Consider the following 49,808-nt stretch of genomic DNA (forward strand, 5'->3'; position numbering starts at 1 on the left):
AAGCAGCCAGAGCAGCCCCGCGCATTCGTCGTGAATCAGCGCACCATCATCGGCAGCCTGACGTAGATCGCGGCGAATGTCATCACGAATAGATAGCGCGTCGGCATGCTCTTCCGGGAATCCACCGGGCACGATGTAGCCTTCGGCTTCCGGCAGTTCGTCAACCAATGGGTCAAAATCCACGACCTCGGCTCCAGCGGCCTGCAATAGCTCACGGTGCTCTGCATAGGTAAACGAGAACGCAGGACCCGCCGCGACCGCCACGCGCACGCGGCGATTAAGAGCCAGCGGTGCAACGAACTGTGCAGGGGCCCATGGTTCAGCTGGATAGGGCTGCCGGGCAAGCTGGATAATCCGGTCGATGTCGATGTAGGTTTCCACCAAGTTGGCCATCGATTCAATGACCGCTTCTAGCTGCTCACCCTGCTCGACTGCAGTGACCAGCCCCAAATGCCTGCTGGGCACCTCAATATCAGTCACTCGCGGAATAGCGCCGAGCACCTCGACCCCCATGGCCTCCACAGAACGGGTAATGATGTCCGCATGCCGCGGGCTGCCCACCTGATTAATAATCACGCCACTGACACGGACGTCAGTGCGAAGCGTGGAGAAACCGTGGACAACAGCCGCCGCCGACTGCGACATATGCCGGGCATCAATCACCAACACCACCGGAAGGCCCAACAGTGAGGCAATCTCAGCCGTCGAGCCCTCCACCGATAGCGGGTCGTCACCAATGCGGCCGTCGAAAAGCCCCATAACCCCTTCGACCACCGCAATATCGCTGTCGGCAGCTCCATGTGCGTAGAGCGGCCCAATCATCTCAGGCGCGCACATAAAGGAATCCAGATTGCGCCCGGGACGACCAGCGGCTACCCCGTGATAGCCAGGATCAATATAATCGGGTCCGACTTTGAAAGGTGCCACCGCGTGACGACGCGACAGTGCACGCATCAGCCCCGTGGAGATTGTCGTCTTTCCCGTGCCTGAAGCTGTCGCCGCGATGACAATTCCAGGCGCTACCACTCGATGCCCTTTTGTCCCTTACGTCCGACATCCATCGGGTGCTTAATCTTGGTCATCTCCGTCACCAGATCCGCGACCTCCACGAGCTTCGGATCCGCATCGCGGCCAGTCATCACCACATGCTGGCGGCCGGGACGGTTCCTCAATGTCTCCACCACATCGTCGACATCAATCCAACCCCACTTGATTGGGTAGGTGAACTCGTCGAGGACGTAGAAGTCGTGCACCTCATTTTCCAGGCGCCGTTTAATCTCCTGCCATCCCTCGGCAGCAGCTGCCGCATGGTCCTCCTCAGTGCCCTGCTTACGCGACCAAGACCAACCTTCGCCCATCTTGTGCCATTCGACCGGGCCGCCTTCCCCCGTGTCGTCGTGAAGCTCGCCCAACCGGCGCATGACAGCTTCCTCGCCAACCTTCCACTTTGCCGACTTTACAAACTGGAAGACACCGATATTCATCCCCTGATTCCACGCGCGCATCGCCATACCGAATGCCGCGGTGGACTTGCCCTTACCTGGGCCCGTATGCACCGCAGTAATCGGAATCATGCGACGCTGCCTGGTGGTCAGTCCATCGTTGGGAATTGATTTGGGGTCAAGCTTTCCTTGTGCCATGGTCTCGATGATAGGCATGGACCACGCCCGCCACGGCTTCGGCATTGAGTTCGGAGAGATTTATGCAGGTCGCACCCAATTCCACGCTGAGTTCCTGTGCCAGCCCCAGCCGCACGCGAGAGCGCTCACAGTCGATAACCACCGTCGCCGCCAACGCTTGACGACGGATCTTTGCGGCCACAGCCCTCGCCTGCTGCAGGCCATTTTTACCCGTTGCTCGGCCGTCGGAGAGCAAGACCATGATTGCGCGCCGTGTGGGCTCCCTATGGGCTTCCCGAACTACCACTTCGTGTGCCTTCAGCAATCCTTCGGCCAATGGAGTTCGGCCACCAGTGCGGACATCTGCGAGGCGACGTACTGCGGTGTCGATAGACTTCGTCGGCGGTAAAACTAATTCGGCGTTATTTCCGCGGAAAGTAACGACAGCGACTTTATCGCGGCTTTGGTAGGCATCACGCAGCAGCGATGTGACCGCGCCGGTGACGGCTGCCAGACGGTCGCGTGCTGCCATGGAACCCGAGGTGTCCACGACAAAGACGACCAGATTGGACTCAGTTCCCTGTCGAATAGCGCCGTGAACGTCCTCCGGTTCCAGGGGAATCATGGAGTCGCCCATGCGGGCGCCACGATTGGCCGCCGCCAGCACTGTCGCCGGCACGTGGAGACCATGGCCTCCCCGCTCGGCACCAATGGTGCTGCCCCGCGGGCCAATGGCCTTGGAACGCCGACCGGAATCCCCTTGGCCGACACCGTCAACGCTGATTTTACGAACGGCGAAAGGGGGCGCCTTCAGCGGCGCGACCTCCCTTCGATCCCGAGGAATTCGACTGTTGTGGCTCCTGAGGTTCGGAGTTGGAGTCGAACTGGGAGGGCTTCTCAGGTTTGACTTCGGGCTGGTCTGAGGTCTCCGAATCCGACTCTGGCTGATTCTGGTCATCTCGGAACTGCTCCTCTGCATCCTGCAGAGCATCGTCGAGCTGTTCCTGGTCCAGTCCTGGTTCATCAAAGGGGTCACGGCGACGACGGTGCGGCAGTGCCATTTCCGCAGCTACCTTAATGTCTTCAGCAGTGATCTCAATTGGATTGCCGGGTGCCGGCTGCGCCGACTCGTCCCCGGCTACTCGCCAGGCAGCGTGAGCGCGGGCGGTACGTGCAATGACGATGTCGGCACGCATCCCGTCCACATCAAAAGCAGCGCACACTGTGGCAATTTGACCAAGAATGTTGGGGGTCAATTCGACGTCGTCAAGCAGTGCGCGCGCGCGATCGATGCGGGCGTGCAGTGCCTCGTCGTCGGCGGCGAACCGCGTGACAAAGCTCTCCGGGTCGGCGTCAAAGTCGAGGCGGCGGGCGACGATTTCCGCGCGGACAGCCGGATCCTTGGATGCGGTGACGTCGATGGCGAGACCAAAGCGGTCGAGAAGCTGGGGACGCAATTCGCCCTCTTCCGGGTTCATCGTGCCGACCAACACGAACCTGGAGGTTGCGGAGTGCGAGATGCCATCGCGTTCAACAACCACGCGACCGGTGGCTGCGGCATCGAGAACGGAGTCAACGAGATGATCCGGCAGCAGGTTGATCTCGTCGACATAGAGAATGCCACCGTCAGCCGCGCTGAGTAGTCCCGGGTTGAACTGTGCGTGTCCGGTAGTCAGGACGGTCTCCACATCGATGGAGCCTACGACTCGATCTTCCGTAGCGCCGAGTGGCAGGTTTACCAACGATCCGCTGAGAAATGGCGCCAACGCGCGGACCGTAGTGGTCTTCGCTGTGCCCTTCTCACCGCGGATGACGACACCACCAATCTCCGGGGATAGCGCGGTCAGAATCAACGCAAGCTGTAGTCGCTGCTGCCCGACGATCGCAGTAAAAGGAAAAGTGGGCTCTGTTTGTGCAGTGGTCGCTGACGTGATTTTTTCCATAAGCACAGTTCTACCCCACTGCGAACGGATGGCTCACAGCGGGGTAGAACAATGTTGGCTTAATTGAACTCTTTGAAGCTCTTCAGCGAGTTACTAGCGCTCCAACTTCAGGGCCTTCTGGGAAGCCTCCCAGACCTCCTTGAACAGAGCCGGGTCATCAGCCAGGTGCGTACCGTAGGACGGGACGAGCTCCTTCAGCTTCGGAGCCCACTTGCCCATGTGGCGACCGAAGCAGCGCTCAATCAGGCTGATCATCACGGCCGGAGCGATGGAAGCGCCCGGGGATGCACCCATCAGGCCGGCAATGGTGCCGTCCCACGAGTTGATGACCGCGGTACCGAACTCGAGGGTACCGAAGACCGGAGCCTTCATCGGCTTAATGACCTGGACGCGCTGACCAGCGACGATCAGCTCCCAGTCCTCTGGGCGAGCGTTCGGGACGTACTCACGCAGGGACTCAATACGTGCGTCGAAGTCCTTCAGAACCTCAGTAATCAGGTACTTGGTCAGCCCCATCTCCTGGACACCAACACCCATCATGGACGGCAGGTTGGCCGGACGCAGGGACTTAATCAGGTCCAGGTTGTTACCGTTCTTGAGGAACTTCATGTTCCAACCGGCGTACGGGCCAAAGAGCAGGCCGCGCTTGCCGTCGATAACACGGGTGTCCAGGTGCGGAACGGACATCGGCGGCGTGCCGACGGAAGCCTTACCGTAGACCTTGGCGTCATGCTTAGCAATGACTTCCTCGTTGGTGCAGCGCAGCCACTGACCGGAGACCGGGAAGCCACCGAAACCGCGAATCTCGTTAATACGAGCCTTCTGCAGCAGCGGCAGTGCGTCACCGCCGGCACCGACGAATACGAAGTTGGCAACCAGGGTGCGAACGTCCTTGGTGTGCAGGTTCTTCACGGTGACGATCCACTTGGAACCGTCGCGCTTCAGACCGGTGACCTCGTGTCCGTAGCGAATCTCAGTACCCATATCGGACAGTGCGGCCAGGTACTGCTTGGTCAGTGCACCGAAGTTAACGTCCGTACCATTCGGGTTACGAATAGCGGAGACCGGCTTGGAGAAGTCACGACCCTCGGACATCAGCGGAAGGTACTCAGCGAAACGGTCCGGATCCTCAATGAGCTCCTGACCGTGGAACAGTGGCTCCTTCTCAAGTGCCTCATAGCGACGACGCATGAACGCCATCTGCTCCGGACCCTGAGCGAAGGTGGTGTGATCAACTGGGTTGATGAATTCCTTCGGGTCAGTCAGGGTGCCGTTTTCAATCAGCGAGGTCCACAGCTGGCGGGAAACCTGGAACTGCTCATTAATGAGCTTAGCCTTGGTGACATCGACCTTGCCGTTCTTCTCCGGCGTGTAGTTCAGCTCACACAGAGCAGAGTGGCCGGTGCCAGCGTTGTTCCACGGGGAGGAAGACTCCTTGGCGGGCTGATCGAGACGCTCGAACAGAACCTGTGACCAGGATGGCTCGAGCTCCTTGAGCAGCACACCCAGCGTCGCACTCATTACACCTGCACCAATGAGGACGACGTCTACCTCGTCGCCACTGGAAGCAGGAAGCTTGTTATCAGCCATTTTGCTGTCAACATCCTTACTAACTTGATTAGTGATTCAAACTAGCGCTCGCTCACATGCGCGCACACAACTAAAGACGCAAAAGAGAGCTACCGTCTCAGTCCATAATCTATTGTGGCACACATTCCCACTACCCCCGGTAATCGGCGCTAGGCTTGACCCTGTGACTACCGATATTCCCGATTTCGTTACCCCCACCTTTAACCCCGATAACCTAGGCGAAGACTACAGCCAACATGTCATCGAACTCGGCCAGGACCCCGACGGTGAGGGATCCGTACACGCGGTATTGGTCCGCTACTGCCCCGACTCGTCGGCAAGCGACTTCCAAAAACGTCCGGCGGTTCTATGGATTCACGGGATGTCGGACTATTTCTTCCAGAAGCACGTAGCGGAACGGTACCACGCCGAAGGCTACGCCTTTTACGCTATTGACCTGCGTAAGTGCGGGCGCGCGCACCAACCTGGGCAGACTTGGCATGGCTGCAGCGATCTGACGAATTACTTCGAGGATCTCAACAGGGCACTCGCAGTGTTAGACCACGCCGGTCATACAACTGTCACTGTTAATGCGCACTCCACTGGTGGTCTCATTGCCGTGCTCTGGCTCGATTGGTTACGAAGCACAGGCGGCCATTGCCCGCAAGCACCCAATATTTCCGTCACGGCTGCCGTCTTGAACTCACCGTGGCTGGCTCTGCACGTTTCCCGGGCAAAGGCTCCCGTGTACTCGCTGGTGACTCGTGTTATGTCGCGGATTCGCCCCAACAGTCTTATTCCAGTGCAGTCTGCGGGCGGCTATGGAAAATCCATTAGCGCCGACCACCAGGGGCGTTGGGAGTACAACCGCACTTTCAAGCCGCTGGCTGGCCATGACAAGAACTGGCGTTGGCTCAATGCCATCATCGTCGGCCAGCAACGTGTCAGCCGCGGTATCGATACCGGCGTGCCGACGCTCGTCCTCCACTCGGACAACTACCTTCTCGGCTCCGACTACACACCGGAGCACAGCCGCGTTGACTCTGTCCTCAACACTGAGCAAATTGCCGATGCCACTGCCCACTTGGGACCGCAGGCTCGCAACGTCGCGATTCCGGGTGCTCTCCATGACGTCTACCTTTCCGCACCCGAAGCACTTGACCGCGCTTTTAATGAGACCTTTCAGTTCCTTGCCACAGTCAATCCAGGAGACAGCTCAAAATAGGAGCACAGAATAGGAACTCGGAATAAATCAGCATTCAGTACGGTTGAACCAAACTAGTTTGACCAGAATGCTAGGAGTGCTTGTGACCACTGAGAATTCGCCTGAGACTACCCCACGCCACTACGACGTCATCATTATCGGAACCGGGTCCGGCAATTCCATTCCAGCCCCAGCCTACGACAATGTCCGTATCGCTCTGGTGGAGGAAGGACGCTTCGGCGGTACTTGCCTCAACGTTGGGTGTATTCCCACCAAGATGTTCGTTCTGGCCGCTGATGCCGCCCGCAACATCCGCGAGGCCAGCCGCCTGGGTGTGCACGGCACCTTCGACTCCGTTGATCTCAAGCAAATCCAGGATCGCGTTTTTGCCCAGCGCGTCGACCAGATTGCCGACGGCGGCGAGGCATACCGCCGCGGGGACGAGACTCCCAATATCGATGTCTACGACCGGCACGCAACGTTCGTCGGCCGCCGCACTATTCGCACTGGCATCGGCGAGGAAACCGTCGACATCACAGCCGACAACATCATCATCGCTGCAGGCTCCCGCCCTCACGTTCCGGGCCTCATCGCAGACTCCGGGGTCGATTACTACACCAACGAGAACATCATGCGCGTCGACAAGCTCCCGCGCGAAATGATCGTCGTCGGCGGCGGCTACATCGCTAGCGAGTTCGCGCACGTCTTCGCCTCCTTCGGTACGAAGGTGCACATGCTGGTGCGCTCCGATGTCATGCTGCGTGGCTCAGACGCCGCTATCTCCGAGCGCTTCCACGAGGTTGCCGCCCGCGACATTGACATCCGCATGAACACCTCCATCACTGAACTCTCCCAGGAGGGCGAGATCGTCACGGCCACGCTTGACGACGGCACGGAGATCGCAGCCGATGCCCTGCTCGTGGCAACCGGACGCATTCCCAACGGTGACCGTATGGACCTTGCAGCCGGTGGTGTGGAGATGCACGACGATGGTCGCATCAAGGTTGACCAGAACGGCCGCACCTCTGCCGAAGGTGTGTGGGCGCTGGGCGATGTCTCTAGCCCGTACCAGCTGAAGCATATTGCCAACCATGAGGCCAAGGTTGTCTTCCACAACGTGCTGAACCCGTCGGACCTGCGCGAATTTGACCACCGCTACATTCCGTCGGCAGTCTTCTCACATCCGCAGATTGGTCAGGTCGGTATGACCGAGGATGAAGCTCGCGCCTGGGCTGCGGAAAATGGCACGGAGATTACCGTGAAGGTACAGAACTACGGCGATGTCGCCTACGGCTGGGCGCTGGAGGATCGCGACGGCTTCGCTAAACTGATTGCGGACCGCTCCACCGGCCGCCTGCTGGGTGCGCATTTCATCGGCGAGCAGGCTGCCACCCTAGTGCAGCAGTGCATCCAGATGATGAGCTTCGAAATGGATGTGCGCGAAGTTGTCAAGGGCCAGCACTGGATCCACCCAGCACTGCCAGAGCTGATTGAAAACGCAATCCTGGGCCTGGAGTTCGATAACTAGCCCAGCTGTTCAATACCTGTGGCCTGGGCCAATGCGGGCCCAGCCAGGTACTTCTCGACTGCATTGGCCAACAGGTCGACCTGCAGCAGCCGTTCTCCGGCAAACGAAGTATTAGGACTGACCTCAAAGCCGTCCCGACCGACGGCAACTGCAACTTCCATCAGCAACTCACGGCGCGCCTGATCATTTTCCAGGTAGCCGTGGCGGTGCGTGCCCATCACCATGCCACGCCGCGCCCCTTCTTCAGGCTCAGTGATAAAAGGCGCCTCGCTGCTTCGCACAACCTGTCCATTGTGGACTTCGTAAGAGCCATCCGGGTGGCTCACCAGCGTCTTCGTCCCCGCGAATTCAATGTCGGTATCGAACACGCCAAGCCCGTTCACTGTCCCGGCTACCGACTCCACCGAGTCAGTGATGGTGGTGCAGAGCATTTGGAACCCACCGCAGATGCCAATCAGCGGCAGCCCTCGGGCGGCTCGGTTCTCCAGTACGTCGTCAAGCCCACGCTCGCGCAACCACTTGAGATCGGCGACCGTCGACTTCGTCCCGGGCAACACGACCAGGTCGGCGCGAGCAACGACCGACGGATCGACCGTCCACTGCACGTGTACCCCTGGTTCACAGGCAAGCGCTTCGATATCGGTGGCGTTGGACACGCGCGGCAAGCGAATGGCGGCCACGGACAACGTTTCCGTACCCAGCGGTGCGTTCGCCGGCCCTACCGACGCACCAGCGACTGTGCCGAGCGAATCCTCCGCATCGATCCACAGCCCCGGAATAAAAGACACTACGCCGAGTACGGGCACGCCGGTGTGCTCGCGCACCACGTCCAATCCCGGTGTCAACAGCGAAACATCGCCCCGGAACTTGTTGACGATAAAACCGGTAATCCGCGCGCGGTCTTCGGGGCTCAAAATTGCATGCGTGCCGACGAAATGTGCAAGCACCCCACCGCGGTCGATGTCGCCGGCGACCACAACCGGCAAATCAGCGAGCTCTGCCAAGCCCATGTTGGCGATGTCTGACTCTCGCAGATTGACCTCGGCAGGACTACCAGCGCCTTCGCACAGGACGACATCGAACTGCCCCCGCAGCTCTTCCAATGTCTCCGCGACTACCCCGCGCAACGCTTTTCGACGCGACCGGTACGTCAGAGCGCTCACATGCCCATCGGCTTTGCCCTTCACCACCACCTGACTAGTGTGGTCCGAGCCCGGCTTGAGAAGCACCGGGTTAAAGGAGACATCCGGCTCCAGCCCACAGGCGAGCGCCTGCAGAGCCTGCGCGCGCCCAATCTCGCCGCCGTCAAGCGTGACAGCGCAGTTGTTGGACATGTTCTGTGCTTTGAAGGGTGCGACCTTCACGCCGCGGCGCGCGAGCAGCCGACACATGCCGGCGACCAGAACCGACTTACCGGCATCTGAGGTGCAGCCGGCAATCAGAGCTGCAGGGGCCTGCACGGGTTAGGCCTCGGGCTTCCAACCAGTTTGGAACTGACCTGGCACGTTCTGCTCATCCGGCAGAGTGAGGATTTCATAGCCGTCGGAGGTCACCAGCACCGTGTGCTCGAACTGGGCGGTGAACTTGAAGTCATCATTCTGCACAGTCCAGCCATTATCCCAGATGTGGTACGGCAGCTCACCAAGGTTAATCATCGGCTCAACAGTCAAGGTCATGCCCGGCTCGAAAATGGTGTCCTGGCTCGGCTCATCGTAGTGGAGAACGATTAAACCATTGTGGAACGTGGTACCGACACCGTGACCGGTGAAGTCCCGAACGGTGTTGTATCCAAAACGCTTAGCGTAAGACTCGATTACGCGGCCGATGACATTAATCTCACGGCCCGGCTTGATGACCTTAATGCCGCGCATGGTGGCGTTGTAAGTGCGCTCCACTAGCTGGAGGTGCTCCTCCGAGACATTGCCCGCGAGGAAAGTCGCGTTGGTGTCACCGTGGACGCCGTTCTTGTATCCGGTGACGTCGACATTGACGATATCGCCGTCTTCAATAACCTGAGTGTCCGGAATACCGTGGCAGACAATCTCATTGAGAGACACACAGCACGACTTCTCGAAACCGCGGTACCCCAGCGTGGACGGGTAGGTGTCGTGATCCAACAGGTACTCGTGCACCACCCGGTCAATCTCATCCGTGGTCACGCCCGGAGTTACGGCCTTGCCGGCCTCCACCAACGCGTTGGCAGCAATGCGAGAGACCTCTCGCATATTTTCAATATCTTCCGGAGTCTGTACCAGCGGCTCGCCGACGCCTTCCTGAACCTCGTCCTTCCAGGCGTACTCCGGCCGTTCAATATGTGCCGGAACAGTGCGAATTGGCGTGGACTTTTGCTGAGTAAGTGGAGAACGCTGAGTCATGGAACATACTCTACCCCTACCCCCGGATTAGCCTTTCGGCCTGTGCCGGTTTCGAAGCCAGAAATGCTCTAGCCCTCGTCTCCTGAACCTTCATCCATATTGGCGAAGAAGGCATCGGTAATCGCCACGGCATGCTCCGAACCACCACCGCCAACGATAAGCGTGGCAAAGGCCAAATCATCGCGGTAGCCAGTAAACCAAGCGTGGGAGCCGCCAGCGTACTCGGCCTCACCGGTCTTTGCATAAACTTCACCTCGACCGGCAATGGCCGAACCAGTACCAGAGGTCACCACCGCCCGCATGAGTGTGCGAACCTCATTCAAAACCTCAGGCGGCAGTGGCTTTGATACCTGCGACTGCCAGGTTCCCGCGCTTGGCACGAGTGACGGTGTCGGAGTGCGTCCGGCCGCCACCGTCGCGGAAACCAGCGCCATGCCAAACGGGCTGGTCAAGTCATTGCCCTGCCCATAGCCCGCATCGATACGCTCGACTTCATCACTGCCATCAGACACGCTGCCGGTAATAGTGTCGAGGCCCGCGATGTGATAGTTGATGCCGATGCCGAAGTTCTTGGACTCCTCCTTGAACTGCCCTGGCTCCAACTTGTGAGAGATGTTGCCAAACGTGGTGTTACAAGACCGCGCGAACGCATCGCTCAGCGAGGTATTCCCGACACCACTTCCGTTGTAGTTGGTGACAATACGCGGCCCGATCTCCATCGAACCTGGGCACGGCACAGTCGATCCCGCATTTAGCCCCTCGTGCTGCACACCTGCGGCGGCAGTAACAATCTTGTACGTCGATCCCGGCGGGAACTGTCCCATCAGCGCAAGGTCGCCGTCCTTATCTGCTTCCGCTGTCTGTGCTACCGCCAGAATCTTGCCCGTAGACGGCTGCACAGCCACCAGCATTGCCTTAGCATCTTGCCGCGTATCGACGGCCTTTTGCGCTGCGTCCTGCACCTTTTTACTAATTGATGCCTGCACCGCCGGCGCTACATCCGGAGACACCTCATAGAGGGTGCCGACGACGGCTCCGCCCTCGTTGGCCGCCACGATATTCCAGCCATCGGCACCGTGATCACCGGTGTCCACTAGTCTTTCCACGCGGCTCATCAAATCGGGCGCGAACCCCGGGTCGGGTCGCACCATAGCGGCTTCATCGTTAACCGAAATTCCATCAATGTCAGCGAGATCATCTTTGACACGCTGTGGCGTGGATGCCGGCAACACGATCAGCGAAAAATTACCCCTTCCGCCGCTCGCCTGCTCCCCCACAGCGCGTGCGTCAAGCTTCGGACCGTCTTCCGGCATTTCATTATTGATGACCGTCGCCGCCCGGTTAATCGACGACTGCACATTCTCCGCCCCATCACGATGGAGAATTACCCGGTGCACAGTCCCTGGCTCGAGCAAGGCCGCACCGTCCGAGCCAACCACAGACGGACGTGGAGCTGCGATAGTGCGCAATTCTGGGTGTTGGTTACGCCCCAGCTGTGGATGCAGGGATGCTGGCGACCAGCGCAATGCCCAATCCCGTTGCCCAGTCTCAGTCTTGGTCAGTGTGAAAGTGGTGTCATATCCCCAGCGTCGCTGATGCGGCAGCTGCCAATTCATGGTGACTTCGGCCGAGGACTGATTCGAGCTGGTATCGATACCCTCGATTTCATAGTCAAGCCCCTCCGGCTGAAGGCCGTCGGTGGCCGCATTCAGATCCCCCTCAGCGGAATCCGGATGATCGGTCAGCGCCGCCGCCTTAGCGACATCCCCTCCCGCCAGCGCCCCAAGGAATTCCTCAAGCACCTCGCGCCCGGTGTCAGGCCGCGGCGTACACGCGGCGGATGACAACACCAGACCCGTGATTGCCACAGCCGAGATACTGCGAAGCAGGGGCTTGCGGCGCGAAGTTTGTTCCATGTGGGCTGACGTTAGCACCGCTTTGCTTTACGACGACGCTGGCGCGCCGCAACCTGCTATCAGCGGTTCAGCACAATTGGATTGACCACGTCAGCAGCCATAACCAGAACGCCGAAGACCAGCAAAACTGCGGTAAAGGCCATAGTAATTGGCATGAGTTTGGTGTAATCGGCAGGCCCAAGCGCAGGCTTACCGAATGCCTTGCGAATCAGGTCGCGGATGCGCTCATAAATAACAACGGCGATGTGGCCACCGTCGAGTGGCGGCAACGGCACGAGGTTGAACACGGCCAGGAAATAATTGAGGTTAGCCAGCAACAGAAAGAATGACGGCCACTGGTTCATCTCCACCAATTCACCACCGGCACGCGACGCGCCGACGACACTCATTGGGCTGGCCGGGTCACGCTGAGCACCAAAGATAGAGGCGACCACGCCGGGAACCTTCTCCGGAATGGAGAGCAGCCCGTTCCAAACCGCCCCGAAAAGGCTGCCTGTGAAGCTGGCCGCACCGCCGATGGCAGTCACTGCGTTGTACTCGTGAAGGATGGTCTCTGGTCGCTGGAAGGCGATACCAATTGCTGGCTGGTCGATGTCCTGCCCGTCGTTAGTCTTGCGCTTGACGACTTCCGGGGTGACCGTGACCGTCTCGGAGGTGCCATTGCGGTCGATGGTCATTTTGATGTCGCCACCTGCAGAGCTGCCAATAAGCGACACAGCCTCGGGGTAGGACGTGATCTTGGTGCCATTGATCTTCTCAATCACATCTCCGGCACGTAGCCCTGCGCGCTCTGCAGGACCGGAACCAGTGCAGGGCTCCAGCGTGCCGTCGGCACGCTGTGCCGGCGAGACGCACTGCACCGCCTGAATGCGTGGCGCCATTTCCTTACCCATGTTGGGCAAACCCCACGTCACGGCAATGAAGTAAAGAATGATGAATCCAACGATGAGGTTCATTGCCACCCCACCGAGCATCACGATAATGCGCTGCCACCACGGCTTCTTGTACATGGCGTAGGGTTCTTCGGCAGGATCGATTGGATCCATAGCGGTCATACCTGCGATGTCGCAGAATCCGCCAAACGGAACTGCCTTTACTCCATACTCGGTGTCATGCCCTCCTGCCGCAGCGTGATGCCGCTTGAAGGAAAACAGCGTTGGGCCGAAACCAATGAAGTACCGACGCACTTGCATTCCACACAGTCGAGCTGCGGTGAGATGGCCCCATTCGTGAAGGGCGATTGTCACCGCGATGCCGATTGCGAAGAGTAAAACTCCAAGAAGAAATGTCACGAGTGCTCACCCTACCCCCACTTTGGGCAAACGAGCACACCGGCGGAGAGTTTCCGGCCGGGCGAAGTCCCAATTTCAGCAAGTTCTAAGGTATCCTTACACCCGATACTCAAGATTGTCTGAAAATGCGCTCAGTCGCTTTCAGCAAAATCGCAGATAGACTGAAGTGCATATAGAGTGCAATTCGCCGAAAGTGTTTACAGGAGGACTTTCAAGTGAGCAACCACGAGCCAAAGGAAGAGATTTACCGCGGCGTCAGCACCCTCGACGAGCCGTCGGCGAAGTGGGGCTGGCACGGCATTAGCAAGAGCGCTATGCAGAAGGCCGGCTGGATTTCCGTGATTTTCCTGCTGGGTATGACCATTGGTAACCACAAGGGCAACGTCGAGAACTGGTGGCTGGTCGCCATCGCCGCCCTGATTGCTATTGGCCTGCTGCTGCAGTTGTTCGCCCCGCAGGGTTCTCAGGTCCGCACCGTTACCGGTCACAACAAGCCGGAAGGCCACATTGAGCCGGAGTGGGCACGTGACCAGGTTAACGGCACTGGTGTCTACGCTAACCTGACCGACTCTCAGCTGCGCTCCTGGAACCGCCTGCCGGAAGGACAGAACCAGTAGAGTTAGCCACTTTTGCAGAAAGTCTGGCCTAACAGCTCTATAGCGACAGCTCTATAGCGCTACAGCGCACAAAAAGATCCGCACCGAATTCGGTGCGGATTTTTGCTATTCAGCGACTAAACTTCTTCAGCCGCCAGCTGACCACACGCTGCCGCAATCTCGTTGCCACGGGTATCGCGGACCGTGCACGGTACCCCCTGGGCCTGTACGCGGCGGACGAACTCCTCCTGCTGCTTCTTCGGGGAGGCGTCCCACATCGAACCCGGAGTTGGGTTGAGCGGGATTAGGTTGACGTGGACACGTGAGCCCAGAGCATTGTGGAGCTTCTTACCCAACAGGTCTGCACGCCAATCCTGGTCGTTAATATCGCGAATCAAAGCGTACTCAATAGATACGCGACGGCCTGTCTTGTCTGCGTAGTAGCGAGCTGCATCGAGTACCTCGGCCACTGTAAAGCGATTGTTGATCGGTACCAGCTCGTCGCGAAGCTCGTCATCCGGAGTATGCAGAGACACCGCGAGAGTTACTGACAGGTACTCGTCGGCAAGCCGTCGGATATTCGGCGCGAAACCAACCGTAGAGACGGTGACATTGCGCATCGAGATGCCAAATCCCTCCGGCGAGGGCCGCGTGATGCGATGGACGGCGGCGAGAACACGATTGTAGTTCGCGAGCGGCTCGCCCATGCCCATGAATACGATGTTGGTCAGACGACCGCCCTCAGCTGCCATAGTGGCAGCGGCCTCACGCACCTGGTCGACAATCTCCGCGGTGGAGAGATTACGCTGCAGACCGCCTTGCCCCGTCGCGCAGAATGGGCATGCCATACCGCAACCGGCCTGTGAGGAAATACAGAGGGTCGCACGCCCCGGGTACTTCATCAGCACGGATTCCAGCAGCGTACCGTCACCTGCACGCCACAGAGTCTTACGAGTCTCGCCGTCATCACAGGTGATGTGGCGAACGGGAGTCAACAGAGGTGGGAAGAGACTGTCCTTGACCTTTTGACGATCTGCTTCTGGCAGGTCAGTCATCGTCATAGGGTCAGCCTCAAGCCGACCGTAATAGTGCCGGGCAATCTGATCGGCACGGAAGGCCGGCAGGCCCAGTTCCTTGACCGCAGCCTTCCGTTCCTCAACATCGAGGTCCGCAAAATGGGTCGCGGGCATGCCGCGACGTGGAGCTTTAAGAACGATTGGAAGTGAAGATGCCATGATGACACCCATTTTCGCATGTAATGACGGTTTTGGCCTAATGAGTGACTCGGCAGCCGCAACTAAGTGAACCTTTATAAGTGGTACATACCTGCCAAAACGTGTTGAATGATAGGTATGACTAACGCTAATCAGCCGAATAACGACAGTCCGCTTTTCGACGACGTTCCGTCGTACTCCCCAAATGATTCCGTGGCTCCTGCACCTGAGCAGGACAACCTTCCAGAGCCAGTCGTTGACGCGCCGACAGAGAAGGACTCCGCACCGGAGCCAGCGCCCGCCCCTGGCCAGCGTAAGGTGAAAAAGACCACTGCGGGCTCTATGTGGATTGGCCTGGTCATCAGTGCAGTTTTGCTGATCGTACTGCTGGTGTTCATTCTGCAGAATCAGCAGGAGACCGCACTAAACCTGTTCGGCTGGACCTGGAACTTCCCAGTCGGCGTCGGAATGCTGTTCGCTGCCATCCTCGGCGCCCTCATCACCGCACTCATCGGTGGCTGGCGAATGTTTGATCTGCGCCGCCAGATTCGTAAGGGCGGCAACTAAAGGCCGATTGAACCAGCCGAATTAAACTAGGCTGAATAGCTGCAATATCAGCCACGTCATCGCGGCTGATGGCAGCATGCCATCCAGGCGGTCCATCAGACCGCCGTGGCCCGGCAAAATCGAGGACATATCTTTAATCCCCAGATCTCGTTTGAACTGGGACTCCATCAGGTCACCAAGCGTAGCCGAGATAACCAGGGCGATGCCCAGCACGATGCCCTGCCACCACGGCGCGTGCAACATAAAGATCGCACAGAGCGCTCCAGTAATGGTGGCGAGTACAAGAGAGCCGCCGAACCCTTCCCAGGATTTTTTAGGGCTTACCTTTGGGGCCATCGGATGCTTTCCGAACATTACACCAGCGGCATAGCCTCCGACGTCATTTGAAATAACCCCAATCATGAAGGTCACAATGACCAGACGCGGATCAACTCCCCAGGGATTGTCCATGCGTACCAGCTGCACTGCTAGCGCGGCAAAGAACGGAATCCACATCATCACGAAAACACCGACTGCGACATCCCGCAGCCAGTTCCGTGGTGCTTCGGCCATCCCGTGTAAGAACAGACGAACGACCAGCAAGAGCATCAGAGTCGCGGCCAGGCCCATGACCAAACCGTCAATCCCCCAGTAGGCAGACAACCACACCATCAGCTGTCCGCCGAGAATCAATACCGGGCGAGGGACCTGCCAATCGGACTCACGGAGCCGCTCGCAGACCTCCCAGGTTGCGAGACCAACCGCCGCGGCGACCAGAACGGTCCAGGCGAGCGCCCCCAGTAGCAAGCCGATGATGACGACTGCACCAAGTGCTACGCCCACCGTGATTGCAACCGGCAGGTTCCGACCTGCTGAGTTGCGTGGCTTAATGAGCCGTAGTTCGTCTAGAACACGTTCCTTATTGGACGCTGGCTTCGACGTTGGCATTGGCGCCTCAAATCCCCTCTCCCGGTTGAATATGAAGGCCTAAACCTCCATCAATTCCGCTTCCTTGCGTTCAACCAAGGAGTCCACCTGCTCGACGTAGTTCTTGGTGACCTGGTCCAGCTCCTTTTCGCCTGCCTGCACCTCGTCCTCGCCAGCATCGCCGTCCTTCTGAATCTTCTTCAGAGTTTCCATGCCCTTACGACGGACATTGCGAATCGCGATCTTGGCGTCTTCGCCCTTCGAACGTGCGACCTTAACCATCTCACGACGACGCTCCTCGGTCAGCTGCGGGATAGTTACGCGCAGGACCTGGCCATCATTAGTCGGGTTCACACCCAGGTCGGAGTTGCGAATCGCGTTTTCGATGTCGCCCATGACGCTCAGCTCATACGGCTTAATCAGCAGCATGCGCGGCTCTGGAACCGAAATGGTAGCCATCTGGGTAATCGGAGTCGGAACACCGTAGTACTCCGCAATAACGCCGTTGAACATTGCCGGGTTCGCACGGCCAGTGCGAATGTGGGTCAGCTCCTCGCGGCAGTGTTCTACGGAGCTACCGTACTTTTCTTCACAGTCAAGCAGGACTTCATCAATCATTGTGTTTTTAACCTCGGGTTTCTACGCGGGTTCTAGATAGTTCTAGAGCGCTCTGTGGAAAGAACGTATTACGAACAAATTTATCAGCTGTGGACGAGAGTACCGATTTGCTCACCGGCTACCGCGCGCGCAATGTTTCCGTCGGTAAGCAGATTAAACACGAGAATCGGCATGTTGTTGTCCATGCACAGGGAGAAAGCGGTGGCATCCGCAACGCGCAGGTCGCGTTCCAGAACCTCACGGTGGGTGATGTCGTCGAACAGCTCTGCGTCCGGCACCTCACGTGGGTCGGCCGTGTAGACACCGTCAACGGCCTTGGCCATCAGCAGTACCTCGCAGCCGATCTCCAGGGCGCGCTGGGCGGCGGTGGTGTCGGTGGAGAAGTACGGCATACCCATACCTGCACCAAAGATGACCACGCGGCCCTTCTCCAGGTGGCGCTTAGCACGCAACGGCAGGTACGGCTCCGAGACCTGTGCCATGTTGATTGCAGTTTGAACGCGGCAGTCCACGCCCTCCTGCTCGAGGAAGTCCTGCAGAGCCAGGCAGTTCATGACCGTGCCCAGCATGCCCATGTAGTCAGAGCGTGCGCGGTCCATGCCGCGCTGCTGAAGCTGTGCGCCACGGAAGAAGTTACCTCCGCCAATGACGACACAGACCTCGACGCCCTTTCGGGAAACTTCCGCAATCTGTCGGGCAACGTTTTGCACCACGTCCGGGTCAACGCCAACCTTGCCGCCACCGAACATCTCACCACCGAGCTTGAGCATCACACGTTTGAAGCCATTGCGCTCGACAGATTCTGCCATGACCATGCACCTTTCTCACACCGTTTAAAAAGTCGCAGACGAGTCTACCCGGTCACGACAGCAAGGCACACTTGACGCTCCGCATTGTCTGCAACATGGCAGCAAAATGCCCCACCCGAAGCAATCGGATGGGGCATTCACACTAGCTAGCAGCTAGAGGTTAGAGCACAAATTACAGCGAATTAGTGCTGACCAACCTCGAAGCGGACGAAACCGGTCAGGGTAACGCCAGCCTCTTCCATGAGCTGCTTAACGGTCTTCTTGCTGTCAGCGACGGACGGCTGCTCCAGCAGAACAACGTCCTTGTAGAAGCCGTTCAGACGGCCCTCGACGATCTTGGCGATAGCCTGCTCCGGCTTGCCCTCTTCGCGAGTAATCTTCTCGTAGACAGCGCGCTCTGCCTCGACGCGGTCAGCCGGGACATCCTCGCGGGACAGGTACTGAGCCTTCAGAGCGGCAACCTGCATAGCTGCTGCGTGAGCAGTCTCTGCAGCGCCCTCTCCCTCACCGGTGTAAGCAACCAGAACACCGACAGCTGCCGGCAGGTCTGCTGCACGGCGGTGCAGGTAGACAGCGATGTTGTCGCCCTCGAGAGTAGCAGCGCGACGCAGCTCCAGCTTCTCACCGATCTTTGCGGAGAGCTCCTGGGTAGCCTCAGCTGCGGTCTGACCGTCGAGGTCAGCTGCTGCGAGCTCTTCCGGGGAGTTTGCCTTGACTGCTGCGGCAGCGTCGGCGACCTTGTTGGCGAAGTCGATGAACTCCTGGTTCTTGGCAACGAAGTCGGTCTCGGAGTTGACCTCGACCATGGTGTTACCAGAAACAGCAATCAGGCCCTCGGCAGCGGTGCGCTCTGCACGCTTGCCGACGTCCTTTGCGCCCTTAATGCGCAGGATCTCGACAGCCTTGTCGAAATCGCCGTCGGTCTCGACGAGTGCGTCCTTACAAGCCTTCATGCCGGAGCCGGTCAGCTCACGGAGCTTCTTGACGTCAGCAGCAGTGAAATTCGCCATGCTGGGCGTTCCTCCTTGTGGTGGTTAGAACTTGTGGTGGTTAGAAAGTTCAGCTTTACTCAGCGGATGCCGTCTCAGTTGCAGCGGAGCCCTCGGCGTCCATCTCTGCAGCCTGGTCGGTGTTCTCAGCGGCGGACTCGATCGGAGCGTCGCCTGCTGCTTCGCGAGCAGCGTTGGCCTCGCGCTCAGCGCGAGCCTTGCGGCCCTCTTCAACAGCGGTGGAGATGATGCGGGTCAGCACGGAAGCAGCGCGGATTGCGTCGTCGTTGCCCGGGATCGGGAAATCAACGTCATCCGGGTCGCAGTTGGTGTCCAGGATGGCAACAACCGGAATGCCCAGCTTCTTAGCCTCGGAGACAGCGATGTGCTCCTTGTTGGTGTCAACAATCCACAGTGCGGACGGAACCTTGGACATGTCGCGAATACCGCCCAGGGTGCGCTCCAGCTTGGTGCGCTCACGGGTCAGCATCAGGATTTCCTTCTTGCCGCGACCCTCGTAGCCGTTCTCAGCAGCGTCCATTGCCTGAAGCTCCTTCAGGCGAGCCAGGCGCTTGGAAACGGTGGCGAAGTTGGTCAGCATACCGCCGAGCCAGCGGTGGTTGACGTACGGCATGTCAACGCGCTCTGCCTCGTTCTGAACGGCTTCCTGAGCCTGCTTCTTGGTACCGACGAACAGGATGTTGCCACCGTGAGCGACAGTCTCCTTGACGAACTCGAAAGCCTCGTCGATGTAGGTCAGGGTCTGCTGCAGGTCGATGATGTAGATGCCATTGCGCTCGGTGAAGATGAAACGCTTCATCTTCGGGTTCCAACGACGGGTCTGGTGACCGAAGTGGACACCTGCATCGAGCAGTTCTCGCATGGATACAACAGCCATGTCATATTCAGGGAAGATCCTCACGTCCAGCCTGACTAGGGCTGCGGCTGCTTCCCTTCCTTTCTTATCCGATATAGGTGGTTACAGTTCACGCACAGGCTTTCCCTGTGCCCTAGCGCTCCCCCGCTGCCTCACACCCGACAGATATCCTGCCGAGCACCCGTGAACCAGCCGGAATGGGTCGCGCGCGTAGTCTTTGTGCTAATGACCGCCCATTAAGGCAGACACCGCGAGCGTAATCTTATCTGATACATCGCGCAGGTCGCAATATCTGACACGCCCTGCTATCCACAGGACAAAAAGTCATCCACAGCTAGAACCGTTTGCAATGCACTGCCGCTTGTCGACGGGTGTAGCGTCCGCCACACTATCGCGCATGACAACCAAGCAGAGTTTCAGGCGCTCGCTAATGCGCACATTAGCGCTATTCGTGCTCGCTGTCGCGCTAACAACACCCCCAAGCCCACCTGCAGCTACCGGCGAGCCAATATCCGCTATTACGCATACTTTCCCTGTGCACGGCAAAGTTCTACGCTTCTACACCCCACCGGAAAAACGCTGGCAGCCTGGACATCGCGGAGTAGACCTGAACGCCTCCCCGGGCCAGCCAATCCGCGCCTCAGCTCCCGGTGTGGTGCATTTCGCCGGTTCGATCGCCGGAATGACTTCCGTGTCAATCATGCACGCCGATGGCATCCGCACAACCTATCAGCCCATAGATACCGCGTTAGAAAAGGGAGACCACGTGGCCGCTGGCCAGGTGATTGGTCATCTTGTGGTCAACGCCAAACATCCCGAACCGGGCCTGCATTGGGGCGCACTGCGCGGCAAAGACTATCTCAACCCACTGGATTTGATACAGCGGAGACCAATCGTGCTCAAGCCTGTACGCAATTAAACAACCCTGCGCAATTAAGCGCGCGGATGTGCCCGCTTATGTACTTCACGGAGACGATCCGCTGAGACGTGGGTATAAATCTGCGTGGTCGCCAGACTCGAATGACCGAGCATCTCCTGCACCACACGCAAGTCAGCGCCACCTTCCACCATGGCCGTGGCCGCAGAATGTCGGAGAGCATGCGGTGAAACATCAGCCCATTTATGAATAACTCGGCGCGCCTGACGAGGATTCAATCTACCTCCACGCACACCGAGAAAAAGCGCATGTTCGGCCTGTGCGGAAGCATGAAAGCTTCCACGCACCTGGAGCCAGCCTTTGAGTGCCGCCTCCGCTGGTGCACCGAAGGGCACGATGCGCTGCTTGTTCCCCTTACCCACTACCGAGATGATGTGGCGGGAAAAGTCCACATCTGAGACGTCGGCCTTGCACAGCTCTTCTACACGCATCCCGGTGGCATACAACAGTTCCACAATGGCCAAGTCGCGAGCCGCAACTGCGCTGTCCTCGGATGAGACTTTCTCGATTGCCTCCTCAACCCTCTCCGGCGAGAGCACTTCCGGAAGATGCTGATGTTTCTTCGGCGTTGACAGCCGCAGCGACGGATCAGCATCGAGAATTTGCCGAGCTACGAGCCAACTACAGAACTGGCGAATGGACGTCGTTAAGCGAGCCAGCGATGACCGCGCAGCACCCTCCGCATGCTTCGCGCCGAGGTGCGCACGGATGACAGGGGTGGAGAGTTCACTGATGTGGTCCAGGCCGGCGAGGAGGGGGATGAGATCGGCTCGATAGGCACGGACGGTTGCGTCAGAGAGTCTGCGGGAATAAGTCAGCTCATCGAGAAAATCCATGAGCACGGCCTCAATATTGGCGGATAACCCGAGATCCAGCTCAGTCCTGTCGTCGTTATTGGTTGCGCGCTTCACGGTTCTGACCTTAGTAGATGCACACCGCGAGACCTCACCAGACAGCGGAAAAAGGCAGTGACTCCGACTTTCGCCAGAGCCACTGCCCTATTGCCTCACCCATGTCACAAGCCCGTTTCCGTAACAGTTACTTAGGCTTGCCTTGCCTATATTACTGAGCGTACAGAGAATTGCAATACCTAATTCAAGATTTTTTCGAGATTCTCTGCAGAAGGCTTTATTAGCGCCTCACTAACGCTTCTGTTCCTGGCGCAACCACCCCCCCTCCACCCGACTGGTCAGCCCCTGTCCCTGCAGCTCCAGCAACAAATGTGTCGTAAGCGCCACGGCCAATCCCGCCTGCGATGCGACTTCTCCCACCGGCGTTGGCTCCGCAGAATTCAGAGAGTCGTAGACAGCGAGCTCGTTTCGAGAAAGCTTCTGCACCGCCGACTTTTCCCACAACAATTCAAGCTGAGCATCCTCGTTCACTGTGCCAACTGACCGATACAGCGACCGCACATTATCGGCACTACACACCAGGACAGCCTCGCCACTGCGGATTAGGTCATGACAGCCAGAGGTAGTTTGCAGCGTCACCGGTCCCGGCACTGCTCCCAAGGGCTTGTTTAGCCTCACTGCCCAGTGCGCTGTGTTGCGCGCCCCTGAACGCCAGCCCGCCTCGACGATTGTGGTTGCTCGCGATAGGGCCGCTACCAGACGATTCCTAGTCAAAAACCGATGCCGCGCAGGTCGCACCCCCAGTGGATACTCCGTAATCAGCGCACCCCGCTCTGCAATCCCGTCGAAGAGTTCTGCATGCGCCCGCGGATAGTCAACCCCTACACCACCGGCTCCGACCACAACCGTAGTGCCGCCAGCGTCGAGCGCAGCTCGATGCGCCGCGGCATCAATACCCAACGCACCACCACTGATGACACTAACCCCCGCATTCGCGAACTGCCCCGCGAATTGGGCCGCCACCTGTGTCCCGTAGCTGCTGGCCATCCGCGTTCCGACAATCGCCACCGCTTCACTGACCACGTCCCGCAAGTCACGGCCACGCACCCACAGCGCAAGTGGTGGTGCATCGGCGCGGTCACGGACTTCGAGCGTCGTAAAGCAGGACAGCAGCTCCCCCGGCCACTCTGGGTGCCCCGGATAAATAAGACGCCACCCCATCGCTGCCGCCAGCTCCAAATCGTGGCCGCTCTGGTCAACGTCGGCCCGTGCCTGCGTCGTATTGAGCAGACCTTCCGGCAGCCCGGCGCGAGCCTTGATCCTCTCTGCTACCTCTACCGGCCCAAACTCCGTCACGAGCCGCACAATCTGCGGATGCGTCGCCTCTATCACACGATTCAGGTAAGCCCACGCGTGAATTTCGTCCATTTCTCCCCCTTGATAGTGGTTCGGTTGTATTAGCCGCCCTCGCGGTCATGCAGCTGGCAGGCACGTTGCACGTGCTCGAAGGTAAACGCGTCTACTCCCCCGAGGTCTGCGAGCGTCCACGCCACTGCGATTACTTTGTCCACTCCCCGCTGGGTAATCTCTCCGTTCCTCAACTGGAAGTCCAATAACGCCATCGCTTCTTCGTCTAAGCCCGCGTGACGACGGAGAAGCGAGCGTGGCACACTCGCGTTGGTGACGGCTGCTTCGTCGGCAAGCCCCAGGGCCTGCCACCTATGTCGGGCACGGTCACGTGCGGCCTGTACCCGATCGCGAACGGCCGCGGAGGGCTCATTGTGTGCTTTGTTTTTAATTCCCAGCTTGGCCCCGGCAGGACTGAGCGTGACGTTGAGATCCATGCGATCGCGTAGCGGGCCCGATAATGCGCGACCATGCTTGGCTCGCTCGGTACTAGAACAGGTGCATTCGCTGGCATACGCCGCCCCACACCGACAGGGATTGGTCGCCATGACTAGTTGTGTTCTCGCCGGAAAGGTCACTCGATGGTGCGTACGCAGGTGGACGACCACCCCGTTTTCCATCGGCATCCGCAACGCATCCAATACCGCCGGGCGCATGAGGGTGATTTCGTCCAAGAACAGCACCCCATGGTGGGCAAGGCTAATCGCGCCGGGCTTGGGCACAGCACCGCCGCCGACTAACGCTGCCACAGTCGCGCTGTGATGTGGAGCCACAAACGGCGGATGTTGAATAAGAGTGTCCGCAGTATCGAGCGCTCCGGCCACCGAATGCAGCGCGGTGACCTCCAGCTGCTGCCACTTCTGCAATGGCGGCAGAATTGTGGGCAAGCGCTCAGCGAGCATGGACTTCCCAGTTCCCGGAGAACCCTGCATGAACAGATTGTGCCCACCTGCTGCGGCTACCTCGAGGGCGAAGCGGGCCTCAGGTTGGCCATCGACATCGGCCAGGTCTACCGAGAAGGCTTGTTCGCTGGGGTCGTCGTTAAGCGCGGTCGTCAAACCTGAGCCGGTGAGTACCCAGCCCCATAGCTGTGTGAGGTCGGCTGCGGTGCAGACTGCGATGCCGTCGACGAGCGCGGCCTCGGCGGCGTTGGCGGCGGGGACGACAACCCAACGGGCACCTGCCTCGCGGGCGGCAAGGACCTGCGGCAGCACTCCACGCACCGGGCGAATGGAACCGTCGAGCCCAAGTTCGCCAATGAGAACCGTGTGGCGGAGACGACCTCGGGCCTCCATGTCATCGCTGGTTGCGATAAGGATGGCGCAGACGATGGCGAGGTCAAAGCTAGTGCCGTGCTTGCGGATATGCGCCGGCGACAGACTCACCACGACTTTTGTCTTCGGCCAGGGCAACTGCGAGTTAGCAACCGCCGTGCGCACGCGATGTTTGGCTTCTCCGACGGCGGCATCGCCGAGCCCACCGATATACATTCCCGGCAAGCCACGCCCAACATCGGCTTCCACCTGCACAATAGTTCCTTCAATGCCGCTGAGGCTGACTGCAAGAGCTGTACCGACAGTCATCTAGCAGTCCCACATGATTGCGTCGCTGATTGCGGGAATGTACGTAACTGCAACGACTGGAGGACCGGACGAAGGGCTGGACACTGTGACTTCTGCGCAGTCGATAACTACGGACTCTAACCAGTAGGTAGAACTCTCTGACAGCCACTGTCCCGCCGCCTTGCGCAAATGACGAAGCTTGGCTGCTGTGATGGACTCTCTGCCGTCCCCAAACTGACTACTTCGCGAGCTGCGCCGCGTTTTTACCTCCACAAAATGCAGCCTGCCGTCAACATCTTCAGCAATAAGATCGAGCTCATAGCGCCCCACCCGCTCATTCCGAGCAATAACTTCCCACCCCTGATCCTCCAACATCTCAGCAACGAAATCCTCCCCAAACGCGCCGAGCTGTCTTGTGGTTAGTTCTTCAAAGCTCTGTGTCATAGCCCCGGTCCCCCTGGTTCCCCGTTGAATTGTGCCTTGGCGGTTTACTGCCTAGACTTTTGCCGCCTTGGCGGTTCGGAAACACTCTTGCACAGCGGGCATGACAAAGGCCCTCCGATAAATGCTCAGAGGGCCCTAACTGTGGATAATTTTTCGACTGTGGATAACTGTTAGCAGCTAGCCATAACATGCGATGACAGGCGACGATAACCTACGGCAGTCGCAAGTCCGGCTTATCCAGTTCCTCGATATTGACATCCTTGAAAGTGATAACGCGCACGTAGCGGACAAACCGAGCCGGGCGATGGACATCCCACACCCACGCATCCGACATCCGCAGCTCGAAATAGACCTCGTTTTCGCTGTTGTGCGGAATCAGCTCCACAGCATTAGCAAGGTAGAACCTGCGCTCCGTCTCAACAACGTACGAAAACTGACTAACGACATCGCGGAACTCCTTGTACAGGGATAGTTCAACGTCGGCCTCGTAGTTTTCTAGATCTTCTGCGCTCACGACCGCGACGGCTCCTTCGAGTGTTTACATGTTGCTCTTTTTGTACATGTTGGTCTATTCGGGGTGCTCAAGATACTCCGCGTGTGCCAAGCGCACATTGCGGTATGACCACCGATGCTCCGGGGTTGCGCCATGGCGTGAAATCGCTTCCATATGCGATGACGTGCCGTAGCCCTTATGCCCCGCCAGACCATAGTCCGGATACTTCTCCGATAGGTCAACCATAATGCGGTCGCGGGTGACTTTGGCTAAGACACTCGCAGCAGCAATACATCGGCAAGCGGAATCACCACCAATCACGGGCAAATAGGGTGCCGTGAAGCCAGACACCTTGAGTGCGTCGGTAAGCACGTAGCCAGGACGCTGCCCCAACCCGGCTACCGCGCGGCGCATTCCAGTGACATTCGCGTCCTGGATGCCGAATTGGTCGATGTAGGACGCGGGAATCGTCGTCACGCAAAAAGAGGTGGCGAAGCGTTGGATGAGCGGAAAGAGCCGTTCACGTGCGGCCGGCGTGAGCTTTTTAGAATCGGTGAGCTTATCCAGCTCTGCGATAGGGCGTTCTGGAAGGCAGCAGGCGGCGATAACTATCGGGCCTGCACAGGCGCCGCGACCAGCCTCGTCGACCCCGGCTACAGGTCCAAAGCCGCGCTTTGCCAGCGCGACCTCTATCGTGCGCGACTGCTTCAGCCTCCGCAGTTTCGGCGCCGGCGGCGTGAGCAGACTGTGCTGACTAGTTGTGCTGGATGTCCGGATCATCGACGCCACCGATGCGGTTAAACGGCAGGATGATTGCCTGCACCTTGCCGACGACGTTATCCAGTGGCACAGTACCCTGCAGCTCGTCGCCCATGTGATAGCGAGAGTCCGCGGAGTTGGTGCGGTTATCACCCATGACCCACAGATGCCCCTCCGGCACTGTTACCGGCCCGAAGTACGGGCCACCACACTGCTCTGAGCCAAGATTATCCACCACCGGCTTGTCTGCTGGAGTTTTAATGAAATCCTGGTCTGTCATCTTGCCGTCAACCATGATGCCGGGATCTCCTGGGCGACACTGCACAGTCTGCCCACCCGTGGCAATCACACGCTTGACCAACGCATTTTCATCAGGGGCGACAAGGCCAATCCAGGAACCAACCGTCTGCAGCGAGTTTGCCACCGGGTTAGTAGAACGCTGTGACACGTAGTTACTATTCCAGGACTCCGGGCCATTAAAGACGACAACATCGCCGGGCTTGGGATCTGAGAACTGGTAGGAAACCTTATCCACCCAAATGCGGTCACCGGTGCACCCGACACATCCGTTGAGCGTCGGCTGCATCGACTCGGATGGAATCACGTAGACACGGCCGATAAAGGACTGCACACCAGCACTGATGAGCAGGGCAATCACGATAATGATTGGAATCTCGATGTACCACGGAGTGTGCTTTTCAGGCTCCTCGTCAAGTTTCCGGAAGCCTTTCAAGCCTTCAGTACGGTCTTCTTTTTGGCCGTCAGTCTGTTCGCGAGAATCGTCGTCGGTCATGGGAAAAGACTATACGCGATAGAAAAATCCCCACCGAGCTCAACACTCGATGGGGATTATTTTGCGCCAAAAGACTAGCGGCGCTCCTTGATGCGTGCAGCCTTACCGCGCAGGTTGCGCAGGTAGTACAGCTTCGCACGGCGAACGTCGCCCTTGAAGACAACGCGAATCTCGTCGATGTTCGGGGAGTGCACCGGGAAGGTACGCTCAACAGCGATACCGAAGGATACCTTGCGGACGGTGAAGGTCTCGCGGACGCCGCCGCCCTGACGACGGATAACGACGCCCTTGAAGACCTGAATACGCTCGGTCTTACCCTCGACAATCTTTACGTCGACCTCGACGGTGTCACCAGCGCGGAACTCCGGAATGTCGTCGCGCAGGTATGCTGCATCAACCTTGTCAAGAATGTTCATGGAAACTTATTCCTTTACTTTTTGCATAGACAGAGGACCCTGGCGGCGCTTTCCCACAGAGGGACGCTCGGCCGGTTCATGCCCGAAACAGGTAAAGCTGCCTATAAAGACAACCTGGAAATTATTACACACCCCCTGGTCAGAAACCAAACTCTTCCATGTTCGGCGGGTCTTGCGGGTCTTGGGGAGCTTCCGAGTCTTGGGGGTCTTGCGGGTTGGGAGTATCGGTGTCTTCTCCCCTGCGCGCTTCCTCGACCAGCTTCCGTGATTGCTCTATCAGCTCCTGGCGATACTCGTTATATTCTGCCAGCGCCTGCGTCATCCGCAGTCCCCGTTTGTCGAAAGTGTAGCGCCCGTGCCCGGCAAGCGGCCCGTCTTCCAGGCTCACCGCCTTTTTGCCCGTGCTTGACGACGTCCACAGTTCCACCCCATCCCGATCACGTGCAACATTCCACAGACCAGCTGTTTTCATGTTGTGGTGCCGGCGGCAGAGGCAGTGGAGGTTCGGCGTTTCTGTTGCCCCGCCCTCCTCTGGGTGCTCTTTGTCGTACGGCTCAATATGGTCAATGTCGCAGAGCTCCGCGGGTACATCACACCCCGGAAAGCGACACGTTCCGTCCCGACCTTTAACGAAGGCTCTCTGACTTTCGGTTGGGGCGTAGCCCTCCGCGGTTTCGTCGGCAAGCATACGAATATGCGTGACCTTATCAATCCACGCCTGCGTAGCTAACTGCGAGATCCAGCCAACGCCGCCAAGCCAGGCGGTGCGGGGACGCTCCTCTGTGGCAGGACAGTATAGGTTGAGTACGATTTTTGCCTCGGCGGTGCCGCGGATGAGGTGTGTCAAAGCTTCGACTCGAGTGCAGCCAGCTGAGCTGGAGATGGACTCGAGGGTGGTTTTGAATTCGAGAGCGCGGGTCTTTTCCAGCTCCATAAAAACTTCCGCGAAGTTGTCGCTCTCTTCAAAACCGATACTCTCTCCTACTATTTCGCGTTCTCCTGCAGGAAGCAGCGGATCGACATCACCCGGAAGGTTTTTGGGGCGAAGCTGAGGTTCAATTTCTTCGATAACCCGTTGCAGGAATTTATGTAGGCTGCGAACTCCCCGGAGTGCCTCGCCATGCTTTCGGGGAATGACAAAGCGGGCAATTTCTTCTTCAACAGCTGCACGCACCTCTGGATCGTGGAGCGGCGCTGTCGCGCGAGCAATGGTGATCAGATGCGCAAAGGGCAAATGAGCTCGAGCTTTAATAAAGGCACCCAGCCGGGGCATACGCGCTAACTGAATGCCGACCTCTACATACTCGAGCGCCTTACCGCGGGAAATACCCAACTCGGGTGCGATTTCAGCAATGTATGCATCCACATCAATCTCAAGCGACTTCGGCGTGCAACCGCAAGCTATACCCAGTTCCAGGCGATTGCGTTGGATACCCGCCACCGCCAACTGGTTCGTGGATGACTCGTGGAAAAACTGCGGCGCTTCAGGCAGCAGAGCCGCTTGGTAAACATCGGACGGTTGTTTGGCCGGACTATCTTTTTCAGACATTGTTCCCCCAAAGCCCCAACCCCGCTCAGTGTCGATAACCAGTGAATACCACTAGCCCAACGCCAAGAAGAGAAGCTCAAGCACTTTGTTCTTGATGCCTCCATTTTAGCACACCCATTCGATTGTGCAACCCCTTTAATAAAACTTTTTCGCTTGTACATTCGAGTGAATTGTTGAGCGTGTTATCAAATGTCACGAGGTGCATCTTCTGGCGAAACTCCGCGCACACTAAGACGGCACGCTACAACCGCTCGCTACAACGTCACGCTGATACAGCACTCCAATAACGACCGCTGCCGACCGTTGCTACAAAGCCCCCCCCCAACTGCTAGATTGTCTCCATGCAGCAGATTCCACGCTTTGACCCCTGGATTGTTCGAGGAACAATCATCGCCCCGTGCGTTCTGGCGATTGCACAGCTTCTGTGGGTAATTGCCATTTCCGACCGACTACCGGAGCAGTTAGCAACGCATTGGAGCGGTAGCGGCACTCCCAACGGTTTCATGCCGCCAATTCAAAGCACATTGATTATGGCCATCATCGTCATCGCATGTGCGCAGATCGGTTGGCTCGGTGCAAAGACCAGCACGCCGCTTGTCGTGCGCAAGCCAATTGCAATAACCAACCTCGCCCTCTGCGGCTTCTTAATCGGCATTGAATTCGCGATTATCATCCCGCAGATCGGCACGACGGACCCTACGACCGCCCGAATCGGCTGGATCTATGCAATAGCCGGCGTCATCATCGGCCTAGTAGCGGCCCTGCTCGTGACGCGCCGCCTCAAGGACTACTCCTCGCTTACCGACGCCACGGTCACCGAGCCGACATCGCCACAGTTGCCCCATCGAGAAGGAGCCCCGACTCCCATCGACGTCAGTGTGACCATCTCTAAGGGCGTCAAAATCGCCCTCGCAGTCTGGTGCGTGGTGTCTGTAGCGCTCGCAGTGTTCCTGCCAAGCCTCGGCATTGTTTTTCTGCTGTGCACGCCGCTATTCCTCATCGCATATGAAACCGGCATGACACTAGACACGGACCCGAAGACAGATTCCATTACCGTTTTTAACGGCTGTGGACCGCTGAAGATGAAACACCCCATTGAGCTTCGAACCATCAAATATGCGAAGCCGGCCACTTATAACTGGGCCGACGGTGGCGGTATTGGGCTTCGACTTGGCAATGATGGCCGCATCATCGTGGCGGCACGGTCAGGCGAGGCAGTCAAGATTGAGACCTCGGGGTCCGATTACACCATCGTCGTACCGGATGGAATGGCTGCGGCTATCGCGGGTGAGATCAACAGCCGCATCGACGCTATGCGCTAATAGGCTATGCGCTAACAGATCAAGCGCTAAAAGCCTGCCCTGCGCAGCGCGTCGGCCATGGAACCGCCCTGCTTCTTGTTCTGGGAACCGCGCTTGCGCCCCTTGCCGCGACCATCACCACGACGGCCATCACCACGACCATCACGGCGACCGCCGTCACGCTTTGGCTTGGCATCCGAGGCGTCGTCGTCAAGCCTGAGCGATAGACCGATGCGATTGCGTTCGACGTCAACGTCGAGAACCTTCACCTTGACCACCTCGCCCGAGCGGACGACCTCGTGCGGGTCGGAGACGAAACCACGAGCCATGTTGGAGACGTGGACGAGGCCGTCCTGGTGGACTCCGACATCGACGAAGGCGCCGAAGGCCGCGACGTTGGTGACGGTGCCCTCGAGAATCATGCCGGGCTGAAGATCGGAGACCTTCTCCACACCTTCCTTGAAGGTGGCGGTGACGAACTCGGGACGCGGATCGCGGCCGGGCTTGTCCAGCTCGGTCAAGATGTCTTGGACTGTGGGCAGGCCGATACCTGCGGACTCGTCGACGAAGTCTGCAGCACGCACCTTGGACAGGACACGGGAGTTGCCGATGAGCTCCTGGACACTAACGCCGGTCGAAGCGGCGATGGCATCGACGACGCGGTAGGACTCCGGGTGCACGGCGGAGGCATCCAGCGGGTTGTTAGCGCCGTGGATGCGCAGGAAACCGGCGCACTGCTCGAAGGCCTTCGGGCCAAGACGCGGAACCTTCAGCAGCTCCTTGCGGGAGGTGAAAGCGCCGTTTTCGTCTCGGTAAGCGACGATGTTGTCCGCAACAGTCGAGGACACGCCAGCAACTCGACCGAGCAGCGGCGCGGAGGCGGTGTTGACCTCCACGCCGACAGCGTTGACGGCATCCTCGACCACGGCATCGAGAGAGTGCTCGAGCTTGGTCTGGGAAACGTCGTGCTGGTACTGGCCGACACCGATGGACTTCGGATCGATTTTGACGAGCTCAGCAAGCGGGTCCTGCAGGCGGCGGGCAATCGATACGGCACCGCGGAGAGATACATCCATGTCCGGGAACTCAGCTGCTGCCAGGGACGATGCGGAGTAGACGGAAGCACCGGCCTCAGAAACCACCACAGGGGTCGGCTTCTTGCCACCGGCCTGAGCAATCAGGTCAGCGATTTCGCGGGCCAGGGTTTCGGTCTCGCGGGAAGCGGTGCCGTTGCCGATGGCCATGAGCTCCACGCGGTGCGTGGCGCAGAGAGTGGCCAGTTGCTCCTTGGCGCCGGACCAGTCATTGCGCGGCTGGTGCGGGTAGACGATGGCAGTGTCGAGCACCTTGCCAGTGGAGTCGACAACGGCGCACTTCACACCATTGCGGTATCCCGGGTCCAGGCCGAGAGTGGCGCGCTGGCCAGCCGGTGCAGCCAGCAGCAGGTCACGCAGGTTACGGGCGAAGACATCCACGGCTTCGGCCTCGGCGCGCTCCTTCAGTCGAGTGCGGGCATCGAGGGCAGCGGACACCTCCAACTTGGTGCGCCAACCGAAACGAACGGCCTGGTCAATCCACTTGGAGGCACCGCCGTCGGGAAGCTCAAAGGCCTCACGAATCATGTGTTCGTAGGTCTCATCCTCACCCGCATCGATGTTGAGCGTCAGGATGCCCTCGGCCTCACCGCGAAGCACGGCCAGTACACGGTGGCTAGGCATGGTGTCCAGAGGTTCGTTGTGCTCGAAGTAGTCACGGTACTTCGCACCCGCAGTCTCCTTGCCCTCCACCACGGCAGCGGCGGCGGAACCGGAGGACCACACCTGCTCACGGACAGAGCCAACCAAATCAGCATCGGTAGCGAAGCGATCGACCAAGATGGCACGGGCACCGGTCAGAGCGTCCTTCGCATCCTTACCAGCTGCCTCGCCGTACTTAGTGGCTAGAGTCTCGGGGTCCGCGGCGGGGTCGGCCAGTAGCTCCTCCACCAGCGGTTCGTACCCGGCCTCACGTGCAATATCGGCCTTGGTCTTGCGCTTCTTCTTGTACGGCAGGTAGAGATCCTCCAACCGCGCCTTAGTGTCGCAGGCGAGGATGGCGGCCTTCAGGTCGTCGTTAAGCTTTCCCTGCTCTTCGATAGCGGCGAGAATCGTTTGCTTGCGCTCTTCTAGTTCGCGCAGGTAGACGACGCGTTCCTCGATGAAACGCAGCTGTGTGTCATCGAGTCCGCCGGTTACTTCCTTGCGATAGCGGGCGATGAAAGGCACGGTGTTGCCTTCGTCGAGAAGCTTGATAGCGGCGGCGACGGCACTTTCGGCAACGTCCGCACCAGTGGCGGCGAGTTCTCGGGCAATTACTGATGAAATCACCCGGGCAACTTTACTATCGTGGAAGTACCAATTGGCGAACGCCCCACAGAAGGCTCGCAGTAAACACCGGAAAAGGAGCCCCATGAAGCAGAAACTCTGTGCCGAATACCTGCGCATCTCCGATGAGGAGGCAGCGCGGTTAGTTGAGGTCGCAGCACCTGCGGCAACCAGCGACGGCGGCACGGCGGGGCTTGTTAACGACGGCGCGGAGAAGATTATCCTGCAGCACTTCGTCGACGTTCCGGACGAAGACGCCCTGGACATCGACACGGACTGGGAGTCCCTGCTGCGCACGTTGACCGGCAATCCCATCGACGGCCAAGCACTCGGCGACCCGCTGGCGGAGGCCATCCTCGGCGCCGACCGCGTCTGCCGCAAGCCGCTGTCTGCAGTCATCCGCGCCGATCGCGTCGGCGACGTGCACCAGACGCTGGCAAGCATCGATCTTGCCGCCCGCATCACGGACAATGGTTCGCTTATCGACGAAGCCACTGCGACACAGCGGTACCGCGAACTCGTGGCCTTCTACGAGGAGACTAAGGCAGCGCGTAGCGCCGTGCTCGTGGCCATCTCCTAAGAACTAGCAGCGCAACTGCTAAGCCGATAACTCCGGCAATGAGGCCGCCGATGACATCGGTGAGCCAATGCGCCCCGACCCACACGCGCGACAGAGCCACGGCGCCGATAAGCGCGATGATGGCCAGGTCGAGCAGCTTGCGGGCTGTGCGGCGCAATACGGGGATGGCAAGCTGCATCGCGGCCATACCGCTGGAAGTAACCGCTGCCACATGTGCAGAAGGAAACGCCGCGTCATGTAGGTTGACCAGCGAGAACTCCTCACCCGGTCGGTCGCGGTCCAAAAACCACTTCATGGCATAAGTCACCGCAATCGACGAACCGAATGACGCCGGCAGTAGCAACGCCCACGCACGGAAGCGGAACCACAGGAGTGCCGCAGCAACAAGCGTGACCGGCGCGATGTAAATCGGCCGGATAATCTCGCTCAAAGCCAGCATCACACTATCGACGCGGCCATCCCGCGCCCCATGCAGGTCACTGACCCAGCCCGCAAACGACTGATCCACGCTCCCCGCCAGCTGCGTCTGAGTGAACCACGCCAGTGCACCTAGGACAGCTAACCAACCAATGACATGCCGGGGTCGCGCAATTCGAGCACGTGCCACTAGCGGTTCTCCTCCGTTACTTCTTCAATGACTTCTTTAATTGCTTCTCGGTCACGGGCGCTGAGGTCGACGTCGGCAAGCAAATCGGGGCGGCGCTCGGCCGTGCGGATTAGTGACTGCTCGCGCCGCCAACGGTCCACCAGCGCGTGATTGCCGCTGAGCAGGACATCCGGCACTTCCAGACCACGCCACTCGCGCGGCTTCGTGTACGACGGCCCTTCGAGCAGACCGTCAGAGAACGAGTCCTCCTCGTGGCTCTTGCGATTACCCAGCACACCAGGGATTAACCGCACGACGGACTCGGCGATCACCAGGACCGCCACTTCCCCGCCGATAAGCACATAGTCGCCAATAGAGACCTCACGTACGCGGTAGCGGTTGGCAGCATCGTCAATAACGCGCTGGTCAATGCCCTCGTAGCGCCCGCACGCGAACACAATGTGCTCCTCGTGTGAGAACTCCTGCGCCATCTGCTGCGTAAACGGCTCGCCCGCCGGGGTCGGGACGATCAGCAGGGGCTTCGCTGAATCTTCTTCGCTTAACGACGGCACTTCCGCTGCAGCATAGGAAGATTCCTCGGCCAAACCCAATTTCTGATCATGGCGGACATTGTCCAAATGTGGCACCGCGGACGTGAGCGACTGCTCCGCTTTCAGCGCCGCTACCTCGTCGAGGGCGGGACCCCAGACATCCGGCTTCATAACCATGCCGGGGCCACCGCCGTAGGGTGAGTCATCCACGGCCTGGTGTACACCTGGCGCCCAGTCGCGCAGGTTGTGTACGCCGACGCTCAAAATGCCCTGCTCAATTGCCTTGCCCAGCAACGCATGACGCAGTGGCTCGAGGTACTCCGGGAAGATTGTGACTACATCGAGACGTAAGCTCACAGCTCCAACAGTCCTTCCGGCGGGGTGATGGTGACAGTAGAATTCTCAAGGTCAACTTCCGGAACGATGTCCTCTACCAGAGGGATGAGTACCTCCCGGGCCCCGTCGTCAAGCGTGACTTCAAGGAGACGATGAGCGGGCGCGCGGACGATAGAAGTGACCTCGCCTATATCGGTGCCGTTATGGACTACGCGCAGGCCTTCAAGTTCAAAGTCATAAAAGTCCTCGTCTTCGAAGACGGGCTCGGCATAAAACTTCATACCCCGATGACGCTCGGCCTCATTGCGGCCCGGAATCTCCTCGAAGCGAATCAGCAAACGCCCCTGGTGCGGGCGTGCCGTTTTCACAGTCAGCTGTTCCTCACGGCCGGCCTGTACACCCAACAGCGTGGCCCCGACTGCGAAACGCCCTTCCGGGTCATCCGTTGTCGCATCGACGACGACTTCCCCGCGCACACCGTGGGGCTTGATCACTCGGCCAATAAGCACCATGTCAGCTACCGACACGCGCACACTCCCTCTCTTATAAAGGCTCTGTAAAACACCCCGCGTAAAGCAAAAAGGCGCCACCCAACACTTCGTCTTGAAGTATAAGGTAGCGCCCGGATTAGCTAAGCGGCGTACTCAGCGTCCTTATTACTCGGCGTCCTCGGAAGCCTCGGACTCAGCAGCCTCAGCCTCGGCAGCCTTTGCGGCCTCCTCAGCTTCCTTAGCAGCCTTAGCTGCTTCCTTGGCCTCGCGGCGCTTAGCGGTGATGGCCTCAGCGGACGGGCCATTGTTGGCCTCTTCCAGAGCCTTGTTGAACAGCTCGAGCTTGGTCGGCTTCGGCTCAGCAACCTTCAGAGTGCCCTCTGCACCCTCGAGGCCCTTGAACTTCTGCCAGTCGCCGGTGACCTTCAGCAGAGCCAGAACCGGCTCGGTCGGCTGTGCACCGACGCCCAGCCAGTACTGAACGCGCTCGGAGTCAATCTTGATGATCGACGGCTCTTCCTTCGGCTGGTAGATGCCCAGGTTCTCAATGACCGCACCGTTGCGACGGGTACGAGCATCAGCAACGACAACGCGGTACTGAGCGGTACGAATCTTACCCAGGCGCTGCAGCTTAATCTTGACTGCCATGAGGAGTTCCTCTTTCTTCTATGTCACTGGACAATACTTATGCATCCGAGCTCATGAGTAATTACTAACGAAGTGCCTCGGACCGGTTTTGCCCTTGGGATATTTACACTGCGCGTGACCACCGGGCGGCCGTGGCCGGATCCGATGAATTCGCAGTCGTGCCTCAGCTGAGGATTCTCATTGAGACAACTCGAGGTATGTTACCAGCAGTTTTTGGAAATTAACAAAACTGCGCACTCGAAACGCTGCATACCCACTAATGCTGAACGTCGTTGACAGTGCGGTAACGTAACATTCTATGAAAACCACCGGCACCCAATATAGGTATGACTTGGACGGACTACGGGGCATTTCGATTGCCCTCGTAGTCCTTTTCCACGTTTACGTCGGCCGCGTTTCCGGTGGTGTGGACGTATTCCTCTTGCTCTCCGGGTTTTTCTTCTTCGGCGCGCAGTACCGCAATGCCATCAATCCCCGGCAGTCCATCAATCCATGGTGGAGCATCTGGCGCACGCTGCGTCGCCTAATCCCGACACTAGTGCTGGTCCTCTTTGCGACAACCCTGTTTGTCATTTACTTCATTCCATCGCTTCGCACGATCGACATTGCCCAGCAACTCCGCGCCAGCCTGCTCTACTACCAAAATTATGAACTGGCACTCCAGGGCTCGGACTACGCAGCCGCAGAGAGCGAAACCTCCCCACTGCAGCACCTGTGGTCAATGTCGGTACAGGGCCAGTTTTATCTCGGCTCCATTTTGCTCATCTCCCTACTCGCCTGGATGACGCGCTCACCCCAGATTGTCGGCGCGGTTACCTCACCGGTGGAGGCGAAGCGCACCGACGCTACCGGCGGTAAACTCCGCCGAATCCTCACTCCGTTGCTGGCAGTTATCACTCTCGGCTCGATTGCCTATGCCTTCTATATGCACTCCGAGAACCAGGGGTGGAACTACTACTCCACTGTCAGCCGCCTCTGGGAACTCTGCCTCGGCGCACTACTCGGACTGATTCTTGTCCGGGGATCCATCCCCATGCCCAAGCCACTTCGAGTGCTGTTAGCCAGCATCGGCCTCGCACTGGTAGTCTCCACCGGTTTCATCTTCGACGGCGCCGCGCAGTTCCCAGGCCCTTGGACCCTATGGCCCCTCGGTGGTGCTGCGCTGATTATTATCGCCGGCCCTGAGGCGGGCTGGATCTCCAAGTTCCTGGCCAGCCGCCCAATGCGCGAAGTAGGCCAGAGCGCCTACGCGCTCTACCTGTGGCACTGGCCTCTTCTCATCCTGGCCATAAACTACCTCAACCGCGATACTCCGGGGCTGAAGCTTGGCACCGCAGTGATCGTCGTTTCCTTTATTTTGGCCAAACTCACCAACAAGTATGTCGAGCTGCCGCTGGCTCAATCGACTCGCCGACCGACCCGGACTCAGCCCGTCGTCGGCGATGCAATCCACGCAATGAAGCATCGTCGCCCGGCTCGTCGTCTAGCGGTAGTCGGCACTGTTGTCGTCATTGCGTTGGTCGGCATGTCCAGCCTTGTCAACGTGCAACAGGTGCGCGTCGATCGCGCCTCCGCCACCAGCCTAGATCCAGAGGTCTATCCAGGTGCACTCGCGCTTACCGACGGGTACGAGGTCCCCAAGGCAGCCACAAAGCCGAATTCCGATTTCATCACGGACCTTTGGCCGGAACCTGCCCTCGATGGCTGCCTTGCGACAGGCGGTGAGGACGTCGGATACTTCCCGCCGAATCGCCGTTGGCGCGATGAGACCCAGCCGTGTGTCTACGGTGATCCAGATGCTAGTGACTCGATTGTCATCGTCGGCGGCTCGCACATGGAACATTGGTTTGCCCCGATTGATGCCTACGGCAAAAACAACGGGTACCGAGTGGTGGTTCTTCTCCGACAAGGCTGTCCAGCGACCTTAGAACCGATCCACGGAGTCGGCGATATCTGCGTGGCCTGGACTTTCGAGGCTCTGCAGAAAATTGACGAGATTCAGCCAGAGATGGTTTTCACCACTTCAACCAGACCCCTGTTCCAGGCGGACCCACCGCAGCCGGGCGACTACACACCGGATGGTTACGTTTCGTTTTTCGCTGCTCTACAAGAACGCGGAATTGATTTCTTCGCCATCCGCGATAACCCATGGGCGCTACGGGAGGACTTGGACCAATTCTCCCCCAGTGTATGCGAAGAAGCGGAAGAAGACTGCACTATCCACCGCAAAACTGCCCTAAATGCAGAAAATCCCGCTGAGGAGATTCTTGCGAACTTCCCCAACGGGCACAGTCTAGATTTCTCCGACATCTTCTGCGGTCCGACCACCTGCCGTAAAGTTATTGGCAATATCTACGTCTACCGCGACAGCAATCACATCACCGATGAACTAGCGGCCACTTTCAGTCCTGAAATGGACCGCCAGATTCAGAAGGCTCTGCGGGACTAGCTACTTCTAGTCCCCGCTACTTCTTGCCCTGTCCGAAGTCGAGATTGTTGGGGTCAAAGTCCTCCATACCTTCTGGCAGCTGATTACCCATCTGCTTCTGCAGCTTCTGCAGTTCAGCCATGCTAGGCATACCCGGCATGCCCTGCATACCTGGCATTCCAGGCATACCGGGCATTCCGCCACCGCGCATTGCCTTCGGCGGCGTTGGACCACGGTTAGCGCCCTTGCGCTTATTCTTGCCCTTGCCCTTTCGACCACGCTTGGCCTTGCGGTTCGATGGGCGACCACCGCCCATACCAAATCGGCCGGCCATCTGCGCCATCATCTTCCGCGCCTCATTGAAACGCTCGATGAGCTGGTTAACCTCTGAAACGGACACACCGGAACCGTTGGCGATACGACGACGTCGTGAAGCATTCAGAATCTTCGGATTCTCGCGCTCTTCCGGAGTCATACCGCGGATAATCGCCTCGATGCGGTCAAGCTGCTTTTCGTCGACCATTTCCGCGGCCTTGGACATTTCCGCGCCGCCGGGGAGCATCTTGAGGATGTTGCCGATTGGTCCCATCTTGCGGACCATCATCATCTGCTCGAGGAAGTCCTCGAGAGTCAGCTCACCGGAACCAATCTTCTGGGCGGACTTGGCAGCCTGCTCATGATCGATTTCCTTGGAAGCGACCTCAACCAACGTCTTTAGGTCACCCATCCCCAGGATGCGGCTGGCCATACGGTCTGGGTGGAAGACGTCAAAGTCCTCCAACTTCTCGCCCGTGGAGGCGAACAGAATCGGCTTACCGGTGACCTCACGGATAGACAGTGCAGCGCCACCGCGCGCGTCGCCATCGAGCTTGGTCAGTACAACGCCGGTGAAGTCAACGCCGTCTCGGAAGGCCTTGGCGGTCTCTACCGCGTCCTGACCAATCATGGAGTCGATGACAAACAGAACTTCATGCGGGTTGATGGCATCGCGAATATCGCGGGCCTGCTTCATCAGAACCTCATCGATACCCAGGCGACCTGCGGTATCGATAATCACCACATCGTGGCGATGCTGGCGAGCATAAGCGAGGCCACGGAACGCGGCGTCAACTGGGTTGTCCTCGCTGGTGCCCATTTCATGGGTGGAATCGAGGCTGGTGCCCGGGAACGGTGCGAAGCACGGCACGCCTGCACGCTCAGCGACAATTTCCAGCTGCTGCACCGCGCCCGGACGCTGCAGGTCACAGGCGACGAGGACCGGAGTGTGCCCCTGATCCGTGAGGTACCTGGCCAATTTACCGGCCAAGGTGGTCTTACCAGCGCCCTGCAGACCGGCCAGCATGATAACCGTTGGTGGCTGCTTCGACATATTCAGCCGTCGAGTCTCGCCACCGAGGATGTTAATCAGTTCCTCATTGACGACCTCAATAATCTGGTTTGCCGGGTTGACAGTCTGGCTGCCAATAATTTCGTTAGCGCGTTCCTTGATGCGCTTGATGAAGGTACGGACAACCTCGAGGGAGACATCGGCTTCCAGAAGAGCCAGCCGAATCTCGCGGGCGGTGGCGTTAATATCCGCCTCAGTCAGGCGGCCCTTCCCGCCCAGCCCCCGCAGGGCACCCGTCAAACGATCGGAAAGAGACTCAAACAAGTTTCCAGCTCCCCTTTTGCCTTGTTTTTTCTTAACTGTTCTACCGTACCCGCTGGATACTCCATTTGGCACATATCTACAGCTTCGCCTATCGACAACGATTGCAGCCCACCCACCCTAAATGCCCCGATTCGGGTGTAACCAATAGGAAGTAAAAAATAGCAATAGGATAAAGCTCTTTTATTCTCGCGGACGTTAAATTACTGTTCGTTACTTTAACGTGACAATTAAACGAGCCTCCAGATATGAATGCCCTACTGCGTAAAGAACGTTTATCCAACTCAGCTACCACCAGTTAGATAACAGACAAATAACGCCAGTGGCCAGCTTTTACTAAGGACACCCTTAGTAGGAACCTCCCCCGGAATGGTGTAAGCCAAATGGCAAACCGGCGGCATTACAGCAGGTCAAAGCACGCCACTGCGCACCTGATGTTATTCCTATAACTACCTCCAATACTATTCATATATCAACCAGTTTATGGTTAATCATGAACCTAGTTAACCGCAGTTGGCCTGGTTTTATTTTCCGCCGTGCACGATGAGGGATGAACGGCGAAATCATATTCATTGGTCTCTGACCGTTTGACTCCTTGAGAGGTTTTCATGAAGAAGTTCACCACGGCTATCGCCGCCGCTGCCTTCTCCGCCAGCATGATTGCAAGCGCAGGCACCGCTACTGCACAGATTCCGGACTCAATGCCGACCGAGTGCCCCGCCGGCCAGCACTTTGAGAACGTCGGAGGCACTTTCCAGTGCGTCGCAGACCAGCCTGAGCAGGATTCCACTGACGGAATTCCGGCCCCAATGCCGGACAAGTGCCCAGACGGCCAGCACTTTGAGAACGTCGGCGGAACCTTCCAGTGCGTCGCGGACCAGGAGGCTCCTAAGCCCGAAACACCGGGCGACAATGGGTCCCAGCCGGGCGACCTGGGAAACCCAGGCATTTCTGATAAGCAGTGCCCGGAGGGCGAGCACTTCGACATGAGCAAGCCAGTCCCAGGCAACCCGAACGTCTTCGGTGTCTGCGTCAAGGACGAGGCGAAGCCGGACACTGACAAACCAGGCACGGACAAGCCGGACGCTGACAAGCCAGGCAAGGACGACGAGAAGCCGGGTAAGGACGGCAAGGACGGCAAGGACGGCAAGGACGGTAAGCCAGGCAAGGACGGCAAGGATGTCAAGGTAAACGTTGACATCAAGATCTCTGCTGAGTGCAAGAACGAAAACAAGTGCACGAAGGAAGAGAAGAAGGCCAAGGAAAAGGCTGAGAAGAAGGCTTCCGAGTCCAAGAAGACGACCTCTTCCGAGAATGTAAAGAAGGTTTCGGACTCCAAGAAGTCTGAGCACAATACCTCGGAGTCCAAGAAGGCTTCTTCGACTCAGAACACTGGCCTGGCAGCCACTGGCGTTGACGCCACCACCCTGGGTGGAGCCGCTCTGGTTCTCCTGGTCGGCGGTGTCGCCGCTACCCGCATCGCCCGCAAGAACCGCTAAGAAGCTTAGGGTTCTACCCCGCTAACGAAACATAAAATGCTCCTGATGCCAATTCAGCATCGGGAGCATTTTTGTGCGTCACACCTCCGAAAAGTCATAACGTCTAGAGCTCGAAGCATAAAACCCACAGGTACCGATTTTTTTACCAAACCTCTACGCTCCCACCCGCCTCTCGCCACCCCGACACGATCAGATGCCAAGCTTCGCTAGCGAAGACAGAAAAGCCTCCCCGCCGAGTGAACAGTGACGAGTTCTAAAGATGCTCCAACCACAACGGGTGTACACACTCAGCGTTGTAAATATAAGTTCCCGCTTTCCCTTACTGGGACTTGGACGAGTCAACAATTTCGATTTACCCCCTCCCCAAGCTCACGTCACCAAAGACTGTAATTAGTTATTAGAATCAAAAGTGTGAACAGTGTTTCCCCCCCCTTAAGCCCGTTGATTACAGGGCTTTCCTATAGACATTGTGAGGTTTCCAAATGAAGAAGCTCTCTTCGACCATGGTGGCCGCTGCCGCTTCAGCCGGCATGCTCATCGGCGTTGGCGCTGCCACCGCACAGATTCCTGACCCCGCCCCGTCGGAATGCCCCGCCGGTCAACATTTTGAAAATGTTGGCGGTACTTTCCAGTGTGTAGATGACGCTGCAAACCCGGATCCAGGAGGTTCATCTAACGATGGCATCCCACCGGGCGTTGAGGACACCCAGACCTGTCCCGACGGTTCCCCGCGTGACATGAGCAAGATTGACCCGGCAACCGGGGCTTACGGTGCTTGTGGCACTTCAGATGATTCCGGCCCAACTCCGGAGCCTGATGAAGATGCCCCAGAAAATGACGGAATTCCGCCGGGAGTCGATGACACCGCAACGTGCCCCGACGGTTCCCCGCGTGATATGAGCAAGATCGACCCGGCAACCGGAGTCTACGGCTACTGTCCGACCTCCGATGACGAAACTCCGGGCGACGATGAGAACCCAGGCGATGACGCTCCGGGCGACGATGAAAACCCAGGTGACGAACAGCCCGGGGAGGACGAGAATCCTGGGGAGGAAAATCCAGGCGACAAGCCCGACACCCCTAAGAATGACGGTAAGCAAACCGGGACCAAGAACACTGGGCTAGCAGTCACTGGTGTTCAGGCGACTGCCCTCGGCGGTGCCGCTCTTGCACTCTTGGTCGGTGGCGTGGCAGCTACCCGCCTCGCACGCAAGAATTCTAAGGATTCCTAGCACAACTCTCCGCTAGATTCCTAGCACCTCAACATTAAAGGCCCCGGAGCCCCGCGTATCCTCTACAGAAATCTACGCGGTGGCTCCGAGGCCTTTATTTTTGCCGGGGGCAACGGGCGACGCTGTACTCACCAATCGATGGAAAATTCACTCATCGATGTTAGTTACTATTTGCGGCCGCCGAGCAGTGCGTCTACGAAGCTCTCCGGCTCAAACGGCGCCAGGTGGTCAGCACCTTCACCAAGGCCAACCAACTTCACCGGCACACCGAGCTCGTTTTGCACCTGGAATACAATGCCGCCCTTCGCGGTACCGTCCAGCTTGGTCAGGGCAACGCCGGTGATGTCTACTACATCCCGGAACGTACGAGCTTGCAGTAGACCATTTTGGCCAACCGTCGCGTCCAAAACCAGGATGACTTCGTCAACCTGAGCCTTCTTCTCCACCACGCGCTTAATCTTGTCCAGTTGGTCCATCAGACCGACCTTGGTGTGCAGGCGGCCGGCGGTGTCGATGAGCACCACATCAGCGCCGGACTCGATACCGTGAGCAACTGCCTCAAATGCAATAGAAGCAGGATCGGCGCCTTCAGCGCCGCGAACGGTCTCCGCGCCAACGCGTCGCCCCCAGGTCTCCAGCTGGTCGGCTGCAGCAGCACGGAAGGTATCCGCTGCGCCGAGAACAACACGGTGGCCACCGGCGACCAGTACACGAGCCAGCTTGCCCGTCGTCGTGGTCTTACCTGTGCCGTTGACACCGACTACCAGAATCACTGCGGGCTTGCCCTCGTGCGGAAGTGCGCGGATGGAGCGGTCCATCTCAGGCTTGCACTCCTCAATCAACACCTCACGCAGCAGGGCGCGCACTTGCTCTTCCGTGCTCACCTTCTGGCTGGCAATACGCTCGCGCAGCTTATCGACGACACGCTGCGTCGCAGCCGCACCGAGGTCAGCCATAACCAGGATGTCTTCAACCTCTTCCCACGCGTCCTCATCAAGGTCACCCGCGCCCAAGATGCCGAGCACAGACTGGCCAATTGCATTCTGCGACCGTGACAGACGACCGCGCAGGCGGCCCAGACGTCCCTCAGCCGGGTCGATGGAGTCAATCTGCTGTTCTGCTTCTGGCTCTGGCGTCGGCTCCGGCGCAGCTTCCGGCTCCGGCTCTGGCGTCGGTTCTGGTTCGGGAGTCGGCTCCGGCTCCAGCTCCGGTTCAGGAGCAGGAACTACCTCTACCTCAGGCTCTGCTTCGGGCTCTGGTTGTGGTTCCGGCTCGGGCTCTGATTCCTCTTCCCCGGCTGTTGGCAAATCGATTGGGATTTCCCGCATTACGCGGTCATAATCCCCCTCCATTTCGGTGGGGTTATCCGGAATAACCAGTCGACCTTCTGGTTTCAGCAGTGAACCGTCCGGCTGATCGGCAGGTATATCAGCCTGCTTTTCCTCTGGCTCCGGGGCCTGCTTTTCAATCGGCTTTTCCGCCGGTTTCGGCATCGGTTTTTCAACCGGCTGCTTCTCGCGGGTATCAGTCCCACCACCGGCCGGAGCGAAGTTAAAACCACTAGTGGCCTGGTAATTTCCAGACTTCTCCTGCTGGGTGAGTTCCTTAGTATCTTCCTTCGCAAAGGAAATGCGCTGGTTCTTCCTGCGGACATAGCCCACAACAAAGAGCAGCGCGATAATAACGACAATCGCGACGACAAGGAGTATCCACTGAGTTGGAGTCATAACTCTCATTATGCAGTATCAACGACTCTTCCTCACTTACTCCGCGCTTACTCCGCTCCTGTCGACGGAGTTGCGGATGCCGGTGACATTCGCTGCGAGATTACTCGAGTCACACCATCGCCCCGCATGGTCACGCCGTAGAGCACATTCGCAACGTCCATTGTTGGCTTCTGGTGCGTAATGACAATCAGCTGACTGGTCGCGCGGAGTTCCTCGAGCAGCGCAATAAGGCGACGCAGGTTAACGTCGTCAAGCGCGGCTTCAACCTCGTCGAGTACGTAAAAGGGACTCGGGCGCGCGCGGAAAATAGCGACGAGCATTGCCAGCGCCGTCAGCGACTTCTCGCCGCCGGAGAGCAACGACAGCCGCTTAACCTTTTTGCCCGGCGGGCGGGCTTCAACCTCGATACCTGTCGTGAGCAGGTTGTCCGGCTCGGTGAGAACCAGTCGTCCGTCGCCGCCCGGGAAAAGCGTTTGAAAGACCGCGGGGAATTCTGCCTCGACATCGTTCCACGCGTCTGTGAAGAGCTGCAGGATCGTGGCATCGACTTCCTCGACAACATCGGTGAGGTCCTGGCGGGCCTTGAGGACATCATCGAGCTGCGTGGATAGGAAAGAGTAGCGCTCCTCCATCGCCTTATACTCCTCCAGCGCCAACGGGTTGACGCGGCCGAGCACACGCAGATCCTTCTCCGCCTGTTTGAGCTGCTTCGTCACGGCTGCGCGGTCGAAGTTCTCATCAGGAGCAAAGTCCGCGAGCAGGTCATCGACAGACAGCCCCAACTGGTCGACGATGCGCTCTGCAGCCTCGGTCACGCGGACCTGCGCCTGCGCACGGGCGATGTCGCCCTGGTGCGCGGAATCCGTTAGCTGTGCCAGCTCACGTTGCGCCGTATTCGCCTCCGTCCGGGCCTCTGATAGTGCCTGCGACACCGTCTTCTTCTGCGCCTCGGCATCGTCGCGATCGGCCTCTGCCCTCGCCAACGACACGTTGACCTTCGCATGCAAATCCTCAGCCAGCTCCGCGACAACTTCTGCCAATTCGCGCTGGGCAACCTTCGCCATCTGCGCCTGCTCATGGCGGGCCTTCGCTACGCGCTCCGATGCAGCCTGGCGACGGAGCCGCTCGGCCTTGCCTCGTACACTCGACAGTCGCTCCTCTGCCGTACGCAGCGACAGACGCGCCTCTGTTTCCATGGCGCGCACAGCCGTCAGCGCCTCCGAGGCACGGTCACGTTCGCTTGTCGACGGTTCCCCCTCCTCGGGGTCACGGTCAACGCGAGCTAAGCGGTCTGCGACCTCCGCCAACTCCTTCTGGAGCTTCGTTACTCGGTCCGCGGCTTCGGCTCCGCGCTGCTCAGCGCGTTCGGCATCATGCACCACGCCGGACAGCTGCGCTGTGGCCCGAGTTCGGGCATCCGTGAGGACCTTCATACGACTCTGATGTTCACGCAGCGCAGCACGGGCGGCCGCCGCGTCCGTGCGGCGGTCCTCTTCTTCGGCCTGCGCACCGGAGAGCACACCACCGAGGTCACTCAAACGCACCTGTGCTTCTGCTAGTTCTTCGCGAGTCTTAGCAATGTCGGCGGCGATTTCCACACCTGATGCAGTGCCACCAGCACCGCCAGCTACCCAACCAGAGCCACGCAGCACACCATCGCGGTCAACAACGCGCAGTCGAGTATCCTGGGTCACCAGCTCACGGGCGACGTGCTCGTCGTCGCAGGCCACGACATCAACGAGCAGAGAGGTCAACGAACCCGAAAGCTCCGCGGGCACTGTCACATGATCGAGCAGCCAGGATGCCTGTGCGGGCAGAGTGATGTCCAAGCGCCAAGAGTCGGATGCATCCGCAGAATTGATAACAACGGCACTGCCCTTGCCCGTGGCCACCAGCTCGTCGATAAGCGAATCTCCACTGCCCTCGCTGACCAGTGCTTCGGCGGCCGCGCCGAGGGCGGCAGTGAGCGCTTTTTCCCAGCCAGCGTCGACATCGATGACTTCAGAGAGAACGCCGAGCTCGTGCTTTTCACGTAGCCACGCGGTGCCGTCGTTGGCAGCGGCGGTGCGGGCGGTCTCCAGAGCTTCGATGCGGGCGGAAAGACCTGAGACGCTGCGCTCGAGGTCGCGCTCGTCAGCGCGGAGTTCTTTCAACCGTGTAGAGGCCAGCTCTGCTTCCCGGTTGGCCTGTTCATAAGCACTCTGCAGCTCGGGACCTTCGAATTCTGCCTCGGCTAGCTCCTGCGCGGCGTTTTCCACAGCTTCGGTGGCATCGGCACGGCGTTCGTCGGCCTCATTGGTTTGCTCGGCAAGGCGTGCAGCTTCGGCCTCGGCGGCTTCCAAGCGGGTGCGCAGAGATTCTTCTGCGGAAATGAGACGAACCACGCCTTCGCGACGGTCGGCGATTGCGCGAACGGCCGCGAGGTGCTCCGCTTCGGCTTCGCGGAAAGTCTCCTCGGCATCGAAGAGCGTTTCGCGGATTTCCTCCAGTTTTTCGCGGGCCTCTGCCTCAGCCTCAGCGAGCGTGGCTTCTTCGGTGGCGGCGTCGTCGGCACGCTGCTCCAGGAAGTCCGGGTCTGGGCCTACCCACGGAGCGACGGAGTGGTCGGCCGCGCGATCGGCGGCGATGCGGGCCGTCGCTTGAATACGCTCACCGAGTGCGGAGAGACGAAACCACAAATCACGGGCAGCATCGGCAGCTGGAGTGATGTCCTCCAGTTCGGCTTCGAGTTCTGCAGTGCGCTCAGCGGCAATCTCGGCTCGCTCCGTGGCGGCCTCCACCTTTTCCTCAATGAGCTTGGCTTGACCAGCAATGTCATTGAGGCTGTCCTGCAAATCCACGAAGTCCGCGGCAGCCAAACGCAACTTGGCGTCGCGCAGGTCTGCCTGCACAGTCTGGGCGCGAGAGGCGGCCTCAGCCTGACGCTTCAGCGGTTTGAGCTGACGGGCAAGCTCACCTGTCAGATCCTGCAGACGGTCGAGGTTAGCCTGCATCGACTGGAGTTTGCGCTGCGCTTTCTCCTTGCGGCGGCGGTGCTTGAGCACACCCGCTGCTTCTTCGATAAACGCACGACGCTCCTCTGGCCGCGACTCCAGAATCTGCGAAAGCCGGCCCTGGCCGACGATGATGTGCATCTCGCGGCCAATACCGGTGTCGCTGAGGAGCTCTTGGACATCCATGAGGCGGACGCGAGAACCGTTGATTTCGTACTCACTTGCGCCGTCGCGGTACATGCGACGCGTGACAGAGACTTCCTTATATTGAATGGGAAGTGCCCCATCGGAATTGTCGATGGTAAGAGTAACCTCCGCGCGCCCCAAGGGCTTTCGCCCGGAGGTACCCGCAAAGATGACATCTTCCATTTTGCCGCCACGGAGGGTCTTGGCGGAATGCTCACCCATAACCCACGCGAGGGCATCGACGACATTCGACTTTCCGGATCCGTTCGGGCCGACAACTGCGCAGATGCCGGGCTCAAATTTCATCGTCGTCGCCGAAGCGAAGGATTTAAAGCCCTTCAGAGTCAGCGATTTCAAATACATGGGGCAATATCTTACCCGTAGTTACGGTTTGGAGCTGAATTACCCCAAGCACTCACTCATTTACACAGCCTTGTTTACACGGCGCCGTTTACACAGCCGCCTGCTTGGCCGACGTGTAGGCCGACTCACCGTGCTGAGCGACGTCGATACCAGAATGTTCCTGCTCGCCGTGGATACGCCAACCGACGGTTGCCTTCAGGACTCGGGCAATGATGTACGTCAGCACGCCCGAGAACACAGCTGCGATGACAGCAATAATGATCTGGATGGCAAACAACTTCAGCCCGTCGATGCCACCGCCGGTAAGCAATCCGCGATCGTTGGCCAGCAGGCCAACACCAATCGTTCCCCACATAGCTGCAACCAGATGTAGACCAACCACATCCAGGGTGTCATCGAAGTTGAACTTGTACTTTAAGCCAACGCCCCAGCAAGCCAGCGCACCGCCGATATAGCCCAGAATGATTGACGTCACTGGGTTCATATCTCCTGCGGCCGGAGTAATAGTCACAAGCCCTGCGATGACACCCGAAGCGGCGCCCAGCGAGGTGGGATGTCCATCACGAATACGCTCGAGTGAAATCCAGCCGAGCATCCCCACGCACGCTGCCACCGTCGTATTCAGCCATGCCAGACCAGCGACACCGTCGGCAGCAAATGCCGAACCGCCGTTGAAGCCAAACCAGCCGAACCACAGCAGTGCAGCACCCAGCATGACGAGTGGCAGATTGTGCGGGCGATGCTGGCTGCCATCGATGGACTTGCGCTTACCGACGATAATCGCCAGCACCAAAGCGGCAGTACCAGCAGCAATGTGCACAACCGTACCGCCAGCGAAGTCAATTGGAGCGATCAATGCTTCACCGTCAGCGGTACCGAACAGCTTTGCCGACAGCCCCTCTGCCGAGTGGCTCAGCAGGCCACCGCCCCAGACCATGAAGGCCATTGGGAAGTACACCAGCGTCGTCCAGAAGCCGACGAAGATCAACCAGGTGGAGAACTTCACACGTTCAGCCAGCGCACCGGAAATCAGCGCCACCGAGATAGAGCAGAACGTGAGCTGGAACCCGATGTCGATGATGTTCGGGTACCCGTTCGCACCTGCGATGTAGTTGCCGTCACCATCCGTAATCGAGTTACGCAGACCGAAGAACTCGAATGGGTTGGCAAAAACACCACCGATCGACTGCGATCCGTAGGACATCGACCAGCCCCACAGCACGTAAATGGCACCGACAACGCCGACCGCACCAAAACTCATCATCATCATGTTGAGCACCGACTTCTGTCGCGACATGCCGCCATAGAACAGCGCGAGCGCCGGTGTCATCAGCAAAACCAACGAAGCCGAAATCAGCATCCACGCTGAGTTTCCCGACTGTGCAATTACTTCTTCAGGCGTCATATGTGCCTCCCCTGTCTGTCAGTAGGTAGTTATCAACTTAAATCACTTTTCCTCCGTATTTGCGTATTCTTTTTCTCCCTTGCGTAGTTTTCCAGGGCTCTAAGACCTCTTCAGCGTCCCAATTGACTATCTGAAGACACGAAAAAATCCCCCGCCAACTGCGTAAAAACAACGACGCAGAGCGAGGGATAGAACGTATTCGAATTTTTCGGATTCCTACACCGACATGGGGGGGGGG

Annotated in this window: 43 protein-coding genes; 10 read left to right on the forward strand and 33 right to left on the reverse strand. The window is 58.7% G+C overall.

Going from position 1 to position 49,808, the window contains the following annotated elements; genetic code table 11:
- From HMPREF2547_RS05115 to mqo, 5 genes are all read right to left on the reverse strand, one after another.
- Positions 1-1,026: cobyrinic acid a,c-diamide synthase CobB (locus tag HMPREF2547_RS05115; protein ID WP_070605130.1), on the reverse strand; the 1,026-nt coding region annotated here is incomplete at its 3' end.
- Positions 1,020-1,640: a cob(I)yrinic acid a,c-diamide adenosyltransferase gene (cobO, locus tag HMPREF2547_RS05120; protein WP_042389270.1), complete on the reverse strand. Its 621-nt coding sequence runs from the start codon at positions 1,638-1,640 to the stop codon at positions 1,020-1,022. The genes cobO and HMPREF2547_RS05115, both read right to left, overlap by 7 nt.
- Positions 1,621-2,298, reverse strand: a complete 678-nt coding sequence (locus tag HMPREF2547_RS05125) for a vWA domain-containing protein (protein ID WP_224784241.1) — start codon at positions 2,296-2,298, stop codon at positions 1,621-1,623. The genes cobO and HMPREF2547_RS05125 overlap by 20 nt, the downstream gene beginning before the upstream one ends.
- Positions 2,299-2,404: 106 nt before the next feature.
- Entirely contained in the window at positions 2,405-3,562 is a 1,158-nt protein-coding gene (locus tag HMPREF2547_RS05130) for a magnesium chelatase ATPase subunit I (protein ID WP_070604983.1), read from the reverse strand.
- 93 nt (positions 3,563-3,655) lie between these two features.
- Complete coding sequence (gene mqo, locus HMPREF2547_RS05135) at positions 3,656-5,152, reverse strand: malate dehydrogenase (quinone) (protein ID WP_016422573.1); 1,497 nt, start codon at positions 5,150-5,152, stop codon at positions 3,656-3,658.
- A gap of 163 nt (positions 5,153-5,315) precedes the next feature.
- On the opposite strand from mqo, the gene HMPREF2547_RS05140 reads away from it, so the two are divergent.
- Positions 5,316-6,356 carry an alpha/beta hydrolase gene (locus HMPREF2547_RS05140; protein WP_016422572.1) on the forward strand — a complete coding sequence of 347 codons (1,041 nt, stop codon included), beginning with the start codon at positions 5,316-5,318 and terminating at the stop codon, positions 6,354-6,356.
- Positions 6,357-6,423: 67 nt separating this feature from the next.
- Positions 6,424-7,863, forward strand: coding sequence for a mycothione reductase (gene mtr / locus HMPREF2547_RS05145; RefSeq protein WP_070429299.1), 1,440 nt, complete (start codon positions 6,424-6,426; stop codon positions 7,861-7,863).
- Here the strand turns inward: mtr and HMPREF2547_RS05150 are convergent.
- From HMPREF2547_RS05150 to HMPREF2547_RS05165, 4 genes are all read right to left on the reverse strand, one after another.
- Positions 7,860-9,323 carry a cobyric acid synthase gene (locus HMPREF2547_RS05150; RefSeq protein WP_069358763.1) on the reverse strand — a complete coding sequence of 488 codons (1,464 nt, stop codon included), beginning with the start codon at positions 9,321-9,323 and terminating at the stop codon, positions 7,860-7,862. The two genes, mtr and HMPREF2547_RS05150, sit on opposite strands and share 4 nt — an antisense overlap.
- Positions 9,324-9,326: 3 nt before the next feature.
- The gene (gene map / locus HMPREF2547_RS05155) at positions 9,327-10,238 is read right to left on the reverse strand and encodes a type I methionyl aminopeptidase (protein ID WP_049189666.1); all 912 of its coding nucleotides are present in this window, start codon (positions 10,236-10,238) and stop codon (positions 9,327-9,329) included.
- 68 nt (positions 10,239-10,306) lie between these two features.
- Entirely contained in the window at positions 10,307-12,154 is a 1,848-nt protein-coding gene (locus HMPREF2547_RS05160) for a penicillin-binding transpeptidase domain-containing protein (protein WP_070439603.1), read from the reverse strand.
- 59 nt (positions 12,155-12,213) lie between these two features.
- Complete coding sequence (locus tag HMPREF2547_RS05165) at positions 12,214-13,446, reverse strand: M50 family metallopeptidase (protein ID WP_070439605.1); 1,233 nt, start codon at positions 13,444-13,446, stop codon at positions 12,214-12,216.
- A gap of 215 nt (positions 13,447-13,661) precedes the next feature.
- On the opposite strand from HMPREF2547_RS05165, the gene HMPREF2547_RS05170 reads away from it, so the two are divergent.
- Positions 13,662-14,063, forward strand: a complete 402-nt coding sequence (locus tag HMPREF2547_RS05170) for a DUF2631 domain-containing protein (RefSeq protein ID WP_038628682.1) — start codon at positions 13,662-13,664, stop codon at positions 14,061-14,063.
- A 116-nt stretch (positions 14,064-14,179) separates the two neighbouring features.
- Here the strand turns inward: HMPREF2547_RS05170 and rlmN are convergent, their stop codons facing one another.
- Positions 14,180-15,277, reverse strand: coding sequence for a dual-specificity RNA methyltransferase RlmN (gene rlmN / locus HMPREF2547_RS05175; protein ID WP_049170933.1), 1,098 nt, complete (start codon positions 15,275-15,277; stop codon positions 14,180-14,182).
- 117 nt (positions 15,278-15,394) lie between these two features.
- On the opposite strand from rlmN, the gene HMPREF2547_RS05180 reads away from it, so the two are divergent.
- Positions 15,395-15,823, forward strand: a complete 429-nt coding sequence (locus tag HMPREF2547_RS05180) for a lipopolysaccharide assembly protein LapA domain-containing protein (RefSeq protein ID WP_070439607.1) — start codon at positions 15,395-15,397, stop codon at positions 15,821-15,823.
- A 21-nt stretch (positions 15,824-15,844) separates the two neighbouring features.
- Here HMPREF2547_RS05180 and HMPREF2547_RS05185 read toward each other — a convergent pair whose 3' ends face one another.
- The 5 genes from HMPREF2547_RS05185 to rpsB form a co-directional block, all read right to left on the reverse strand.
- Complete coding sequence (locus tag HMPREF2547_RS05185; protein WP_048735546.1) at positions 15,845-16,750, reverse strand: phosphatidate cytidylyltransferase; 906 nt, start codon at positions 16,748-16,750, stop codon at positions 15,845-15,847.
- A gap of 39 nt (positions 16,751-16,789) precedes the next feature.
- Positions 16,790-17,347, reverse strand: a complete 558-nt coding sequence (gene frr / locus HMPREF2547_RS05190; RefSeq protein ID WP_038628675.1) for a ribosome recycling factor — start codon at positions 17,345-17,347, stop codon at positions 16,790-16,792.
- A gap of 83 nt (positions 17,348-17,430) precedes the next feature.
- Positions 17,431-18,156, reverse strand: a complete 726-nt coding sequence (gene pyrH, locus HMPREF2547_RS05195; RefSeq protein WP_070429358.1) for a UMP kinase — start codon at positions 18,154-18,156, stop codon at positions 17,431-17,433.
- Positions 18,157-18,338: 182 nt separating this feature from the next.
- The gene (gene tsf / locus HMPREF2547_RS05200; RefSeq protein WP_048735543.1) at positions 18,339-19,166 is read right to left on the reverse strand and encodes a translation elongation factor Ts; all 828 of its coding nucleotides are present in this window, start codon (positions 19,164-19,166) and stop codon (positions 18,339-18,341) included.
- 55 nt (positions 19,167-19,221) lie between these two features.
- Complete coding sequence (gene rpsB / locus HMPREF2547_RS05205; protein WP_038628671.1) at positions 19,222-20,043, reverse strand: 30S ribosomal protein S2; 822 nt, start codon at positions 20,041-20,043, stop codon at positions 19,222-19,224.
- 376 nt (positions 20,044-20,419) lie between these two features.
- Here rpsB and HMPREF2547_RS05210 point away from each other — a divergent pair, with 376 nt between their 5' ends.
- Entirely contained in the window at positions 20,420-20,941 is a 522-nt protein-coding gene (locus HMPREF2547_RS05210; protein WP_070429359.1) for a murein hydrolase activator EnvC family protein, read from the forward strand.
- Positions 20,942-20,955: 14 nt separating this feature from the next.
- Here HMPREF2547_RS05210 and HMPREF2547_RS05215 read toward each other — a convergent pair whose 3' ends face one another.
- The 9 genes from HMPREF2547_RS05215 to HMPREF2547_RS05255 form a co-directional block, all read right to left on the reverse strand.
- A complete protein-coding gene (locus HMPREF2547_RS05215; protein WP_049170927.1) occupies positions 20,956-21,810 on the reverse strand; it encodes a tyrosine recombinase XerC in 855 nt (284 codons plus the stop codon).
- 291 nt (positions 21,811-22,101) lie between these two features.
- The gene (gene dprA, locus HMPREF2547_RS05220) at positions 22,102-23,238 is read right to left on the reverse strand and encodes a DNA-processing protein DprA (protein ID WP_070604987.1); all 1,137 of its coding nucleotides are present in this window, start codon (positions 23,236-23,238) and stop codon (positions 22,102-22,104) included.
- Between the two features lie 29 nt (positions 23,239-23,267).
- Positions 23,268-24,800 carry a YifB family Mg chelatase-like AAA ATPase gene (locus HMPREF2547_RS05225; protein ID WP_049194022.1) on the reverse strand — a complete coding sequence of 511 codons (1,533 nt, stop codon included), beginning with the start codon at positions 24,798-24,800 and terminating at the stop codon, positions 23,268-23,270.
- Complete coding sequence (locus HMPREF2547_RS05230) at positions 24,801-25,223, reverse strand: YraN family protein (protein WP_049194021.1); 423 nt, start codon at positions 25,221-25,223, stop codon at positions 24,801-24,803.
- Positions 25,224-25,434: 211 nt separating this feature from the next.
- The gene (locus HMPREF2547_RS05235; RefSeq protein ID WP_005509529.1) at positions 25,435-25,737 is read right to left on the reverse strand and encodes a DUF2469 domain-containing protein; all 303 of its coding nucleotides are present in this window, start codon (positions 25,735-25,737) and stop codon (positions 25,435-25,437) included.
- Positions 25,738-25,791: 54 nt separating this feature from the next.
- A complete protein-coding gene (locus HMPREF2547_RS05240) occupies positions 25,792-26,496 on the reverse strand; it encodes a ribonuclease HII (RefSeq protein WP_224783775.1) in 705 nt (234 codons plus the stop codon).
- The gene (gene lepB / locus HMPREF2547_RS05245; RefSeq protein ID WP_048735525.1) at positions 26,471-27,268 is read right to left on the reverse strand and encodes a signal peptidase I; all 798 of its coding nucleotides are present in this window, start codon (positions 27,266-27,268) and stop codon (positions 26,471-26,473) included. The genes HMPREF2547_RS05240 and lepB overlap by 26 nt, the downstream gene beginning before the upstream one ends.
- Before the next feature lie 74 nt (positions 27,269-27,342).
- Entirely contained in the window at positions 27,343-27,684 is a 342-nt protein-coding gene (rplS, locus tag HMPREF2547_RS05250; protein WP_048761860.1) for a 50S ribosomal protein L19, read from the reverse strand.
- Positions 27,685-27,823: 139 nt separating this feature from the next.
- Positions 27,824-29,233 (reverse strand): HNH endonuclease signature motif containing protein, encoded by a 1,410-nt coding sequence (locus HMPREF2547_RS05255; protein ID WP_049170763.1) that lies wholly within the window; start codon positions 29,231-29,233, stop codon positions 27,824-27,826.
- A 341-nt stretch (positions 29,234-29,574) separates the two neighbouring features.
- Here HMPREF2547_RS05255 and HMPREF2547_RS05260 point away from each other — a divergent pair, with 341 nt between their 5' ends.
- Positions 29,575-30,555, forward strand: coding sequence for a DUF1648 domain-containing protein (locus HMPREF2547_RS05260; protein ID WP_070604990.1), 981 nt, complete (start codon positions 29,575-29,577; stop codon positions 30,553-30,555).
- 26 nt (positions 30,556-30,581) lie between these two features.
- On the opposite strand, the gene HMPREF2547_RS05265 is transcribed toward HMPREF2547_RS05260, so the two are convergent.
- Positions 30,582-32,900, reverse strand: a complete 2,319-nt coding sequence (locus tag HMPREF2547_RS05265) for a Tex family protein (protein ID WP_070604995.1) — start codon at positions 32,898-32,900, stop codon at positions 30,582-30,584.
- Between the two features lie 82 nt (positions 32,901-32,982).
- On the opposite strand from HMPREF2547_RS05265, the gene HMPREF2547_RS05270 reads away from it, so the two are divergent.
- A complete protein-coding gene (locus HMPREF2547_RS05270; protein ID WP_016422552.1) occupies positions 32,983-33,477 on the forward strand; it encodes a DUF1877 family protein in 495 nt (164 codons plus the stop codon).
- On the opposite strand, the gene HMPREF2547_RS05275 is transcribed toward HMPREF2547_RS05270, so the two are convergent.
- The 4 genes from HMPREF2547_RS05275 to rpsP all read right to left on the reverse strand — a co-directional run bounded on the left by HMPREF2547_RS05275 (position 33,437) and on the right by rpsP (position 36,089).
- Positions 33,437-34,084 carry a phosphatase PAP2 family protein gene (locus HMPREF2547_RS05275; RefSeq protein WP_070604999.1) on the reverse strand — a complete coding sequence of 216 codons (648 nt, stop codon included), beginning with the start codon at positions 34,082-34,084 and terminating at the stop codon, positions 33,437-33,439. The genes HMPREF2547_RS05270 and HMPREF2547_RS05275 overlap by 41 nt on opposite strands.
- Positions 34,084-34,971, reverse strand: coding sequence for a tRNA (guanosine(37)-N1)-methyltransferase TrmD (gene trmD, locus HMPREF2547_RS05280; RefSeq protein ID WP_070605002.1), 888 nt, complete (start codon positions 34,969-34,971; stop codon positions 34,084-34,086). Before trmD ends, HMPREF2547_RS05275 begins: the two co-directional genes overlap by 1 nt.
- On the reverse strand, positions 34,968-35,462 hold the full coding sequence (gene rimM / locus HMPREF2547_RS05285; RefSeq protein ID WP_049171609.1) for a ribosome maturation factor RimM: 495 nt from the start codon (positions 35,460-35,462) through the stop codon (positions 34,968-34,970). Before rimM ends, trmD begins: the two co-directional genes overlap by 4 nt.
- Positions 35,463-35,606: 144 nt before the next feature.
- Entirely contained in the window at positions 35,607-36,089 is a 483-nt protein-coding gene (gene rpsP / locus HMPREF2547_RS05290; RefSeq protein ID WP_038628648.1) for a 30S ribosomal protein S16, read from the reverse strand.
- A gap of 298 nt (positions 36,090-36,387) precedes the next feature.
- On the opposite strand from rpsP, the gene HMPREF2547_RS05295 reads away from it, so the two are divergent.
- Positions 36,388-38,538: an acyltransferase family protein gene (locus HMPREF2547_RS05295; RefSeq protein ID WP_070605005.1), complete on the forward strand. Its 2,151-nt coding sequence runs from the start codon at positions 36,388-36,390 to the stop codon at positions 38,536-38,538.
- 16 nt (positions 38,539-38,554) lie between these two features.
- Here HMPREF2547_RS05295 and ffh read toward each other — a convergent pair whose 3' ends face one another.
- On the reverse strand, positions 38,555-40,168 hold the full coding sequence (gene ffh, locus HMPREF2547_RS05300; RefSeq protein ID WP_070605008.1) for a signal recognition particle protein: 1,614 nt from the start codon (positions 40,166-40,168) through the stop codon (positions 38,555-38,557).
- 605 nt (positions 40,169-40,773) lie between these two features.
- Here ffh and HMPREF2547_RS05305 point away from each other — a divergent pair.
- Both HMPREF2547_RS05305 and HMPREF2547_RS05310 read left to right on the forward strand, forming a co-directional pair.
- Positions 40,774-41,664, forward strand: a complete 891-nt coding sequence (locus tag HMPREF2547_RS05305; RefSeq protein ID WP_070605011.1) for a hypothetical protein — start codon at positions 40,774-40,776, stop codon at positions 41,662-41,664.
- Positions 41,665-42,146: 482 nt separating this feature from the next.
- Positions 42,147-42,896 (forward strand): hypothetical protein, encoded by a 750-nt coding sequence (locus tag HMPREF2547_RS05310; RefSeq protein WP_048735495.1) that lies wholly within the window; start codon positions 42,147-42,149, stop codon positions 42,894-42,896.
- A 167-nt stretch (positions 42,897-43,063) separates the two neighbouring features.
- Here the strand turns inward: HMPREF2547_RS05310 and ftsY are convergent, their stop codons facing one another.
- The 3 genes from ftsY to HMPREF2547_RS05325 all read right to left on the reverse strand — a co-directional run bounded on the left by ftsY (position 43,064) and on the right by HMPREF2547_RS05325 (position 49,570).
- A complete protein-coding gene (gene ftsY / locus HMPREF2547_RS05315) occupies positions 43,064-44,623 on the reverse strand; it encodes a signal recognition particle-docking protein FtsY (RefSeq protein WP_049171536.1) in 1,560 nt (519 codons plus the stop codon).
- A gap of 47 nt (positions 44,624-44,670) precedes the next feature.
- Positions 44,671-48,165 carry a chromosome segregation protein SMC gene (gene smc / locus HMPREF2547_RS05320; RefSeq protein WP_070605017.1) on the reverse strand — a complete coding sequence of 1,165 codons (3,495 nt, stop codon included), beginning with the start codon at positions 48,163-48,165 and terminating at the stop codon, positions 44,671-44,673.
- An 88-nt stretch (positions 48,166-48,253) separates the two neighbouring features.
- A complete protein-coding gene (locus HMPREF2547_RS05325; protein ID WP_070605020.1) occupies positions 48,254-49,570 on the reverse strand; it encodes an ammonium transporter in 1,317 nt (438 codons plus the stop codon).
- Positions 49,571-49,808 lie beyond the last annotated feature (238 nt).

The organism is Corynebacterium sp. HMSC055G02, assembly GCF_001809065.1.
GTDB classification, from domain to species: domain Bacteria; phylum Actinomycetota; class Actinomycetes; order Mycobacteriales; family Mycobacteriaceae; genus Corynebacterium; species Corynebacterium jeikeium_D.

Bases quoted from the DNA above. Each gene is read 5' to 3' on its own strand.
- pyrH (WP_070429358.1), bottom strand. From the start codon at position 18,156: ATGGCAGAATCTGTCGAGCGCAATGGCTTCAAACGTGTGATGCTCAAG.
- HMPREF2547_RS05240 (WP_224783775.1), bottom strand. From the start codon at position 26,496: ATGATCCGGACATCCAGCACAACTAGTCAGCACAGTCTGCTCACGCCG.
- rimM (WP_049171609.1), bottom strand. From the start codon at position 35,462: ATGGTGCTTATTGGCCGAGTGATCAAGCCCCACGGTGTGCGCGGGGAA.
- HMPREF2547_RS05185 (WP_048735546.1), bottom strand. From the start codon at position 16,750: ATGCCAACGTCGAAGCCAGCGTCCAATAAGGAACGTGTTCTAGACGAA.
- HMPREF2547_RS05310 (WP_048735495.1), top strand. From the start codon at position 42,147: ATGAAGAAGCTCTCTTCGACCATGGTGGCCGCTGCCGCTTCAGCCGGC.
- HMPREF2547_RS05325 (WP_070605020.1), bottom strand. From the start codon at position 49,570: ATGACGCCTGAAGAAGTAATTGCACAGTCGGGAAACTCAGCGTGGATG.
- HMPREF2547_RS05130 (WP_070604983.1), bottom strand. From the start codon at position 3,562: ATGGAAAAAATCACGTCAGCGACCACTGCACAAACAGAGCCCACTTTT.
- map (WP_049189666.1), bottom strand. From the start codon at position 10,238: ATGACTCAGCGTTCTCCACTTACTCAGCAAAAGTCCACGCCAATTCGC.
- lepB (WP_048735525.1), bottom strand. From the start codon at position 27,268: ATGACCGACGACGATTCTCGCGAACAGACTGACGGCCAAAAAGAAGAC.
- HMPREF2547_RS05305 (WP_070605011.1), top strand. From the start codon at position 40,774: ATGAAGAAGTTCACCACGGCTATCGCCGCCGCTGCCTTCTCCGCCAGC.
- HMPREF2547_RS05210 (WP_070429359.1), top strand. From the start codon at position 20,420: ATGACAACCAAGCAGAGTTTCAGGCGCTCGCTAATGCGCACATTAGCG.
- mtr (WP_070429299.1), top strand. From the start codon at position 6,424: ATGCTAGGAGTGCTTGTGACCACTGAGAATTCGCCTGAGACTACCCCA.
- HMPREF2547_RS05160 (WP_070439603.1), bottom strand. From the start codon at position 12,154: ATGGAACAAACTTCGCGCCGCAAGCCCCTGCTTCGCAGTATCTCGGCT.
- HMPREF2547_RS05180 (WP_070439607.1), top strand. From the start codon at position 15,395: ATGACTAACGCTAATCAGCCGAATAACGACAGTCCGCTTTTCGACGAC.
- HMPREF2547_RS05255 (WP_049170763.1), bottom strand. From the start codon at position 29,233: ATGTCTGAAAAAGATAGTCCGGCCAAACAACCGTCCGATGTTTACCAA.
- ftsY (WP_049171536.1), bottom strand. From the start codon at position 44,623: ATGACTCCAACTCAGTGGATACTCCTTGTCGTCGCGATTGTCGTTATT.
- HMPREF2547_RS05230 (WP_049194021.1), bottom strand. From the start codon at position 25,223: ATGACACAGAGCTTTGAAGAACTAACCACAAGACAGCTCGGCGCGTTT.
- rlmN (WP_049170933.1), bottom strand. From the start codon at position 15,277: ATGGCATCTTCACTTCCAATCGTTCTTAAAGCTCCACGTCGCGGCATG.
- smc (WP_070605017.1), bottom strand. From the start codon at position 48,165: ATGTATTTGAAATCGCTGACTCTGAAGGGCTTTAAATCCTTCGCTTCG.
- cobO (WP_042389270.1), bottom strand. From the start codon at position 1,640: ATGGCACAAGGAAAGCTTGACCCCAAATCAATTCCCAACGATGGACTG.
- frr (WP_038628675.1), bottom strand. From the start codon at position 17,347: ATGATTGATGAAGTCCTGCTTGACTGTGAAGAAAAGTACGGTAGCTCC.
- HMPREF2547_RS05270 (WP_016422552.1), top strand. From the start codon at position 32,983: ATGAAGCAGAAACTCTGTGCCGAATACCTGCGCATCTCCGATGAGGAG.
- dprA (WP_070604987.1), bottom strand. From the start codon at position 23,238: ATGGACGAAATTCACGCGTGGGCTTACCTGAATCGTGTGATAGAGGCG.
- rplS (WP_048761860.1), bottom strand. From the start codon at position 27,684: ATGAACATTCTTGACAAGGTTGATGCAGCATACCTGCGCGACGACATT.
- HMPREF2547_RS05260 (WP_070604990.1), top strand. From the start codon at position 29,575: ATGCAGCAGATTCCACGCTTTGACCCCTGGATTGTTCGAGGAACAATC.
- rpsP (WP_038628648.1), bottom strand. From the start codon at position 36,089: ATGGCAGTCAAGATTAAGCTGCAGCGCCTGGGTAAGATTCGTACCGCT.
- rpsB (WP_038628671.1), bottom strand. From the start codon at position 20,043: ATGGCTGTTGTATCCATGCGAGAACTGCTCGATGCAGGTGTCCACTTC.
- mqo (WP_016422573.1), bottom strand. From the start codon at position 5,152: ATGGCTGATAACAAGCTTCCTGCTTCCAGTGGCGACGAGGTAGACGTC.
- HMPREF2547_RS05225 (WP_049194022.1), bottom strand. From the start codon at position 24,800: ATGACTGTCGGTACAGCTCTTGCAGTCAGCCTCAGCGGCATTGAAGGA.
- tsf (WP_048735543.1), bottom strand. From the start codon at position 19,166: ATGGCGAATTTCACTGCTGCTGACGTCAAGAAGCTCCGTGAGCTGACC.
- HMPREF2547_RS05295 (WP_070605005.1), top strand. From the start codon at position 36,388: ATGAAAACCACCGGCACCCAATATAGGTATGACTTGGACGGACTACGG.